The organism is Roseibium sp. (assembly GCF_965216085.1).
Lineage (GTDB): Bacteria > Pseudomonadota > Alphaproteobacteria > Rhizobiales > Stappiaceae > Roseibium.
Genome location: NZ_OZ244138.1, coordinates 518,588 through 576,258 on the forward strand (window position 1 = coordinate 518,588; position 57,671 = coordinate 576,258).

At 54.7% G+C, this 57,671-nt stretch carries 40 protein-coding genes (2 of these 40 running past the window's edge); 19 read left to right on the top strand and 21 right to left on the bottom strand.

Translation table 11 applies throughout. The annotated features are described in order from the left end of the window. A protein-coding gene (locus tag ACOOFE_RS02490; protein WP_420413498.1) for an AsmA-like C-terminal region-containing protein crosses the window boundary here: on the top strand, positions 1 to 610 show its 3' end. The gene continues 2,054 nt to the left of window position 1, outside the view; 610 of the gene's 2,664 nt are visible here — the last part of the coding sequence; its start codon lies beyond the left edge, outside the window; the stop codon is at positions 608 to 610. A 14-nt stretch (positions 611 to 624) separates the two neighbouring features. Here the strand turns inward: ACOOFE_RS02490 and ACOOFE_RS02495 are convergent, their stop codons facing one another. The 3 genes from ACOOFE_RS02495 to ACOOFE_RS02505 form a co-directional block, all read right to left on the bottom strand. Then, positions 625 to 1,443 (bottom strand): sugar phosphate isomerase/epimerase family protein, encoded by an 819-nt coding sequence (locus ACOOFE_RS02495; protein ID WP_420413499.1) that lies wholly within the window; start codon positions 1,441 to 1,443, stop codon positions 625 to 627. A 76-nt stretch (positions 1,444 to 1,519) separates the two neighbouring features. Then, the gene (locus ACOOFE_RS02500) at positions 1,520 to 2,467 is read right to left on the bottom strand and encodes a 2-hydroxyacid dehydrogenase (protein ID WP_420413500.1); all 948 of its coding nucleotides are present in this window, start codon (positions 2,465 to 2,467) and stop codon (positions 1,520 to 1,522) included. Beyond that, a complete protein-coding gene (locus ACOOFE_RS02505) occupies positions 2,464 to 2,877 on the bottom strand; it encodes a VOC family protein (RefSeq protein ID WP_141184960.1) in 414 nt (137 codons plus the stop codon). The genes ACOOFE_RS02500 and ACOOFE_RS02505 overlap by 4 nt, the downstream gene beginning before the upstream one ends. Before the next feature lie 90 nt (positions 2,878 to 2,967). Between ACOOFE_RS02505 and ACOOFE_RS02510 the strand changes: the two genes are divergently transcribed. The 4 genes from ACOOFE_RS02510 to ACOOFE_RS02525 all read left to right on the top strand — a co-directional run bounded on the left by ACOOFE_RS02510 (position 2,968) and on the right by ACOOFE_RS02525 (position 7,304). Beyond that, positions 2,968 to 3,822 (top strand): LysR family transcriptional regulator, encoded by an 855-nt coding sequence (locus ACOOFE_RS02510; RefSeq protein ID WP_420413501.1) that lies wholly within the window; start codon positions 2,968 to 2,970, stop codon positions 3,820 to 3,822. A gap of 503 nt (positions 3,823 to 4,325) precedes the next feature. After that, positions 4,326 to 5,318 carry an ABC transporter substrate-binding protein gene (locus ACOOFE_RS02515; RefSeq protein WP_141184962.1) on the top strand — a complete coding sequence of 331 codons (993 nt, stop codon included), beginning with the start codon at positions 4,326 to 4,328 and terminating at the stop codon, positions 5,316 to 5,318. Between the two features lie 74 nt (positions 5,319 to 5,392). Next, entirely contained in the window at positions 5,393 to 6,280 is an 888-nt protein-coding gene (locus ACOOFE_RS02520) for an ABC transporter permease (protein WP_420415534.1), read from the top strand. Continuing rightward, positions 6,273 to 7,304: a quaternary amine ABC transporter ATP-binding protein gene (locus ACOOFE_RS02525; RefSeq protein WP_141184963.1), complete on the top strand. Its 1,032-nt coding sequence runs from the start codon at positions 6,273 to 6,275 to the stop codon at positions 7,302 to 7,304. Before ACOOFE_RS02520 ends, ACOOFE_RS02525 begins: the two co-directional genes overlap by 8 nt. Positions 7,305 to 7,483: 179 nt before the next feature. On the opposite strand, the gene ACOOFE_RS02530 is transcribed toward ACOOFE_RS02525, so the two are convergent. The 6 genes from ACOOFE_RS02530 to ACOOFE_RS02555 all read right to left on the bottom strand — a co-directional run bounded on the left by ACOOFE_RS02530 (position 7,484) and on the right by ACOOFE_RS02555 (position 17,173). After that, positions 7,484 to 8,092 carry a GNAT family N-acetyltransferase gene (locus ACOOFE_RS02530; protein ID WP_420413502.1) on the bottom strand — a complete coding sequence of 203 codons (609 nt, stop codon included), beginning with the start codon at positions 8,090 to 8,092 and terminating at the stop codon, positions 7,484 to 7,486. A 203-nt stretch (positions 8,093 to 8,295) separates the two neighbouring features. After that, positions 8,296 to 9,930 carry a putative bifunctional diguanylate cyclase/phosphodiesterase gene (locus ACOOFE_RS02535; protein ID WP_420413503.1) on the bottom strand — a complete coding sequence of 545 codons (1,635 nt, stop codon included), beginning with the start codon at positions 9,928 to 9,930 and terminating at the stop codon, positions 8,296 to 8,298. A 10-nt stretch (positions 9,931 to 9,940) separates the two neighbouring features. Further along, positions 9,941 to 11,719 (bottom strand): ATP-binding protein, encoded by a 1,779-nt coding sequence (locus ACOOFE_RS02540; RefSeq protein WP_420413504.1) that lies wholly within the window; start codon positions 11,717 to 11,719, stop codon positions 9,941 to 9,943. A 247-nt stretch (positions 11,720 to 11,966) separates the two neighbouring features. Continuing rightward, positions 11,967 to 13,307 carry an HlyD family type I secretion periplasmic adaptor subunit gene (locus ACOOFE_RS02545; protein WP_420413505.1) on the bottom strand — a complete coding sequence of 447 codons (1,341 nt, stop codon included), beginning with the start codon at positions 13,305 to 13,307 and terminating at the stop codon, positions 11,967 to 11,969. A 55-nt stretch (positions 13,308 to 13,362) separates the two neighbouring features. Then, positions 13,363 to 15,549, bottom strand: a complete 2,187-nt coding sequence (locus tag ACOOFE_RS02550) for a peptidase domain-containing ABC transporter (protein WP_420413506.1) — start codon at positions 15,547 to 15,549, stop codon at positions 13,363 to 13,365. 1 nt (position 15,550) lies between these two features. After that, positions 15,551 to 17,173 (bottom strand): peptidase domain-containing ABC transporter, encoded by a 1,623-nt coding sequence (locus ACOOFE_RS02555; RefSeq protein WP_420413507.1) that lies wholly within the window; start codon positions 17,171 to 17,173, stop codon positions 15,551 to 15,553. A gap of 326 nt (positions 17,174 to 17,499) precedes the next feature. On the opposite strand from ACOOFE_RS02555, the gene ACOOFE_RS02560 reads away from it, so the two are divergent. After that, positions 17,500 to 27,393 (top strand): cadherin domain-containing protein, encoded by a 9,894-nt coding sequence (locus ACOOFE_RS02560; protein ID WP_420413508.1) that lies wholly within the window; start codon positions 17,500 to 17,502, stop codon positions 27,391 to 27,393. Positions 27,394 to 27,462: 69 nt separating this feature from the next. Here the strand turns inward: ACOOFE_RS02560 and ACOOFE_RS02565 are convergent, their stop codons facing one another. Next, positions 27,463 to 28,893 carry a TolC family outer membrane protein gene (locus ACOOFE_RS02565; protein WP_420413509.1) on the bottom strand — a complete coding sequence of 477 codons (1,431 nt, stop codon included), beginning with the start codon at positions 28,891 to 28,893 and terminating at the stop codon, positions 27,463 to 27,465. A gap of 270 nt (positions 28,894 to 29,163) precedes the next feature. Further along, entirely contained in the window at positions 29,164 to 31,203 is a 2,040-nt protein-coding gene (locus tag ACOOFE_RS02570) for an EAL domain-containing protein (protein ID WP_420413510.1), read from the bottom strand. 625 nt (positions 31,204 to 31,828) lie between these two features. Here ACOOFE_RS02570 and ACOOFE_RS02575 point away from each other — a divergent pair. After that, complete coding sequence (locus ACOOFE_RS02575; protein ID WP_420413511.1) at positions 31,829 to 32,497, top strand: GntR family transcriptional regulator; 669 nt, start codon at positions 31,829 to 31,831, stop codon at positions 32,495 to 32,497. A gap of 16 nt (positions 32,498 to 32,513) precedes the next feature. On the opposite strand, the gene ACOOFE_RS02580 is transcribed toward ACOOFE_RS02575, so the two are convergent. Further along, on the bottom strand, positions 32,514 to 33,548 hold the full coding sequence (locus ACOOFE_RS02580; protein ID WP_420413512.1) for a LacI family DNA-binding transcriptional regulator: 1,035 nt from the start codon (positions 33,546 to 33,548) through the stop codon (positions 32,514 to 32,516). A 250-nt stretch (positions 33,549 to 33,798) separates the two neighbouring features. On the opposite strand from ACOOFE_RS02580, the gene ACOOFE_RS02585 reads away from it, so the two are divergent. The 10 genes from ACOOFE_RS02585 (at position 33,799) to ACOOFE_RS02630 (ending at position 45,236) form a co-directional block, all read left to right on the top strand. Continuing rightward, on the top strand, positions 33,799 to 35,169 hold the full coding sequence (locus ACOOFE_RS02585; RefSeq protein WP_420413513.1) for an ABC transporter substrate-binding protein: 1,371 nt from the start codon (positions 33,799 to 33,801) through the stop codon (positions 35,167 to 35,169). Positions 35,170 to 35,279: 110 nt separating this feature from the next. Next, on the top strand, positions 35,280 to 36,521 hold the full coding sequence (locus ACOOFE_RS02590; RefSeq protein ID WP_420413514.1) for a carbohydrate ABC transporter permease: 1,242 nt from the start codon (positions 35,280 to 35,282) through the stop codon (positions 36,519 to 36,521). Next, positions 36,521 to 37,669: a carbohydrate ABC transporter permease gene (locus ACOOFE_RS02595; RefSeq protein ID WP_420413515.1), complete on the top strand. Its 1,149-nt coding sequence runs from the start codon at positions 36,521 to 36,523 to the stop codon at positions 37,667 to 37,669. The genes ACOOFE_RS02590 and ACOOFE_RS02595 overlap by 1 nt, the downstream gene beginning before the upstream one ends. Before the next feature lie 33 nt (positions 37,670 to 37,702). Continuing rightward, complete coding sequence (locus ACOOFE_RS02600) at positions 37,703 to 38,794, top strand: ABC transporter ATP-binding protein (protein WP_420413516.1); 1,092 nt, start codon at positions 37,703 to 37,705, stop codon at positions 38,792 to 38,794. Positions 38,795 to 39,132: 338 nt separating this feature from the next. Then, entirely contained in the window at positions 39,133 to 39,921 is a 789-nt protein-coding gene (locus tag ACOOFE_RS02605) for a DeoR/GlpR family DNA-binding transcription regulator (RefSeq protein ID WP_420413517.1), read from the top strand. Further along, positions 39,921 to 40,991, top strand: a complete 1,071-nt coding sequence (locus ACOOFE_RS02610) for an ABC transporter ATP-binding protein (protein ID WP_420413518.1) — start codon at positions 39,921 to 39,923, stop codon at positions 40,989 to 40,991. Before ACOOFE_RS02605 ends, ACOOFE_RS02610 begins: the two co-directional genes overlap by 1 nt. A gap of 82 nt (positions 40,992 to 41,073) precedes the next feature. Then, entirely contained in the window at positions 41,074 to 42,357 is a 1,284-nt protein-coding gene (locus ACOOFE_RS02615) for an ABC transporter substrate-binding protein (protein WP_141184979.1), read from the top strand. Positions 42,358 to 42,464: 107 nt separating this feature from the next. Then, positions 42,465 to 43,352: a carbohydrate ABC transporter permease gene (locus ACOOFE_RS02620; RefSeq protein ID WP_420413519.1), complete on the top strand. Its 888-nt coding sequence runs from the start codon at positions 42,465 to 42,467 to the stop codon at positions 43,350 to 43,352. Then, positions 43,349 to 44,170, top strand: a complete 822-nt coding sequence (locus ACOOFE_RS02625) for a carbohydrate ABC transporter permease (RefSeq protein WP_420413520.1) — start codon at positions 43,349 to 43,351, stop codon at positions 44,168 to 44,170. The genes ACOOFE_RS02620 and ACOOFE_RS02625 overlap by 4 nt, the downstream gene beginning before the upstream one ends. A gap of 157 nt (positions 44,171 to 44,327) precedes the next feature. Beyond that, on the top strand, positions 44,328 to 45,236 hold the full coding sequence (locus tag ACOOFE_RS02630) for a sugar kinase (RefSeq protein WP_420413521.1): 909 nt from the start codon (positions 44,328 to 44,330) through the stop codon (positions 45,234 to 45,236). Between the two features lie 57 nt (positions 45,237 to 45,293). On the opposite strand, the gene ACOOFE_RS02635 is transcribed toward ACOOFE_RS02630, so the two are convergent. The 7 genes from ACOOFE_RS02635 to ACOOFE_RS02665 all read right to left on the bottom strand — a co-directional run bounded on the left by ACOOFE_RS02635 (position 45,294) and on the right by ACOOFE_RS02665 (position 53,222). Further along, positions 45,294 to 46,244 carry an SH3 domain-containing protein gene (locus ACOOFE_RS02635; protein ID WP_420413522.1) on the bottom strand — a complete coding sequence of 317 codons (951 nt, stop codon included), beginning with the start codon at positions 46,242 to 46,244 and terminating at the stop codon, positions 45,294 to 45,296. 227 nt (positions 46,245 to 46,471) lie between these two features. Beyond that, positions 46,472 to 47,293, bottom strand: a complete 822-nt coding sequence (iolB, locus tag ACOOFE_RS02640) for a 5-deoxy-glucuronate isomerase (RefSeq protein WP_420413523.1) — start codon at positions 47,291 to 47,293, stop codon at positions 46,472 to 46,474. Next, a complete protein-coding gene (gene iolE / locus ACOOFE_RS02645) occupies positions 47,290 to 48,186 on the bottom strand; it encodes a myo-inosose-2 dehydratase (protein ID WP_420413524.1) in 897 nt (298 codons plus the stop codon). Before iolE ends, iolB begins: the two co-directional genes overlap by 4 nt. 18 nt (positions 48,187 to 48,204) lie before the next feature. Further along, positions 48,205 to 50,049 (bottom strand): 3D-(3,5/4)-trihydroxycyclohexane-1,2-dione acylhydrolase (decyclizing), encoded by a 1,845-nt coding sequence (gene iolD / locus ACOOFE_RS02650; protein WP_420413525.1) that lies wholly within the window; start codon positions 50,047 to 50,049, stop codon positions 48,205 to 48,207. Further along, positions 50,046 to 51,992 carry a bifunctional 5-dehydro-2-deoxygluconokinase/5-dehydro-2-deoxyphosphogluconate aldolase gene (locus ACOOFE_RS02655; RefSeq protein WP_420413526.1) on the bottom strand — a complete coding sequence of 649 codons (1,947 nt, stop codon included), beginning with the start codon at positions 51,990 to 51,992 and terminating at the stop codon, positions 50,046 to 50,048. Before ACOOFE_RS02655 ends, iolD begins: the two co-directional genes overlap by 4 nt. Then, the gene (locus tag ACOOFE_RS02660; RefSeq protein WP_420413527.1) at positions 51,979 to 52,191 is read right to left on the bottom strand and encodes a hypothetical protein; all 213 of its coding nucleotides are present in this window, start codon (positions 52,189 to 52,191) and stop codon (positions 51,979 to 51,981) included. Before ACOOFE_RS02660 ends, ACOOFE_RS02655 begins: the two co-directional genes overlap by 14 nt. Before the next feature lie 182 nt (positions 52,192 to 52,373). Continuing rightward, positions 52,374 to 53,222, bottom strand: coding sequence for a MurR/RpiR family transcriptional regulator (locus ACOOFE_RS02665; RefSeq protein ID WP_420413528.1), 849 nt, complete (start codon positions 53,220 to 53,222; stop codon positions 52,374 to 52,376). A 116-nt stretch (positions 53,223 to 53,338) separates the two neighbouring features. On the opposite strand from ACOOFE_RS02665, the gene iolG reads away from it, so the two are divergent. Next, positions 53,339 to 54,340, top strand: coding sequence for an inositol 2-dehydrogenase (gene iolG, locus ACOOFE_RS02670; RefSeq protein ID WP_420413529.1), 1,002 nt, complete (start codon positions 53,339 to 53,341; stop codon positions 54,338 to 54,340). A gap of 263 nt (positions 54,341 to 54,603) precedes the next feature. After that, positions 54,604 to 55,275: a DsbA family oxidoreductase gene (locus ACOOFE_RS02675; RefSeq protein WP_420413530.1), complete on the top strand. Its 672-nt coding sequence runs from the start codon at positions 54,604 to 54,606 to the stop codon at positions 55,273 to 55,275. A 22-nt stretch (positions 55,276 to 55,297) separates the two neighbouring features. Here ACOOFE_RS02675 and ACOOFE_RS02680 read toward each other — a convergent pair whose 3' ends face one another. Next, positions 55,298 to 57,199 (bottom strand): beta-galactosidase, encoded by a 1,902-nt coding sequence (locus ACOOFE_RS02680; RefSeq protein ID WP_420413531.1) that lies wholly within the window; start codon positions 57,197 to 57,199, stop codon positions 55,298 to 55,300. 8 nt (positions 57,200 to 57,207) lie between these two features. Further along, positions 57,208 to 57,671, bottom strand: the 3' portion of a protein-coding gene (locus ACOOFE_RS02685) for an SMP-30/gluconolactonase/LRE family protein (protein ID WP_420413532.1). Its footprint extends 376 nt past the window's final position; 464 of the gene's 840 nt are visible here — the last part of the coding sequence; its start codon lies off the right edge, out of view; it ends in the stop codon at positions 57,208 to 57,210.

Consider the following 57,671-nt stretch of genomic DNA (forward strand, 5'->3'; position numbering starts at 1 on the left):
GGAAAAATTTCCGCTGCGCAGCTTGATGACAGAGCTCGGTCTGGCCGCGCCGATTACCAGCACGGTCTACGCCAGTTTTGATTTGTCTGGCGCGATGGGGTCTGAACGAGATCTCTTGCGCACGCTGACTGGAAAACTGACAACGTCGCTCTGGGGCGGACACTTTCCCGACCGGATCGTGGAGTTGAGCGGATTGAGTGCTTTCACCTGGCTGGTGTCTGGATCGGGCGACAAGCGCGCCAAGCTGGTGTGCGCGGTGTTGCCTTTGAGGTTTAAGTCTGGCAGAGCGTCAGGAAATGCGCTGGTGGTAGAGACCGCAAATGTCCAGATCGTCGGTGGAGGGTCGATTGACTTCCGCAATGGCGCACTGAACCTCGCCTTTCTGCCGCGGGCAAAGAAGAAGCAGCTGGTCCAGATCGTGTCACCCTTTGAAATCAAGGGAACACTCAAATCCCCCGAGTTGATCGTTAAAGAGGCAGGTGCCGGCCGGGCTGTTGGGGAAGTGTTGTCGTTGCCGCTGAACCTTCTGGGTCATATGTTCCGGGGATCGGGCGCCATCGACGAAAAGGCCCGTCCCTGTGTCATTCCGAAAAATACCAAGCCGAAATAGGCGGATCCGAGCGTTTACTGTGCCAGGCCCATGGCTTCCAGGTTGGCGATGGATGCAGGCAAGCCGGACACATCGCGCAACTCGACGATCAGTCGCGGGTCACTGTTCAATCTGCCCAGCTCCTTAAAGACCGAATGCCAGTTGATTGTGCCTTCGCCCAAGGTCCAGTGACGGTCTGCGTAACCGTCTGCGTCCTGCAAATGAATGTGGCGCAGGCGGTTGCCGGCAGCTTTGATGAAATAATCAACCGGCGGAGCTCCGGTTGATCCATGAGCGTAATGCGCGTGCCCGGTGTCGATGGAAATTTTCACCGCATCCGAGCCAAAACTCTCGGCAAGTTCGACCCGCGCATAGGGATCCTTGTCCTCAATGTTCTCCAAGACCAGTTCACAACCGATGTCTTCGGCCCGTTTGACAGCCTCGTGCAGGGTCAAATGGCAGGCCTCGATCTTGCGTTCCCGGCCCTTGTCGTTGTTGTCGAGATTGTTGAAATCCCAGGTGCTGTAGGGGCTGTGAACCACCATATGCGTTCCGCCAATCGCCTCACACACGGAAAGGCCTTGCAACAAGCGCTTTTTGACGATTTCACGGATCTCTGGGTCCAGGGCGTCAATGGTGAAGCCCCAAAAGGGCCCATGTATCCCAAGCCGGCCTTTGTGGCCGGCCAGAAGCTTTTTTGCGTGTTCGGCGATCGGCTGCCAATCGCCGTTGAGGACTTCGCCTTTCACGAAATCCTGCAGTTCCAGGTCCCTTTGCTTTTCCAGCATGAGGTCTTTGTAAACCTCATAGGATGAAAGCGGCATGGCGGCACCGAGAATAGGAAGGCTGGACATGGAAACCCTTGCAGCTTGATAAGATCAAGCAGCCTCTTAGGCCGTCTTCGGTGACACTATTACGACGGCACCAGCTTCAATACCCTTGTTTGCGGTCGACAGCGTCTGGAATCTCGCCGGTTTCCAAATATCGGCCGATGTTCTCAGCGACGATCTTCGATGCCGTGCTGGTAATCGTTGGGGCTGAGATATGGGGCAGCACGGTCACCTGCGGATGATCCCAGAAGGGATGGCCTTCAGGCAACGGTTCTTCGTCAAAGACATCCAGGACCGCATGGTTGAGACGTCCGCTATTGAGCGCCTGCAAAAGCGCATCTGAGTTGATGATTGGACCGCGGGCAAAATTGATCAAGCTGGCGCCGGATTTGAAGTTTGTAAACGCAGTTTCATTGAACAACCCGCGCGTGTCATCCGTCAGGGGCATCAAAAGCACGGCAATATCAGATTGCGAGAGCACGTCCTGGAGGCCATCGTTGCCGGAGTATGTCTTAAGCCCGTCAATCCCTTTGGGGGTGCGGCTCCAGCCGATGACGTTAAACCCGTTGGCCTTCAGCCGCAGAGCCGATGCTTGGCCAAGTTTCCCGATGCCAAGGACGCTTACCGTAACCTCTTGCGGTGTTTTCAAAGGGTGATCGAGCCAGAGTTTGGCGTGCTGTTGGGCCATATAGGTCGGCATGCTGCGGTGAAGATACAGCGTCCAGGCCAGGACCGCTTCCGACATGGTTTCTGCCATTTGCGGATCGGTCAGCCTGACTATCAGCGGGCCATCTTCTGGCAGTTCTTTTACAAGTCGTTCAACCCCGGCCCAGAGACTCTGCACCCAAACGAGATTTTTTAAGGCCGCGACCTTCTCGGGATCGGGATTGGCGACGATTGCGATTTTGGCGGCATTTCGCTCCGCGTCTGAAAGGTCATCGAAGGCCTTGACCTCGGCAATCCCGTCCAGCGCTTCAGGAAGGGCATCCCGCCAGACTTGGCGCTCCATACCGCTGACTTCGGAAACGAAGGGGATAACCGTCTTCATGCCGCAAACACTCCAGCTTGGCTTGCAAATCCCTTGATTTCGATCGGGTTTCCTGACGGGTCCAGAAAAAACATGGTGCTTTGTTCCCCAGGTTCGCCCTCAAAACGGATGGTGGGCGGAATGACGAATTCCAATCCCGCTTCGGTGAGTTTACCGGCAAGGGCTTTCCAAGCGGTCATGTCGAGGACTGCGCCCAAATGCGGCATGGGAACCATATGAGCGCCAACTTTGCCGGTGGTTGTTGTTTCAAAGGGTTTGCCAAGATGCAGAGATAGCTGGTGGCCGAAGAAATTGAAGTCGACCCAAGTCTCCGTGCTGCGGCCTTCCTGGCATCCCAGGATGCCGCCGTAAAACGCACGTGCGTTGTCCAGATCGGTCACATGAAAGGCGAGATGAAAACAAGGTTGCATAAGCTATCTCCGAATTTGTCCGGATTTTCATAGCAGAGATCTTGCAAAACAATTACTATCTTTTTGTTCTTCTTAGGATAGGAAAAAGTTTTGGATACACGGTTTCTCGAAAGCCTGCTTGCTGTCGTCACGACCGGATCGATTGCTGCGGCTGCCCGCCAGCAGGGATTAACTGCAGCCGCCGTCAGCCAGCGGATACGTGTATTGGAAACGGATTTGGGATGCCGGCTTTTAACCCGCTCTGCCCAGTCGGCCAAGCCGACGCAGGAATGCCGGAACATGCTGCCAGCAGCGCACGCTCTAGTTCGCGACGCACAGCGGCTGTCTGGCCACGTCACTTCGGACGGTCTGAGAGGGCCGTACCGGCTTGGGGCAATTTCAACGGCGATGCTCGATTTTGTGCCCAAGGTGGTTCTGCACTTTCGTGAAATGGCGCCGGAGGTCAGGCTAACCGTTCGCCCGGGAAGTTCGCAGGCGCTTTATGAGAGCCTGGCCGCAGATGAGATCGATGCTGTGATCGGTGTTGAGCCGCCCTTTTCTGTGCCCAAAGAAATCCGCAAGAGGGCTATGGCTGAAGAACCCTTCATGCATATTACGCCGCGTGAAACGCCGATAGAGCCGCAGCAAGAAGAACTGCCTTGGATACTTTATGACCGGTCAACCTGGGGCGGGCGGTTGATCGCAAGCTATCTCGAAACACAAATTGGTGAGACACCGGTCTTGTGCGAACTGGATTCTCTGGAGACGATTGCGGCCATGGTTGAGGCCGGATTGGGACAAGCCGTGGTTCCAAAATGGGCTGGTATGATGACTCAGTATTCCGGCTTGACCATCGATGGCCTGCAAACTGATCAATGGTTCCAACGGCCTATCGTCTTGCTGCAAAAATCCTCGTCGGGTGTCCCCTCAATCGATGGCCTGTTGCAGAAGACACTTTTGCGGTGACGTTTTAGGAGAATGATCGTTATCATTATTCTCCTTTTGGTTGTATTTTTAAGAAAAATTAACCTTTTGAGTGTGGTTGCGACGCCTGTTTAAAGTTACATTCTTAGTAAAAATGGCGTTTCTTGGCAGGAAAATGTCGCTGGATGGCAAGTTCACGAAATAACACGCATGATGGCCAAAAGAAGTGCAGGTCGACTGTTGTACTGAAGGGCGCATAATGCAATTGTATTGATCGCATGCCCAAGAGCTTGGTTGAAATAGCTATTTCGACCTTGTGCGGCCCGTCGGGTTTTGCGGTGAAGATTAGGGAGCTGGGTCGAAGTTTATGATGCTGGAAAAGGCAGTAGAAAAGATCAAAGATCTTCACGCCTTTCTGTGTGATTTGATCCACAGCGCTATTTTACATGTTCAATTGATGCGCCGGGAGGTGAATACTTATTATTTAGTATTCATGCGCTGCGCCAATGAAGAGTTCAACAAACAGACTGCATAGGAGTACCCTCATGAAAAAGTTGTTTGTCTCGGTCGCTGCGACCGCGTTAATCGGTATGGCATCGTCCGCCATGGCGGAAGACTGCGGTACGGTGACCGTCGCGGAAATGAACTGGGCGTCCGCTGGCGCGATCGCGCAGATAGATAAGATCATTCTTGAAAATGGCTATGGCTGTAACGTAGAGCTGGTGACCGGTGACACCATGCCAACCTTTACGTCGATGAACGAAAAGGGTGAGCCGGACATGGCGCCCGAGCTCTGGATTAATGCTGTTCGTGAGCCGCTCGACAAAGCTGTTGCTGCAGGGTCTCTGATCATTGGCGGTGAAATCCTCAACGAAGGCGGTGTAGAAGGTTGGTGGGTCCCGACCGCTATCGCTGAAGAACATGACATTTATACAGTTGAAGCTGCTCTCGCGCGGCCAGACCTGTTCCCAGGTGCTGAAGATGACAGCAAAGGCGGCTTCTTCACCTGCCCGACTGGCTGGAATTGCCGCATCACGACCGGCAACCTGTTCCGCGCTTATGGCGGTGAAGAAGCTGGCTTTGAATTGGTCGATCCGGGCTCTGCTGCCGGTCTCGACGGCTCCATGGCGCGTGCAAACGAACGTGGCGAAGGTTGGCTCGGCTATTATTGGGCCCCGACTGCGATGCTTGGAAAGTACGACATGACGCTGCTGGATTTTGAAGTTCCGCACGACAAAGCAGAGTGGGACAAATGCACTGTGGTCGAAGACTGCCCGGACCCGAAGAAGAACTCTTGGGTTGCGTCTGAGGTGTTCACGGTTGTCACGGACGACTTTGCCAAAAAAGCAGGCCCGACGATGGATTATGTCAAGGGTCGGACTTGGGACAACCGGACAGCCGGTAAAGTGTTGGCCTGGATGACAGACAACCAGGCAACCAACGAAGACGGTGCGTACTACTTCCTGGAAAACTTTGAAGACGTTTGGACCAAGTGGGTGAGCCCGGAAGTCGCAGAAAAGGTAAAAGCTTCTCTGTAATCCGTTGAAGCAAAAAAGAGCCCGCGCAAATGTGCGGGCTCTTCAATGAGGGGCATAATAACGGGACGAGAATGATGGAGTGGCTACAAGAATTTCCCTCGCTAAGCAGGGGCAGTTTACGCGCATTGCGCCAATCGGTTGATGGGTCCTTTAAAGATTTTACGCGCGCATACGGCGATGCAATTGAAAGTGCTTTCGATCCGATCAAAGATTTCCTGATCTTTCTGGAACATTTGCTGATCAATTCACCCTGGCCAATCATCTTAGCTGTACTCGTTGGTATCGTTTACCTAATGAGCCGCAACGTTAAGATCACTCTCGGTTCTCTCGCTGCCTTGTGCCTGATCGGCTTCCTCGGAATGTGGGAAGATACCATGCGCACCATTGCCATGGTCACGGTCTGTACCTTGATGGCAATTGTGCTCGGGATTCCTCTTGGAATCTTGATGGCCCGGTCGGATCGTGTGCAGAGCATGATCAACCCGGTTCTCGACCTGATGCAAACGATGCCAAGCTTCGTTTACCTCATTCCGGTCGTGATGATCTTCGGCCTCGGAAAAGTCCCGGGTATGATCGCTGTGGTGATCTACGCCATTCCGCCGATGATCCGTCTGACCAACCTTGGCATCCGTCTTGTTGATCAGGATGTTCTGGAAGCCGCCGATGCATTCGGCTCAAGCTCCTGGCAGAAACTGAGCAATGTTCAGTTGCCTTTGGCTCTGCCGACGATAATGGCCGGCGTCAACCAGTGCATCATGATGTCCCTTGCGATGGTCGTTGTCGCCGCGCTGATCGGTGTGAAAGGTCTGGGCCAGCCCGTGCTGAATGCCATTGCAAACCAGTATCTGACAATGGGTGTCATGAACGGCCTGGCTATTGTTGCCATCGCCATCATCTTTGACCGGGCGACGCAAGCCTATGGCAAACGCCTTCAGAAACATTCGGAGGTGATCCATGGCTGAGGCAACCGGCATTGAAATCAAGAATCTTTACAAGATCTTCGGCCCGAACGGCAAAGACATGGTGCAGCTCGTCAAGGACGGCATGTCCAAGACCGAGCTGAATGAAAAGCACAATCATGTTCTGGGGCTCAACAACATCAACATCTCCATGCCGGGTGGCAAAATCGAGGTGGTGATGGGCCTATCCGGATCTGGGAAATCCACCTTGATCCGGCACATCAACCGGCTGATTGACCCGACAGACGGCGAAGTGCTCTACGGCAATGAAGACGTCTGCAAGATGTCTCAGGGCGAACTGAGGGAATTCCGCCGCCACAAAACGGCGATGGTGTTCCAGAAGTTTGCGCTTTTGCCGCACCGGACAGTGATGAAAAACACCGTCTACGGCCTGGAGATCCAGGGCGTTCCGATGAAGGAAGCCGAAGAGCGGGCGTCCCGCTGGATTGCACGGGTGGGCCTTGAGGGCTTTGAGGATCACTATCCGAACCAGCTCTCCGGCGGTATGCAGCAACGCGTTGGTCTTGCGCGGGCATTGACCAATGACGCCGACATACTTCTGATGGACGAAGCGTTCTCGGCGCTTGATCCGCTGATCCGTATGGACATGCAGACCGTTCTGCTCGACCTGCAGGAAGAGCTGCACAAGACCATCGTCTTCATCACGCACGATCTGGATGAAGCACTACGCCTTGGCGACAAGATCGCCATCCTGCGCGATGGCGCTGTCATTCAGCAGGGGTCTGGTCAGGACATCGTCTTGAACCCGGCGGACGCCTACATCGCAGACTTCGTCAAGGAAGTGAACCGCGGCCGGGTGATCCTGGTCGATACTGTGATGGACAAGAGCAAAACGCTCGAAGGCGGTCTCACCGTGGAGAGCGGCATCATGCTGGAAGAGGCGGCCAAAAAATTCGCCGAAACCGGCCAGGGCGAATGCTGCGTGATCAATGGCGACGGCAAGCCGATCGGTGTCTTGAATGTCCAGGACACCATTAGCGCCATGGTGACTCCAGCCACGCACTAAGACTGGGCATAGAGCCAATAAAAACCTCCGGAAGCGGGATGCTTTCGGAGGCTTTTGTTTGGAAGGTGCTTGCTGAGAGCTGGAAGTCGTTATTAGGGAGCAATTTTCGGGCGATAACCGGACGTTCGCCGTTTCGTAAACCAAGGTCCCCCATGCGCGTCCAGACCGATTTCGAAGCCTCACAACGGTCTCGTCATCCGAACGGACAGTGATGGCATGAACGGGGAGTTCGGCCACTCAGACTCGACGTTCCATCCGCGATGCTCGTAGAACCGGCGCGCCACCTCATTCCTAACGGACACATCGAGCGATAGTCGGGTCGACCCACTGGCGCGAGCCTGATCTTCGAAGGCATCCAGCAATACGGACCCGACTCCTGTTGCACGTCTTTCCCTGTCAACGGCCACGAAATGGAGATAGAAATCGCCTTCCTCGATGGAATCGTTTAGCCGCATGAGTGGTGCCAACAACACTTCCACGATCCTCATTCGTAGCCTCAGCCTACCGGCAGCCTTCCTCTGAGGTTCGCGGGAAGAACGACGATGCTGCGCTTCGGTGTAGGCCAAAATCATTCCCACGATGATGTTGTCGCACTCTGCAAAAGTTACGTTTTGGTAGGAGCTATCGTGATCGGGTTGCAGGAATGCGTTGGCAATAATTTCTTCATAGCGGCGTCCGAACATCACCTGCATGAAGCCCTCCGACGCTTCGTTTGCATAATGCGCACAGGCAAGGCCGTCATCAAAAGTCGGATTTGCAGCTCTCAGGGTCACTGACGGTTGATTCATAGGATCCTCAAGGATGAGCTTGATACCTTGTAATACGAACTGCAGCTATGGGCCGGTAAAAGACAATACAAATAATAAGTTTCAGAATAAAAAGCCCTGGCCAACCGGCCAGGGCTTTCTAGGTTTTACACTGATCTCAGATCACCATTCGGAGAATGCCGTCCGCATATCCGGGCGTGCCGGTTGATATCGGTTCACCTTTGTTACTGTGACCGAGTCCCGGACACCCGCGTCGGGATTACGCGTGCAGGCGTCGGGGGAGCGCGCAGGTCGCCGGAAAGAAGCGTCTGTTTCGAGAACTGACCCAGAAGCATTGGCTTGGCAAAATAGTACCCCTGAGCCAGCCGGATCTGGGTTGTATCTTGCAAGTAGTCAAGTTCTTCCTTTGTCTCGACGCCCTCTACGATGATCGACATGTCCAGGGCGTGGGCCATCGATTCAATGGCTTTCAAAACGCTCTGGCTGCGCGGTTTTTTATGAATGTCTGTGATGAACGAGCGGTCGACCTTAATTTCATCTGCCGTAATCTCGGAAAGCGCAGAGAGCGAAGAATATCCTGTTCCGAAGTCATCGATCGAAACGCGCGCTCCGGTCTCCCGGATCATTGGCAGCACTTCGGTCTGGAAGCGGCTTTTGAGCAAAAACGCCTCCTCGGTCACTTCGACCATAAAGCGGTCCGCAATCCCCGTTTCAGAAATATTCTCAAGAAATGACGCCATGAACCGGGGATCTTCCACCTGGCTGGCCGCGACATTGATCGAAATGCTTGTGTTGGCGCCAAAAGCTGCCTCGATTGTACCTCTTGAGGCCACAATCTCAGCCAAAACGAGATGTGTAATCTCGTCCATGAGCCCTAGTTCAATGGCCATATTAATGAAATTCCCGGGCGGGCGAATATCGCCATTTTCGTCGCGCCAGCGAAGCAAAGCCTCGACGCCAACCACTTCGCCGGAACCGAAATCGACTTTCGGCTGGTATGCACAGCACAGGCGCTGATCGTGCACAGCGAGCCGCAGCCTTTGCTCCAGTTTCATGCGCTCGTTGGAGGCGTCATCAAAGGCCGGGTCGAAAAACCGGACACTGCCTTTTGTTTCGTCTTTGATCCGGTAAATGGCCCGGTCCGCATTGGAATAAAGCTGTTCGAATGTCTCGCCATGATCGGGGTAGACACTCACGCCAATCGAAGCCGAAGTTAGGACCTCAAGCCCGTCAATAAAGAACGGCTTTTTGAGCAGTGACAAATACTTCTGATAATCTGAATCAACGTCGCCAGCTTTTGTCGCCGGAGAGCGCAACAGCACAAACTCGTCCCGGGCCACGCGCGCAAGCATGTCGGAAGACCCAAGCTCGGCGGATAACCGGTCAACGATCTTCACCAAGAGTGCGTCGGCTGCTGACAGGCCATAGTGGTCATTGATTTGTTTGAAACCATCCAGATCGATGATGGCAAGCTCGAAGGCCGCATCGTCCATTTCCGCCAGCGACATCACGGTTCTCTCAACCATGTTGCGGTTTGGCAGCCCGGTCAGGTCGTCGTAAAAAGCCCGCTGGAAGAGGTCGTCTTCCAACTGACGCTGTTCCGTGATGTCAGTTGATAGGCGGACATGGCAGACTTCCGGCCCCATAGGGACATTGATCTGCGCAACTTGAAACACGCGGCCATCGGTTTCGATGATGTCCTGATCGGCTGGAAACCCAGCGTGGGCTGCTCCGATCGGATTGGCATAATCCACAAGGCCAGACTTGGAGACTGCGGCAATACCGACCGGCAGCTCATCGATCACCCTAACGAGTGGGTCCCAGGCGGACCCTTTGTTCTCCCGTTTTTGGTCGGTCATTTGATTGCTGCTAACGCTTGAGGACCTGGCGCCGAGCATCACTCAGCATGGCTGAAATGTCTTTTCCGGCTGGTGCGCGCTCGGGTGTTGAGGTCCGCGCACTCGGTGCTCCCTCGGCTGGACCTTTGCCCGCTTTTGTCGCACCGCGCCAGCGATCAACAACAGACTTGATAAAGTTACGATCCAGCAGTGCGCCGGCTTCACCTGCAAGCGAGGACGAAGCGGAAACGCTCCGTGGCAACAGTTTTTGATCAAGCCGGGAAAAGGTTAGCCGGGCGGGGATCGGCATGCCTTCACCAAATCCGACGACTTCACCCGTGCCAAGCGACGGGATGAAATCAAGGAGGTTTACTGCAGCATCCGCGACCGCAGAGCGAAGCAGCTCCTGATCGTGTTCGTTGGCCATGCGCATCGCGAACATGGTGCTGCATTGAGAAATAATCGTGGGATCGAGTTCCGCTGGCCGCTGTGTTACGAGCCCCAGGAAAACACCGTGTTTGCGCCCTTCCTTGGCAATTCGGGCGAGCGCGCGCCGTGTTGGACCAAATCCGACCGCTGGATTGGCCGAAGCATAGCGGTGGGCCTCTTCACAGACAAATAGCAACGGCATCGCGCCATCACTCCAAAGCCCGAAATCAAAGGCAAGGCGGCACAGGACGCATACGACCGCATCCACAACTTCCACCGGAAGCCCGGCCAATTGCATGATCGAGATCGGCCGCCCATCCGGCTCAAGCCGGAACAGGTGGCTGAGAAGGTCAACCATGGTGTCGCCGCCAACACTGGCGTTCTCGAACATGAACGCGTAGCGGGGGTCGTTGGTAATCGTCTCCAGGCGCATCAACAGCCGATGGTAGCTCATCCTTGAGGACCGGTTCTCAAGTTTGCCCATCCGGTTATCGATGAGAGAAATCAAATCCTGCAGCAGGTAGGGAACAGGTGTATCGACCGTAAATCCTGATTGTTTAGGGTCAACTTTTTTAATGGAAACGCCAGTAGAGGCCGATTTATATCCGCGATAGGTCGCTTTAGCGATCGGGATGAGCTCCGACAGGATTTCGACTTCTTCAGCCACTGCAGGCCGGCCGCCGTAGATCACGTCGGTTAATTCTTCAAAGTTAAAGATCCAGAAGGGAAGCTTGAAACTTTGTGGATCGATCACATTGGCTTTTTCGCCAAAGCAGCTTCCATACTCATTGTGCCCGTCCAGCAAAAACAGCCGTACATCGGGACGGACCCTCAAAATCTCAGAGAGGATTACAGCAACACCGCTGGATTTTCCGACACCTGTTGACCCCAAGATGGCGAAGTGCTTCGAGATCAGATTGTCAACATCGACATGTGCGTCAATCCGGCTGTCATGGTTCATTTGCCCAATCTTGATCGTGCGAGCATCGGCCGGGCTGTAAATCAGCCGTAACTGTTTGCTTGTGATCAAGTGGCAAGGGTCTCCGATCGAAGGATAACCTGATACGCCGCGCTTATAGCGTTGGGTCCCCGCTGCGTCGGTAGCGATCTCCCCCATCAGTGCGATTTTCGCGACCGCCTTCAGGTTTGGGTTTTGCCCCCCGCCGGAATTCCTGGCCGACACCTCCTTGATCATCCCGATCAATTCGCGCTTACCGGCCTTGATCGCCATGAATTTACCGACAGTTGCCCTTGCTCCATCATTGGGCCAAGGGGCTGGCAATCCAATGAGAGCTTCAGATCCGCGCACGGACAAAACCTGTCCGATTGCCGCACTGGCATCGTGTGAGCCGTCTGTCTTTTGTGCTTCTTGCGCGTTCACCCTGACCTCCTAGGAGATGTATGCGACGGGTAGTGTGCGTAAAAACAGTTATTTTCGTGTTACTTTATTGATGGGAACTTTAGCTTGGGGGCAACGAATTCTCATCTGATGACCGTTTCCATTTTCGCATAAGTACTTTTAGCGGTGGGAACGGGGCGGTCTCGAACCAGGCAATTATTGCGGATAGAAACCAAAAAGCCCCGGCCATTTTTTGGCCGGGGCTTTGTTGTTGCTTAGAAGCGTCAGATCACCGCTCGGAGAACACGGTCCGCATCGCCCGTGTAACCGGGTTCAGCAGATAGTTGAGGATCGATTTGGATCCGGTGACGATCTGAGCGTTGACCTGCATGCCCGGACGGACGGGGCTGGTTACATTGCCCTCGCCGATGGTGTTCCCAGGAAAAGCCAGATCAGCTTTGAAATAGTATTCGCCATATTCGTCCTGGAAGCTGGATGCGGAGATCGTTCCCACCTCGGCGATGATCGTGCCATAAATGTTCGGATCATAGCTGGTGATGGTGATCTCGGCCTTGTCGCCCACGTTGATGTGGCCGATGTCTTTCGGATTGACCTTAACTTCCGCGACCATGCTTTCCGACTGCGGCACAATTTCAGCGATCATGTCGCCTGGATTTACCACAGCGCCCCGGCCCGTCTGGCCGAGGGACTTGATGAAGCCATCAACCGGGGCTTTGACGAAGAGGCGCTTCTGGCGGTCTTCCAGTTTGGCGATTTCCTGCTTCAGTTCCGCGCGTTCCTGTGCGATCCGGGCCCGTTCATCAGCCACATCCCGGTTCACTTCCGCACCCGCCTGGCTCAAGCTGGCCTGAGCTTCGGTCAGCATTTCGCGGGCTTGCGCCAGGTTGCCGAACAATTGCTCCAGGGTGACTTGGGAGCGCTGATACTCGCCCTTGGCTTCCAGGTAACGCCGCCGGGAGGTGTAGCCGTCCTTCAACAGGCCTTCCTGGATTTCGAACTTTTCCTTTTCCAATGCAACTTGAGACTTCTGCAGCTCAATTTGAGCTTCGAGGCTGACAACTTCAGCCCGCTTCTGGCCAACACGGGCGGTGAAGGCTTCCTGCTCGTCGGCAACTGCCTTCCGGTTGGCTGTCAGCGCGGCGCGCTGCTGTGTGCTCAGGCCGTTGACCGTTGGGTCGAGGCGCAGGCCGATCGTGTTCGGATCGCTGTACTCCTGGGCTCTCAGGCGTTCTTCTTCAAGCTCCAAATAGCTCAATCGGCTCTGGATCCTGGCAAGCTCCGCGGTCGTATCTTCTTTTTCCAGGCGCGCCAGCGGATCACCGGCTTTGACAAGCTGGCCTTCCTTGACGAGGATTTCGTTGACGATGCCGCCTTCAAGATGTTCTACCGCCAGGATCTGACCAGCGGGGGTGATCTCGCCGATGGTGTTGGCTACCTCGCGGATTTGACCGATGGCTGCCCAAACAAGAAGAACCACTGTCGCGACCGTGAGACCGGTCAAGAGCCGGGAATAGAAGGCGGGCGGAACGCCGTCTTCCAATTCAAGCGGCAAGCCCACGCGGCCATAAACAGCTTTGCGAAGCGGATCTGAACTGTCTTTCGTTGCCATTGGTTCTTCCTCGGCGGTTGTCAGAAGGTGCGGCTCTTAAAAGCGCACGCTGCTGTTATTTCGTTTGCTGCTTGAGCACGTCGTCCAAAATTTCACTCGGTGCGCCAGCCATAGCGACCATACCGTTTTGCATGTAGATGAGCTGGTCAGCCATACGCATGTGGCTGGGCCGGTAGGTCGTCAGGATCACGGTCGACTTGCCGCGGACCTGCTCGATCTTTTTCATCAGAAGTTTGTCGCCTTCGAAATCCAGGTTTCCGGCCGGATCATCGAGCACATAGATCGATGCGGGGCGGATGAAGGCGCGCGCAAGGAGTATGCGTTGTTTGACGTTGTCGGGCAGAACTTGCAGCAGCTGTCCAGTCAGGCGGGTCTCAACCCCCTGCGGCAGCAAGTCGGCGTAGTTGTGAAGGCCGAAATCCTCAAAGGCTGTCCGCACCTGGTCGTTGTCCGCCTGCGGGTTTGCCATGCGGAAATTCTGGGCGATGGTGCCGTAGAAGAAGTCATAATGCTCGGGCGCGTAGCCGATCGCATGGCGCCATTCGCCCGGATCGAGCTGGCGGATATCCAAGTCATCAACCAAAACCGCGCCCATTTGCGGTTTGTAGAGGCCGAGAACTGCCCGAACCAGCGAGGTCTTGCCGCAGCCGCTGGGGCCGGTGATTGCGCTGACTGATCCCTGTTCAACCTGCAAAGAAAAGTTCCGCAAGGCTGGTTCCTGTCGCGCCGGATAGCGGAGCACCACATTGGAGAAACGGACTGTCCCTTGGAACTGGCGGTGCAGGCTCGGCAGTTTGCCAGGCTGACGCTCCATATCGATTTTCAGCAGGCCGTTGATCCGCTCAATGGTTTGCTGGGCCTGACCGAGCTGGGAAAAACTCAAGAATGCTTGGTGCATTGGATTGAGCGCACGCCAGGAAAGGGCCATGACCGCGATGAGCGCGCCCTGGGTCAGGCTTTGAGACATGACCAAAATTGCGCCGAAGCCAAGAACGCCGATGCCGCAAAGGGTCATCATCATCTGGGAGATGACCTGCATGATTTGCGAAAGGTGCTTTGTGATCAGGTTTTTCTGCGCAAAATCGGCGGACAAGGTCCGGTACTTTTCGATCCAGATGTCATCGGCCGACAGATCCCGGATGGCATTCCGTTTCGACAGAATTTCAACCGTGATGTTTTGAAGGCGCGATTTGGCTTCACCCGCCCGGTTGATTGCCGTTTTCATGCGCGGAACGATTAAAAGCGCCGCGACGATGTAAAGCGCCAGCAAGCCTGCCGGCAGCAGCGCAAGTGGTCCGCCAATCAGCGCAAGAACCACCACAAATAATGCAGAAAACGGTAGATCAATGAGTGCGTTGGCAAGGTTGCCGTGGAAAATTTCACGAACGCCGTCGAACTGCTTCAACCGGGTGATTTGCGCACCGATTGGCGCCGAAGCTGTGAGCGGCAGCGGCAAGTGGAGGAAATGCCGGAATGTGGAGTTGGCCACAACGGCATCGAGACGCGCGCCCAAATAGGCCTGTAGGTGTGACTTGGTCCCTTTCACAAGCCAATCCGTACACAGGATCACCGCGATCCCGACCATCAGGGTGAGCAGAACCGTTACGGATTTTGCGCCAATCGCCTTGTCATAGACGTTCATCACAAACAGCGGCAGTCCGAGGGCAAGGATATTGGCCAGGAATCCGATCGCCATAATGGAGGCTAACGTGCCGCGGAACCGGTGAAACAGCCGGGAAGACCAGTGTTTGAAACCGGCGCTTACGCTCGCGTCTTCTTCTTCGATCAGATAAAGCTCTGCGTCTTTGAGGTCGGCATAACTCAAATTGATGTTTTGTTGAGCTTCACCGCTAAAGACGCGCAACCGGCCGTCGTTCGATGGCCCTAGACCAACACAAACATTGTTGCCGACCTTCAAGAGACATGGAAACTGTTCAGGCGTCAGTTGCTTTAAACCTCTCGTGGAGGCTGTTACCCGATAGTTCAGCCGGGTGAGCACCGCACGGAGTTCAAATATACTGGCCACCCCTTCCAGGTGGGGCAAAGCTTCAAATAGGTGGCGTTCCATGCCATCCCATCCGAGGGCTTCCAGAACTGGAAGAAGGCAGGCTTCGGCAGCCGAATTGCGCTCAATTGCCACGCTGGAATGCTGACGAACCCGGCTTGCCAGGCTGATTTGCCTGTCGGAGGGATTTGCTCCGTGAATATAACCGGACGAGTTTTCAAATGCGGCCAGGGACATTTCAGGCTCCTTGGCTGGTTTTCAGAATGCCAGCAGGTTTGCGGGCATGCAGTTTATATTTCTTGGGAGTTGGGGCCGCCGGCATCGGTTTGAGCTGTCCGCCTTCAAGCAGATATTGTTTGTCGGCAACGGCTCTGAAAGATGGGCGGTGGCTGACGATAATCATGGTCAATTGCCCCTTGAGTCGCTTCAGACCTTCAACAAGTTCCGCTTCGCCGCGATGATCAAGTGCGCCATTGGCGTCGTTGAGGATCAGGATCTTTGGTTCCCGTGCCAAAGCGCGGGCAATCGCGATCCGCTGGATCATGGAATCCGTCAAGTTTTCCTCAATGGCGTTGCCCAACTGCGTGTCATAGCCGAGCGGAAGCAGATGGATATCCTTTTCCAAGCCAATGAGATCGGCGGCCATGCGCGCCGTTTGCGGTGTCGACTGCGATCCGAATAGAGTGAGGTTTTGCAGGATGGTTCCGGAGAACATTTCCGCGTCATTGCCGACATAGGCGATTTGCCGGCGCAGACTGCGGTGATCTTCGCCGTAAAGGTCGTGGCCATCGATCAATATCGAACCCGATGTTGGCTCAAGCCCGCCAGACATCAAACGCGATAAGGTCGACCGGCCGCTGCCATCGCTGCCTTCAAATGCGAGCGTTTCACCTGCATTGATTGACAGGTTTACGCCGCGGATTGGAACGACAACATCGCTACGGGCACTGTAGCCGGCATTTTGCAGACTAAGGTTGCCGATAACAGGGGCATCCCGGGCTGTCTGTTTGATTTCAATGGGAAGATCAAAAAGGGCCTTGGCTTCACGGTAATCGTGTTTGACCCGCTGCATTTCCGTCCAGTGATTGATGCCGCGCAGCAGCGGCTGCACGACCTGGCCGGCGAGCAATGTACAAGCGGCCACGGCACCAATGCTGATAAATCCGCCCATCACCATGAGGGCTCCAGAGGAGACAACACAAACGGTGGTGAGCACTGTGAAGAAACTGCTGGTGTTACGAGCGCGGTTGTTCAGGTCGATCTGGTCGTAGCCAAGGCGGGAAATCTGTGTCTGCAAGCGTTCGAAACGTCGCAAGATGACCGGCTCCAGCGCCATCGCCTTGATCGTATTCAAACCCGAAAGAACTTCAAAAACAAAGTCATATTTGCGCTGATCATGCTCTGCGCGTTTTTCGACCAACGCATTGAGCTTTGAGTTGAGGTTTGCTGTGCGGAGCATGAAAATCGCTAGAAGCGCCAGAGGCACAAACCCGATTGGGCCACCGATCAGGAACAAAACAACAATAAAGATTAGGCTCGCCGGCAGGTCGATTGCGAGCAGGCGTGCTGGTCCGCCGTATTGGTCGCAAAGTGATTGCAGAGATTTTAGAGAATCCAGGTGTTTGGAAACACTGGCATCAGTCATTGCATCGGATTTGGGTCCAAGCAGACGATGCGCAGCTTCCATATTGGCCTTGTGCGCAAAAGAGGCTGCCGACCAGCCAACCACATATGAGCGAACGATTTTGAGGACGGCATCAATGGCCAGAACGACACCGAGGCCGACGATAAGAACTATAAGAGTGTCGGTCGCCTGATTGGGAAGAATTCGGTCATATACTTGTAGAATTGTGAGCGGCATTGCCAGCCCTAATACATTCACAAGTATGGATGCAAACACTACCGGACGTGGTAGTTTCGGGGTTTTAACCGTGCTTCCATTCTCTGAAGATTGGAACTTTAGTTGAGGTAATGCAGTATTTGCCAATGCATTACTGATAAAATTGACCATACCAGGCGCCTCCTACCTCTATTAAGACGCGCAAGTGTTTCAAAACCGTTTACCAAGAACTTTGGAAGTCGCTAATTTACATCAAGATGTAGCGGTTTTTCGCAGAGCTGGGTTGGTTTTTGTTAAGACAAGCCTGCGCGAATTGGTTCCATGATTTAATGGAGCACGTGCGAGCCATGGCTAATACTGACACCCCGAAAACATCTGGCAAACCGATCGACGGCTCGAGCGCAGAGTCTGCGACCCGGACATCCGCGGAAGCGACTCCGTCAAACGTGGCGCGGGTTGATGCTCAAACCGGAGATCCATATCGGCCGAAAGACAGCAATGATTACACGTTGTCGATTAATCCGGATGATACGGGTGAAGCAACGGTTGCAAACCTCTTTCAAGCGGTGCCGTTGGAATATGAGGGAACCGGTGGGGCATTGCACGATGGCGAAGGTCTTGCTGGGGACGGCGGCCTAGATGGTGATGGTAGAGGGGGCGCTCAGCGTAACGGTTTGGGCCTTGATCAAATCGACAATGTTCCACTGCCAGACGGTGAGCTTGACGTTGTAGAAACATTTGATGGTGGCATCGGTGATGCTGGCGGTATCGGTGACGGGGATGCACCGGAAGCCCGGGGCTTGGATGCGGGCCTTTCTCAATTTGACCTTGGCGGGAATGGCATCCCTTCAGGAAATCCGACAGTCGGTGACGGCATTGGCGGCGGTGGCGGCGGCGCGGGCCCGACCGATGGCCTGGAAGCACTTGGCGACGATGATGATGGCGACGATGGCGGTCCCGGCGGTGATGGTGATGACGACGGCGGTGACGATGGTGACGACGGCAGCCCAATCGGCCCGTTGAGCGACGTTAATCCCAGTGACAACATCGTTGAGGAAAACGCTGTCGAGGGCACCCCGGTTGGTGTGGTTGCTTTTGCAGACGATCCGGATTTGGGTGATGACGTTACTTATGAAATCATTGGCAATTCGCCGTTTGTGATCGACCCGGTTACCGGTGTGATATCCGTCGGTCCGGGTGCGGTTATCGACCGCGAAGAGTTTTCTTCGATCGATGTCACAGTCCGTGCAACCTCGAGCGACGGCTCTTCAGTAGAAGAAACATTCACGATCCAGATCGGCGATGACAACACTGAATTCGAAATCGGTCCCGTGACCGATGTGGATGCAGACGCAAACTTTGTGATGGAAAATGCCACCGGCGGGACCGGCATTGATGTCACAGCGTTTGCTGAAGATTTGGATGCCACCGACACTGTCACCTATGAAATTATCGGCGACTCGCCATTCGTGATCGATCCGGTAACCGGAATTCTTACGGTGGCCAACGGTGCAGAAATCGACCGGGAAGAAACACCATTCATTGATGTAACGGTCCGTGCGACATCCACCGATGGCTCGACCTCTCAAGCGACCTTCAGGGTTGAAGTCGGTGATGAAAACGAGTTCGAGATCGGTCCGGTTATCGATACCGATACGACCGACAACTTCGTTGAGGAAAACTCCGACGGCGGCACTGTCGTTGGTATCACAGCTTTTGCTGAAGATCCGGATGCGACGGATACTGTTACCTACGAAATCGTTGGGGATTCTCCATTTGTCATTGATCCGGTAACCGGCGTGATTACTGTTGCGCCGGGCGCTGATATAGACTTTGAGGCAACGCCTTTCATCGACGTAACGGTTAGGGCAACTTCCACAGACGGATCGACATCGCAAGAGACGTTCCGCGTCACTGTCGGGGATGACAACGAGTTCGAAATTGGACCGGTTATCGATACCGATGATGCCAATAATTTCGTTCAGGAAAATTCCGATGGCGGCACAGTCGTGGGGATCACGGCCTTTGCCGAGGATCCGGACTCAAGCGATACCGTTACCTATGAAATCGTTGGGGATTCTCCGTTCGTCATCGACCCGGCGACGGGGGTAATCACAGTCGCCCCGGGCGCGGATATCGACCGTGAAACAACACCGTTTATCGATGTGACGGTCCGTGCGACGTCTACAGATGGCTCGACATCGCAGGAAACATTCCGCGTTACTGTTGGCGACGAAAATGAGTTCGAAATCGGACCTGTGACTGATACCGATGCGGATCGCAATTTCGTCTTGGAAAACTCGGACGAAGGCACGGTTGTTGGCGTTACAGCCTTTGCTGAAGATCCCGATGCAACAGATACCGTCACCTATGAAATCGTCGGGGATTCTCCGTTTGTGATTGATCCTGTGACTGGTGTGATTACTGTTGGTCCTGGCGCAGATATCGACCGCGAAACAACGCCGTTTATTGATGTGACGGTCAAGGCCACTTCAACTGACGGCTCAACGTCCCAGGAAACATTCCGGGTCAACGTTGGCGATGACAATGAGTCTGATATCGGTCCGGTGATTGATATCGACAAGTCGAACAATGATCTCAATGCCGTTGCCGAAAATGGAACCGGCGGCGAAGAAGTTGGAATCACGGCTTTTGCCGAGGATCCGGACGACACCGACACCGTAACGTACTCCACCGACGATCCGCGGTTCGACATTGATCCGGACACAGGCGTTCTGACGGTTAAACCGGGTGTCAGCTTCGACTATGAGCAGACACAGACGGTCGATGTGGATATCACTGCGACGTCCTCCGATGGCTCGTCATCGACAGGCACATTCACAGTCAACATTCTGGACGTAAATGAAGCGCCGGATCTGGTGTTTGAAACCGGTGATGTCGACGGTGTAAGCGCCACCATCACCTTCACTTCAGAGGGGGCCGGGTACAGCAACACATTCGGTGTGTTTGTCATGGATGGGAGCGGCAATCCGGTTGCCGGTCAGATTATCTGGACCAACGGCAACGAACTGACCCCGGGTGAAACGGCAAATGTGGCGTTCCCGGGTGTAGATGCTGCTGATATCGGCTATTTCCTGATCCCGGATGGCGCGGATCTCAATCCGGGCATTGCTGCCGGCGACATGGTTACCTTCCAAATGGATGGCAGTGGCAATTGGCAGGCAATTGGCCAAAACGGAACGCCGCTGGTCGGCGAGGACGCTAATGTTTACTTCTCAGGCGATGGTTCCCTGAATCCAGATGGGCTGGATCATACTGTTGAAAGCGGCCTCTCAATCGCGTTTGAAGATCAGTTCAATGGCGGTGATGAAGACTTCGATGATTTCATTTTCCAGGCGCAAACGACTGATTTTGAATACCGCACCACTATCGTTGAGGAAGTTGAGGGAGCCGAAGCTGCGCCGTTAACGGTTACGGATCCTGATTTCGGCGACACGCACACCTTTACCGTTTCTGATGACCGCTTCGAAGTGGTTGTTTCTGGAAACAAATATGTTCTTAAACTGAAAGACGATCAGGCACTGGATTATGAAACCGAAACGCAGGTTTCTGTCACTGTGACCGCGACGGACAGCGGTGGATTGTCTGACACAGAAACCATCATCATCGATGTCATCGATGTTGATGAAAACACAGCGCCTATTGGGCCATTATCTGACGCGGATGCCAGCAATAATTTGGTTGCCGAGAATTCCGATAGCGGCACTGTCGTCGGTGTGACCGCTTTTGCTGAAGACCCGGATGTTATCGATACGGTCACCTATGAGATCGTCGATCAGGATAGCCCGTTTGTCATTGATCCGAACACTGGCGTTATTTCTGTTGCACCGGGTGCCGACATCGACCGGGAAGCAACACCCTCGATTGATGTCACCGTCAAGGCGACCTCGACGGACGGTTCGACAACAACCAAGACTTTCAGGGTCGAGGTTGGTGATGAGAACGAATTTGAAATCGGACCGGTGACGGACGTTGATGTCAGCGACAACACCATTTCCGAAACCGCAGATGGCGGCGAAGATACTGGCATCACGGCGTTCGCCGAGGATGAAGATGCCACAGACACGGTCACCTATGAGCTGACCGGTGGTGTTGACCGCTTCGAGATTGACGAAAATACAGGTGTTATCACGGTCAAGGACGGTGCCCAGTTTGACGCTGAAACCGAGCCGACTGTCGATGTAACGGTTACGGCAACATCGACCGATGGCTCCTCGTCCAGCAACACCTTCACCATTGATGTCACGGACGGCAACGAGCCGCCGGATCTGATTGTCCATCTTGATAACGCTGCCAATGAACTGGTTATCAACGGCGGATTTGAAAACTTCACGGGCACTTTGAAGGGGACGGACGGAACCGGATGGTACGATATTCCGGATACCCTGGAGGGGTGGAACTATGCCGATGTGGATATCCATCAATCTGCCCGCCATGGCGAAGGTACGACCGATGGCGACCACAGGCTTGATCTGACCGCCGATGACAACGGAGTTATTTCTCAGGTCATCGAAGGTCAGCTGGATGGCCAAGTTTACACGCTCTCCTTCAATATGAATTCACGCGGCAACACACCGGGTGAAGGTGTTGCGGAAGTCTATTGGAATGGCGAGCTGATCGACACGATCGATCCGACAGATGGCGGCGGCGGCTGGCAGAGCTACAGCTATGACATCGTTGGTGGATCGGGCGATGGATCCAATACACTGAGATTTGTAGAAATCGGCTCAGACAACAGTCACGGCACTTATATCGACAGCGTGTCGATCCGCTCCGATGGTCGGATCGCTGTTCTGGAAGAGTACATGGGCGCGGAAATTGCGCCGCTCTCCGTAATCGATCCGGATGTCGGCGACACACACACCTTCACAGTGTCGGATGACCGGTTTGAAGTTGTTGCATCCGATGGCAAATATCTGCTGAAGCTTAAAGACGATCAGGCGCTCGACTATGAGACCGAAACACAGGTCACTGTTCAGGTAACAGTCACCGACAGTGGCGGCTTGTCTGACACGGAAACCGTCATCGTCGATGTCATTGATATTGACGAAAACTCGGCGCCGATTGGTCCTCTGTCTGATGCGGATCCGAGCAGCAACATGGTTGCCGAAAACGCGGATGGCGGCACGTTTGTCGGTGTCATAGCCTTTGCGACCGATCCGGACACTTCCGATACGGTCACTTACGAGATCATTGATCAGAATTCTCCGTTTGTGATTGATCCGGATTCAGGGGTGATTACTGTTGCGCCGGGTGCCGATATCGACCGGGAAGCAACACCCTCGATTGATGTCACCGTCAAGGCGACCTCGACGGATGGCTCCTCGACAACCAAAACCTTCACAGTCGAGGTTGGCGATGAGAATGAGTTCGCGATCGGACCAGTGACGGACGTTGATGTCAGCGATAACATCATTTCTGAAACCGCAGATGGCGGTGAAGATACTGGCATCACGGCTTTTGCCGAGGATGAAGACGCCACCGACACGGTCACCTATGAGCTCACCAGCGGGAATGACCGGTTCGAGATTGATGAGAACAGCGGTGTCATCACGGTCAAGGACGGTGCGCAGTTCGATGCGGAAACTGAACCCACTGTTGATGTGACGGTCAAGGCGACGTCCACCGACGGGTCTTCGTCCAGCAACACTTTCACCGTTGATGTCAGCGATGGCAATGAACCGCCGGATCTGATTGTTGAGTATGGAGGTCTCGGCACCAATCTCATCATGAACGGATCGTTCGAATCCTTTGACGTTGCTAGTGGAACTTGGAAGCAGTTTTCGCAAGACAGCTCCGGTGCCTGGACGAGCAACGGCAAAATGGAAGTCTGGGATGGCTTCGGAGGTGTCTCTGCTACGGAAGGCGATCAGCATCTCGAGCTGGACTCTGAAACCAATGTCAATTCGATCTCCCAGACGGTCGAGACATCTTTGGGACAGGTCTATGATCTTTCCTTCGACATTCAGGCGCGGACCAACGACGCATCCAACACGGTAGAAATCTACTGGAATGGCGAGCTGCTCTCCAGTGTCGATCCGGATGCTGGTAGCTGGCAAACGGTTGAGATCCAGGTTGTCGGAACGGGCGGCAATGACGTCCTTGAATTCCGCGAAACCAGCGAAGACAACAACACTTACGGAGCGTTCCTCGACAACATTCAACTCACCGGAACGGACCGGATTGCAGTTCTTGAAGAGTTGGAAGGCGCCGAAGTTGTTCCACTTTCGGTGATCGACCCGGATGTTGGCGATACGCACACCTTTACTTTGTCCGATGACCGGTTTGAAGTGGTTGTGTCAAATGGCAAGTATTTGCTGAAATTGAAGGACGATCAGGCGCTCGATTACGAAACCGAGCAACAGGTGACCGTCCAGATCACTGCGACAGACAGCGGTGGCTTGTCCGATACGGAAACTGTTGTCATAGATGTCATTGATGTTGATGAGGATTCTGAGCCAATTGGTCCTCTGTCCGATGCAGATGCCAGCAGCAATCTGGTGGCAGAGAATTCCGATAGCGGCACCGTCGTAGGCGTCACAGCCTTTGCAACGGATCCGGACACTTCCGATACGGTCACTTACGAGATCATTGATCAGAATTCTCCGTTTGTGATCGATCCGACTTCCGGTGTGATTACTGTTGCGCCAGGTGCCGATATCGACCGGGAAGCAACTCCGTCCATTGATGTGACAGTCAAAGCGACTTCGACCGATGGTTCGTCAACGACCAAAACCTTCACGGTTGAGGTTGGGGACGAGAACGAATTTGCCATCGGTCCGGTGTCTGACGTTGATGCCAATGACAACACCATTTCCGAAACCGCAGATGGTGGTGAAAACACCGGCATCACGGCTTTTGCCGAAGATGAAGACGCCACCGATACTGTCACCTATGAGCTGACCAGTGGTGATGACCGGTTTGACATCGATGAAAACACCGGTGTCATTACTGTGGCGGACGGCGCGCAGTTTGACGCCAGTGGTGAGCCGACGATCGATCTGACGGTTCAGGCCACATCAACGGATGGGTCGACATCCAGCAAGACGTTTACCGTCGAAGTCACCGATGGTAACCAGGCACCAGACCTCATTGTCCATCTTGAGAATGGTTCGCAGCAGTTTGTCGTCAACGGCAGCTTCGAAGTGTTCGACGGAACATTGGGCGGGCGCGACGGCTCTGGCTGGTATCAGAACCCGGACTCCATCGAGGGTTGGACCTACAACGATGTTGATGTCCACCAGGCAGGTCACGGCAACTTCGGTGCGACCGATGGTGGCCACCATCTTGATCTTGCGGCTTTGAGCAATGGTTGGGCCTCGCAAGAGATTGAAGGCCAGCTCGAAGGTCAGGTCTACGAGCTGAGTTTTGACATGAAATCCCGTGGTGGGGTCGGTCAGAGTGTTGCCGAGGTTTACTGGAATGGTGAACTCATCGACACAATTGATCCTGCCACAACAGGCAGTGGTTGGCAGAGCTACAATTTCAACATTGTGGGCGGTTCTGGCGACGGGTCTAACACATTGACCTTTGTCGAGATTGGATCCGATAATAACGGCGGTGCGCTGATCGACAGTGTTTCCATCGTCTCTGACAACCGCACGGCTGTGGTTGAAGAGTTCGCGGGCGCCGAGATTGCACCTTTGTCAGTGATCGATCCGGATGTGGGCGATACACACACCTTCACCGTGTCCGATGACCGGTTCGAAGTGGTTGTTTCCGGCGACAAATATATGCTCAAGCTGAAGGACGACCAGGCACTCGACTATGAGACGGAAACTCAAGTAACGCTTGAGATCACCGCGACCGACCAGGGAGGCCTGTCCGACACTGAAATTGTGGTCATTGATGTGATCGACATTGATGAAGCCAATGCTCCGATTGGCGATCTCGTCGACACGGACACAGCGGACAACACCGTTGCAGTCAATACGACAGGCGGAACGGAGATCGGTCTAACGGCGTTTGCGAACGATCCGGATGCCGGGGATTCGGTCACCTATTCGATCACAGACCCAAGGTTTGAGATCGATCCGGATACCGGTGTTGTCACTGTTGCTGACAATGTTGATTTCGATCCAAATCAGACACCGTTCATTGATTTGGAGGTAACGGCGACTTCGACCGATGGATCAAGCGTTACAGAAACCTTCCGCATTGATGTTACCGAAATGAACACTGCACCGGATCTCGACTTTGATCCGGAACTTGGCGCAGGCGTCTCGGTCACCATGACATTTGTTTCTGAAGTTGCGGGCTACAGCAATGTGCTGGGTGTCTTCACTATGGACGGCAGTGGCAATCCGGTTGCCGGTGAAATCGTCTGGGTTGACCAGAATTTGCTGACACCAGGAGAAAGCGCAACTGTCTATCTTGAAGGTGTAGATGCTGGTGATGTTGGTTATTTCCTCATTCCGGACGGTGCCGACACCAATTCCGGGCTGGCGAGCGGCGATCAGGTTACCTTCGCACAAGACGGCAGCGGGAATTGGCAGGCGTTTACTGCGAACGGTGTGCCGCTCGACGGCAAAGACGCCAATGTCTACTTCTCTGGCGACGCATCCCTGAATCCGGACGGGTATGACCACACCACAGAAATGGGTGTGACCGTCAGTTTCGAGGATCAGGTCGATGGCGGTGACATGGATCATGATGATCTGGTCTTTGATCAGACCGTTTTTGAAACCGATGCGACTGCGGCCGTCTATGAAGAGCAGGCTGGCGCTGTCGTGGGCGACTTGACCGTCGTTGATCCTGATGTTGGCGACAGTCATACATTCTCCGTTTCCGATGACCGCTTTGAAGTGGTGTCCAACGGCAGTTCGTATGTGCTGAAACTTAAAGATAGCGAAGCGCTGGATTACGAAACCGAAACACAGGTGACCGTCACCGTGACAGTGACCGATAGTGGCGGCTTGTCGGATACCGAAACCATCGTGATCGACGTGATTGACGTCGAGCCGGAAGATGGCAACGTGCCTGTCGGTCCGGTGCGTGATACCAACACGGCGCAGAATCTGGTTGCTGCGACTGCCGCAGCTGGTGCAGTTGTCGGTCTGACTGCCTTCGCTCAGGATGCTGATGCGGGCGACACGGTGACTTATTCGATTGATGACGACCGTTTTGACATCGATGAGAACACCGGCGTTGTCACGGTTGCGGACGGTGTGACGCTGACCGCAGGAGAAACCATCAATGTTACCGTAACAGCGATCTCGAGCGATGGCACTCAGTCGAGTGCAGAGTTCCCGATCGAAGTGACGGAAGGTGGCGACAACACGGCTCCGGACCTGATCGAAGGTGATGCAATCTACACACCGGACAACAAAGGTGGCCATACCGATGACCATCATGATGACCATTGGGGTCACCATCACGATGGGCCGAAGGGGCAACATGATCATGATGACGATGATGATGACGATGACGACGACGATGGCGATGATGGCAGACCGCATGGGCATACCCATGATGCCGGAGTTTACGTGCTTGAAAACGAAGCAGGTGCAGGCGTTGTCGAACTCACCGTCGTAGATCCGGATGTGGGCGACACGCACACGTTTGCGGTTTCGGATGATCGCTTTGAAGTGGTGTCCGATGGGGACGCGTATCTCTTGAAACTCAAGGACGGCGTTGCGCTCGACTATGAGAACGAGCAAAGCATCACGGTGAACGTCACAGCAACGGACAGCGGTGGCCTGTCGGACACTGAAAGCATCACGCTGGATGTTGTTGATGCCGATGACGACAGTTCAGTCCGCGAGTATGGTACCAATCAGGACGATATCATGGTTGGCGGCGATGCGGATGACGCCCTCTACGCCCGCGGCGGCGATGACACTGTGATTGGCCAGGATGGCGACGACTTCCTATCCGGTGGATCGGGCGATGATGTCATTCGCGGCGGCGAAGGCGATGACACGACACTCGGCGATGACGGATCCGATGTGTTTGCCTATATGCTCGGTGATGGCAATGACACCATCTATGGCGGTGCCGGTGAAAACTGGATTGACATCGTCGACCTGGGCGATGCCGCTGACGGAACACCGCTTGGTTCCTATGGGGCGGATTGGTCCGTGACGACGACCGAAGGCTCGATTGAGAACGTTGATGCTCTCAACAATGAGATCACCCTGTCTCAGGATGCCGGAGGCCATATTGACTTGGCTGATGGCGCCCAGGTCGATTTCTCAGAGATTGAGGGCATTCAGTACTAAGCCAGCGTTCAATCTGAAGCCTGGAATAAAAAAAGCGGACCTGCAAGGGCCCGCTTTTTTGTTTGCAACCTATTGGATCGGGGCAGGAAGCTCTGTCTCTATAATCACAGGTTCTGTCGTGGCGATCTCGATAACATCAGATTGATAGATGTCGTTTTCTGTCGCGCCGAGGCGGAGATCCCAGGTGTTGAATTCCGGAACAATTCGAGCCACAGGACCCGGGCGTTCCTCGATAATGGCAAAGTGTTGTGGTGCCAGCCTGCCGATATTGGCAAGCAGGAAGAAATCCGCAATCTTCGCGTCGTATTGTGCCCGGACATAGTCGACTTGGCTGAGCAAGAGTTCCCGCTCACCATCAAGAACATTCAATAGGGTCCGCTGGCCACTTTCAAATTCGACCTGCAGTCCTTTAACAGCGCGTTTGTTGGCTTCAATCGCCCGCACGCCGGCTTTGGCCCTTAAGCGTGCTGCCGCCCTCTGCTTCACCGCCCGGGTGACATTCTCTCGGATGATTTGCTGTGTGTCGTCCAGCTCATATTCTTCTTGCGAAGCTGTGTATTTCGCCCGTTTTACCGCAGCAACGTTCCGTCCGCCGGTAAAGAATGGTGCCGTGACCCTGACACCGAGCCGGTAGTCTTCCTTGTCCGTATTGCTCAAATTGCCGCGATAGCCATTTTCCCAGGATCCCTCCAAGGTGACACGCGGCAGCATGTCGCCAATGGACGCTCGTGCCGCATAGCGGGCCGCGCGGGCATCGTTTGTGGCGGCGCGAATGGATGGGTTGTTCTGGAAAGCAATCGTGACTGCATCGTCAAGCCCGGCGGGTTCGATCGCCTTGGGAATTCCCGGCCAGCCAATTTTGCCAGGCTTTTGTCCCGTCAGCCGTTCGTAAAGGGCTTCGGACGCTTCCAGATCACCAACGGCCTGATCGCTGTTGCCCTGAGCTTCAGCATAGCGGGCCAAAGCTTGTTCGATATCGGTACGGGTGGCGTCACCGGATTTGTAGCGTGCACGTGCAGCGTTCACCTCCCGCTTCACAATCCTGGTATAGGCGCGCAGATAGGCCAAGACACCCCGGTCACGGACGACCCTGAGATAGGCATCTGCCGTGTCGAACAGCAATGTCTGTTCGGCACCAATCAACTGATTGCGGCCTGACTGGGCTTCCTCGTGCGCCTGATTGAGGCGGTTCACACCGGCAAAGCCTTGAAATAGGGTCTGAGACATAGAGATGCCGAGCTCGTGAAAAACGGACCGGTCGCTCGACAGCGTGTTTCGCTCGTTGCGGAATGAGTTGTGCTCTCCGACATAGGTTCCCGTTACCGTTGGCAGGAACTCTGAGCGGGCGGTCCAGACACCTTGATTGGTGGCTTGATATCGTGATCGCTCAGCCTTCAAACCCGGATTGACTGCATAAGCTGCGCCCATTGCTTCTTCCAGAGATTGGGCTGCGGCGGGAACTCCAGATACCAGCATGCTGACCAACGCAGCGCTGGCCATGAGTATGCCGGACAATCTCCGCAAAGATGCGGTGGGGTGTTTGTCAGGTTTCGAAGATGCATGTGGAATTGTCATAGCAGCACCAATTTCGTTATCTGCTATTAAGGTAAAGTTTTATAGTTAATCAAAAGTAATTGTAATCAAATATTTATAGTTAATTTTTGTAAACTATATTGCAAAAATGATAATGTCACAATTGACTATATAGTGAATTTTTTATTTTTGTTTATTGCTCCGTATATTTTCGTCGATTTTTTAAGTTTATCGTATTTAGCCGGCGCGCCTATGTTTGTCTTTTTCAGTAGATTTGATTTGTGAAGGCAATAGATGTTTGCCGAACAGAAATCCTTGTACTTCCTGGCAACCGACTTCTTTTAAAAATTCGAGTTGTTCCTCTGTTTCAACACCTTCAGCAATTACGGGAATGCCGAAACTGTGACCCAAAAGAACTGCGGACCGGAGGATTGCCCGGGCTTGTGAACTGGTTTCCAAAGATTGGGTGAACACTCGGTCGACCTTCAATTTGTCAAAGGGGAACGCCTGCAACGTGTTCAGAGATGAATAGCCAGTTCCAAAATCATCCATTGCCACCCGAATTCCCATTTTTTGCAAGGCTTCAATTGTTTGCGAAACCCGTTCGTGATCTTCGATCGGGGTGCTTTCTGTTAATTCAATTTCGAGTCGATGCGGGCTTAAGCCAGTTTCCATCAAAACAGTCGAAACCAGGCCGGAAAAATCGCTTCTTGAGAACTGGTACGGCGATACATTGACCGAAACGGTTACTGGATCGTCCCAACTGGCCGCTTCCCGGCATGCTTCTCGCAGAACCCAAGCGCCGATATCGAGGATGATACCCGAGCGTTCAGCGATCGGAATGAAATCTTCGGGTGGAATGTAGCCTTTTTCCGCATGACGCCACCGTACCAGCGCTTCATAGCCGATAAGGCGACCATTTTTGGTCTGGTTTTGTTTTTGGAACAGCAAACTCAGCTGATTTTCGAAGGTGGCATTGCGTAAATCGGAAGCCAGGGCGGCTTCCCAGAGATTGTTTTCTTCCATGCCGGTTACATACGGCTGGATGGCATTTCCGCCGACGGATTTGGCCTGTTTTGCAGCAAGGTTTGCACGTTGAACCAGGTGATTCAAATTCTGGCCGTCACGCGGATAGATGGCCAGGCCAATGCTGCATTGTACGGACAGGCGATAATTCTCCGTCTGGATCGGACGCCGCGCCAATTCGCGAACCTTGCGGGCGAGGGCTGTGGCATCATCCGGTGTCTCGACCGATGGGTCGATGATCAAGAACTCGTCACCATAAAATCTTGCGATCACAACAGGATCGCCGAACTGAGCTCTAAAGAGGCTGGCCATGCGCCGCAGAACGGCGTCACCCGTGGAATAGCCGTGCAGGTCATTGATTGCCTTAAATTCATCCAGGCTTACCAGAACAACCGCGCAGATCGTCTCGTTGTCTCGCGCTTCTTTAAGCAGTTGCTTGGCAACATTTTCGACATAATGGCGGTTCGGAAGGTGCGTTAGATTATCCTGTAGCGCCAGATGATGGTAAGCGCGGCGGGCAGCCTGTTTGCGGAAGTTTTCCAGAAAATCTCCAGAGCATGTGAAAGCCGCGCAAAGTACGGATACCAGAACGGCCGTTATCAATGCTTGGGACGTTGTCAGCAATTCCATGCCAGCTGGAAACCAATGCGGAACAATGGGCGGATTGGAGATCGGCGCTGCCAGGAACGCCGCAACAACCGGTGCCGCCAGCAGTGCAACGGAAAATTTGAATTGGCCTCTGGCGGTGTTGTGAAGAGCTAATCCGAACAATACTGAACCTAAACCCGCGCCTGCGACGAACGGCCAAAAATAGGATGGAAGGTCGGCAGGGGTTGCGCCGGCGACCTTAAATGACCGCTCGACCAGAATAAATGTGGCTGCAGCTGTCGATCCGAAAATTACACCGCTCAAGGTCAAAAACAGCTTGAGGTGTTTTTTCACTGACAGAGCAAAACTGGCAAATGTGCCGGCAACAGCCAGGAGAAGTATGGCGACGATGCTCGTCATCTCAAAGCCCGACTGGGCAGTTGTGATCTGTGCCGAGACGGCAAACACCGCAGCAGCCCAAAGCGATGTCCCCATCACAAGGGCCGTCCAGAGCAGCCAAATAGTCCGCGCTCCGCTACTATCCTTGCGGAATTTTCCGGAGGTCTGCAGTGCAAGAACGATACCCGCCAAGCAAATTGCAAGCGAAAGTAGCAGAAGTATAAAGTCGTATTTTGACGAGAATATCGCTATCGCCAAATTCATAAACGCCCCCAGGTATTTGTCTTTGTTTTAGATGAAAAGTAATAACAAACAGTGTTGATCTATTCTTTCTAAGAAGGTTTAGCATTTATACTTATTGTTATTTTTTCGAATATTTGCTGCCTGGGAAGGTCGTTAGCATTGTTGAAAGTTCTAATGTCGTTACGGGAGCCGGATTTAGGTTTGAAATGTTTGATATCGCTGGGCGCATTTCGGCCAGACTACAAGTGGTCAACCACAGCGCTAACCGGGTGCCACGCCAAAAGCTTACGCTGTGCTGCTGACGTTTCTTGGTAATTACTGAGAAAATATGGCTTTTCCGGATCGGATCTCTAGGGAAAAAGCACGATTTGTTGGTTTATTTTTTGGCCTGAGAATACTTGGTAAATATGATATATATCAATAGTTTATGATGTTTCTTACAAGGCGCATTCCCTCAGGGAATGCTGATCAATAAAATCTTAATAGTATAATTTGCGATACGGAATGAATTTGGCGCCAGAAACGTGTCTCAGCAAACTAACTGCCACTGGCTCTCGCACTTGCCGCAACGTGTGTGGGCCGGTTTCGCTTGTGTCTGTTTCAAACGGTTGTTTGTGCCGTTTCCATTTGTTTAGGTACGCCCCAAATGCTTGCCCGAGTCAAAGAGACCCGCGTCGACAACGCTTACGAAAAACTCAAAGCTGATATTTTGCTCGGAGAGTTACCTCCTGGCTTTCAGGCGCCTGAGCCTGAAATTGCTGCGCGTTTGCAAATGAGCAGGACACCGGTTCGTGAAGCGCTGATCCGCCTGGAAACCGAAGGTCTGGTCGTGTTGATACCAAGGCGCGGTGCTCGGGTGCTTTCCATGAATGTTCAGGATCTCGTTGAGGTCATGGAAATTCTGGGAGCTTTGGAAGGGCTCGCTGCCGCGACGATTGCCCGTCAGGGACTATCAGCGGATGCCTATGCAGAGATGGAGAGCGTGCTTGACGCGGGGTCTGCGGCTTTGGCTGATGGCGACCTTCTGGCGTGGGCCGAATACGATGCCCGGTTTCATCGGCTCCTGGGGAAGTGGAGCAATTGGCGTCTGGAGCGGGAAATCGGATTGCACCTGGATCAGCTTCACCGGGTCGCCCGTGTGCTTGTCCGTATGAACGGGGCGCCGGTTGAGCAGCCAGAGGATCATGTTTCTCTAATCCGCGCCATGAAGTCCGGAAATGCAGCTGAGGCCGCGACTGTTGCCCAGAGTCACCGGGAAACAGCTCTTTCTAACATGAAGACGCTGTTTGAAAGCAGCGGTGTCACCCATCTGTGACCTCTTGGGTGTTGGGTTAGCGTTGAAGTGAGCCGGTTGATTGCCCGGTGATCAGCTCAGCTTCCAAATGCAGTGACGTTGGGCCGCTGGCGGGATTGGAAATCAGGTCCAAGAGCATTTCAGCAGCCTTTTGACCTGCATACCGGACAGAGGATCTGGTGCAGGTGAAAATGGGCACCTCTCCGCTGTTTGGCAGAAATGACAGCGCGTCATCATGTGTGACGATGGAGACATCGGTGCCCACCTTCAAGCCGCATTGACTGACCGCCCTTGCGACGCCGATTGCCGAGATCATTGAGGACACCAAAAAAGCTGTCGGCGGATTGTTTGAATTCAGCATTTCCATCGCGCTGTTACAGCCATAGGGCTCGGTCATGTCAGCGCTGCGCATTAGGTCCGGATCCGGCGAAACGCCGCGGACTTCCAACGCATCTTGAAAGCCTTGGCGCCGGCGGTGGGCAAAGTCCATATGTTCTAGCCCGTTTAGCAGCGCTATTCGGGTGTGCCCAAGATCCAGAAGGAGCGATGTGGCGCGTTCAAAGGCTTGTTTGTTGTTCATGTCGATCCAAGACGTCTCGCTCTCGGCGCCGGGAACACGGCCATGGATGACAAATGGCAAACCCAATTCCTGAAGTAATTTGTGCCGGTATTCGTTCGTAGACGGACCGTGCACGATGACGCCGTCCGCTTTCTTACGCGAGGCAATATGCCGGTAGGCGTCGTCCTCCCGGTGATCGTCCACGACGGACAAGATCATGTCATAACCATGTTCGGAATAGGTTTCGCCAGCCCCGGCAATGAATTCCAGGAAGATGGGGTTCATCATTTCATGAACCGATTTGGGGATGACATGGCTAATTGCCATGGCTTGGCCGGTCGCTAGGCGTCTTGCTTGGCTGTTGGGCGCATAACCAAGTTTTGCCGCCATTTCCGACACACGTTTGCGGGTGTCCGCATTGACTTCCGGATATCCGTTCAGTGCTCTACTGACCGTGGTCTGGGACAGATTTAATTTCTCGGACAGTTCCTTGAGATTGATACCTTTGCTCATTCCTATCCCAAACACTTGTCTAGCAATACATTCAACCGGTGAAACCTGATCCGTCACAATAATTCGTCAGCTGTTTTCTTGACAAGGCTTGTTGAGAAAGTCATGGTTGTCAAAAATTCAAAGCGCTTTGAGTGGCCAGATTTGGGGATCCATTGGATGGCGTTCAAGGTAAGGGCTGTGCTGTTGATTGATCAGCTTTGCGACTTCAGGTTGAATGGCTTGAAGTGGTGAGTCGTCTGGGAGGAAAGACATGATTTCACGGTTGTTGATCCGTTCGTCCGGGTCGGTCCTTGCGTTGTCTCTATGTGCAGGTGTTGCGCTTGCAAGCGATGATCTGACGTTCCCTCCGGGCGAAGGTCCGTTTAATTGGGACAGTTACTCAAACTGGGCTGAAAACGCACCGGACTTAAGCGGGCAAACCGTGACCGTCGCTGGTCCCTGGTTGCAGCCGGAGGATGGCTTCTTCCGTAACGTATTGGCCTACTTCTCAAAAGCGACCGGCGCCGAGGCGATTTACACCGGTTCGGATTCCTTTGAACAGCAGATCGTGATTGATGCCGAAGCTGGAGCGGCGCCGAATGTCGCGGTGTTTCCGCAACCGGGATTGGCCGCCGAAATGGCTGCGCGCGGCCTTCTGACGCCTTTGCCAGCGTCTATGAAGTCGTGGGTTGCGGAGAATTATGGCGCAGGCGACAGCTGGGTTGATTTGGGCACCTATGCTGATCCGGACGGCAAGGATCAGCTTTACGGCTATTTCTACAATGTAAATCTGAAAAGCCTCGTCTGGTATGTCCCAGAGAACTTCGAAGATGCTGAATACGAAGTTCCAACGACGATGGAAGAGCTGAAAGAGCTCACTGAGCAAATTGTAGCCGATGGCGAAACACCCTGGTGCATCGGACTTGGATCGGGGGCGGCCACTGGCTGGCCGGCGACTGACTGGGTTGAAGATATGTTGCTGCGGACACAGCCGCCGGAAGTCTACGATCAATGGGTTGCCAACGAAATCGCTTTTGATGATCCGCGGGTTGTGGCCGCGATTGAGGAATTCGGCTGGTTTGCGCGTGACGATGCAAAAGTGGCAGGTGGGGCCGGCACCGTCGCGTCGACCGACTTCCGCGACAGCCCGAAGGGCCTGTTTTCATCACCGCCGCAATGTTATCTGCACCGCCAAGCCTCCTTTGTACCGGCCTTCTTTCCCGAAGGTGTCGAATTTGGCGCCGATGTCGACTTCTTCTATCTGCCTGCCTATGCGGCGAAGGATCTCGGCAATCCTGTTCTGGGTGGTGGTACCTTGATGGCGATTACCAATCCGTCAGAAGCGACGGCTGCTTTGATGGAATTTTTCCAACTTCCAATCGCCCATGAAGTGATGATGGCGCAGTCCGGCTTTTTGACCCCGCACAAGGGTGTCAATCCGCAGGCCTACATGAACGACACGCTGCGCGGTCAGGGCGAGATTCTGGTCAACGCCACGACCTTCCGCTTTGATGGGTCAGACCTGATGCCGGGCGGCGTTGGCGCCGGGACTTTCTGGACGGGCATGGTCGATTACACTGGCGGCAAGGATGCTGCAGCTGTGGCAGGTGAAATCCAAAAGAGCTGGGATACCCTCAAATAATCAATAACAGGCGGCGTCTAACAAGAGGCCGCCGTTTCTCAAAGATCACTGGTCCTAAAAAACTGCCTTCTGGTCTCAGCAGGCACATCAGATGAACCATGGGGGCGGCAGTGTTTGCAGATAATCCAGCGCTACTGGGCCTGGTGACCATCATCCTTGGTGTTGGTGCCTGTCTTGGATATTTTTTTCTGTCAAATCTGGTTCTCGACAAGGTGATCTTCCCGGCCAAAGGGGAACATGCAGGCCGGAACATCAACCGGGCCAATCTGGTCAGGCCCTGGTTGTTCTTGTTCCCTGCTTTATTCGCGCTGACACTATACCTCGCCTATCCGGTTTTTGAGACATTGCGGCTTTCGCTGACCGACAGGGCGCAGGGAGGAGCATTTGTCGGCTTCGACAATTACCGGCAAATGATGAATGAAGCGAAGTTCTGGGAAGCGGTTCGCAACAACATGCTGTGGCTGATGGTGGTGCCAGCTTTGTCGACCGCCTTTGGGCTTCTGGTGGCGCAGCTGACCGATCGGATCCGCTGGGGCAATCTGGCAAAATCCCTGATCTTCATGCCAATGGCGATTTCCTTCGTCGGCGCGTCCGTAATCTTCAAACTGATCTATGACACGCGGCCGGCCGATCAGAACCAGATCGGAGTGTTGAACGCGATCTGGTTGAAGTTTGACGGTGGCATTGGGTCAATCTTGTTGCTTCAAGTCCTGCCAACGGTGCTGCTTTTGGGTGTAGCCGGCGTGACAATCTATTCCGCTTGGGCATTGGTTCGCGAAGGTGTCGCAGCAAACCGCCAAAGGTCTCTCTTGCAAATGATGCTGCGCGTTTTGGCAGCGGCTGGTGGACTGTGGCTGGTCTGGACATGCCTGAATTTTATAACCGGTATCTGGATCGATGCGTTGCCCTATGGGGCGCCGCAGACCTGGCTGACAGTTCCCTTCTGGAACAATTTTTTCCTGATGGCCGTTCTCATCTGGATCCAGACTGGCTTTGCCATGGTGATCCTGTCGGCCGCCTTGCGCGGCATTCCTGAAGAGACGGTGGAAGCGGCGATCGTTGATGGGGCCAATCCGTTTCAGATCTTTTTCAAGATCAAGGTGCCGCAGATCATGGGCACAATCGTTGTGGTCTGGACGACCATCACGCTCACTGTTCTGAAAGTCTTCGACATTGTGTTTGCCATGACCAACGGGCAATGGGAGACGCAGGTTCTGGCCAACTACATGTACGACAAGCTGTTTCGGGCCAACGATTGGGGTGTGGGGTCTGCAAGCGCGATCGTCATCATGCTCCTGGTGACACCAATCCTTGTCTGGAATGTCTACAACGCCCGCAAGGAGATGCGCTGATGGCCAATGTAGCGGGCAAAAAATCGGGCCTGACTTGGGCCGTGCACATCTCCGTTACTCTGTTGGTGCTGTTGTGGCTGTTTCCAACGATCGGTTTGTTTGTATCGTCTTTCCGGACCGGGGATCAGATCTCTTTGTCCGGCTGGTGGGCCGCGCTTTTCCCAACGGAACAAAACGAAGTTTATCGTGCTCTCGACCCAGACGATCACCGTGTCGCAGACGGCGATTTGTTTGTGGTCACAGGCAACATTTTTGAAGATGGCCTGCGTGATATCCGGGCCTGGGGTGTGTCGTCCAAGAAAATCTCTGCATACCAGCCTGGTGAAACCGCTGAAATGAAGGGGGGCGAAACGCTCACTCTGCAGCCCGACGGCAGTTATGTTTGGCGTGGCAATGACAAACAGATCTCAGGTCGCGGGCAGCGGATTTTTGTAACGGCGCAAGTGCCGCCGGAATTCACGCTTGAGAACTACACGACCATCCTGTTTTCCGGCAGCGGCCAGGACAATATGGCCAAGGCCTTCTTCAACACGCTGACCGTGACCATCCCCGCGACGATCATTCCAATCGTGATCGCCGCCTTTGCTGCCTACGCGCTGGCTTGGATGGAGTTTCCCGGGCGGGCGCTTTTGATTGCGGCCATTGTCGGGCTTCTGGTTGTGCCTCTGCAGTTGGCGTTGATCCCATTGCTGCGGTTTCACTTTGGTATCGGAATAGGCAAGGGATATCTCGGCGTATGGCTGGCCCATACGGCCTTTGGCATGCCGCTCGCAGTCTATCTTTTGCGCAACTACATGGTCGGGCTGCCGCGAGATATTATCGAGAATGCCAAAGTAGACGGGGCGACAGATTTTCAGATCTTCACCAAGATCATTCTACCGTTAAGTTTTCCGGCACTCGCTTCCTTTGCCATCTTCCAATTCTTGTGGACCTGGAACGATCTTCTGGTGGCCAAAGTGTTTCTCATCGATGCCACCGGCTCGACGACGGTGATGACCAACCAGATCGTCGAACTGTTGGGCACCCGGGGTGGTAATTGGGAAATCCTGGCAACTGCGGCCTTCGTTTCCATCGCCGTGCCGCTGGCTGTTTTTTTCGCGATGCAAAGATATCTGGTGCGCGGACTTCTTGCTGGATCGGTCAAATAATATGAATAAAAACAACGTTGGGGAGCCGCTAGAATGACCTCATTATCCCTAAAAGGTGCCAGCAAGTCCTACGGCCCGGTCGAAGTTCTCAAGGACATTAATCTGGAGATTGATAAGGGCGAGCTGATCGTATTTGTCGGCCCGTCTGGCTGTGGCAAATCCACTTTGTTGCGTATGATCGCAGGCCTTGAAAAAATTACCGGCGGCACCCTGGAAATTGATGGGGCAGTGGTCAACGACATCCCACCGGCACAGCGCGGCATTGCCATGGTGTTTCAATCATATGCGCTTTATCCGCATATGACCGTCTACGACAACATGGCCTTTGCTTTGAAATTGGCCGGTCATTCGCGGCAGGAGATTGATGATGCTGTGCGCTCTGCTGCCGAAACATTGCAGTTGACTCAATATCTCGATCGCTTACCTAAAGCGCTCTCCGGCGGGCAGCGCCAGCGTGTGGCCATCGGCCGGGCCATCGTCCGCGACCCGAAAGTGTTTCTGTTCGATGAGCCGCTGTCCAATCTTGATGCCGCCTTGCGCGTCGCGACCAGGATTGAGATTGCCCAGCTGAAGGAAAGCATGCCGGACAGCACGATGATCTATGTCACGCATGATCAGGTCGAGGCGATGACGCTGGCCAGCCGGATCGTGGTTCTGCATGGCGGCATTGTTGAGCAATTCGGCAAGCCGTTGGACCTATATGAGCGTCCGGCCAACACTTTTGTCGCCCAGTTCATCGGATCTCCGGCGATGAATATGGTTGATGCGAAAGTAACGGCGACAGGGCCGGTCACGTCCGTTCACACTTCGGATGATGGCCATGCAGACGTGCCGATTTCATCCGTAAACTCCGACCAAGGCGCCGCGGTCAAACTCGGGGTTCGACCGGAGGACCTGACATTGACCGAAGGTGATGATTTCCTGGTTTCGGCTGAAGTCGAAATTGTGGAAGCGCTCGGGGAATCGACGGTGCTCTATTTCAAGCCACGCGAAGGTCATGACGCCTTTATCGCCAAACTTCCGGGAATTCATACCATTGCCAAGGGTACAACCTTACGAATGACGGCAGCGCCGGAAAAACTGCATTTGTTTGACAATGGTGGCAGATCGTTTCTTTATCGGTAATCTCTCGTTTATGAGAGCGGTTGGGCTGAGTTCGCAGACATAATTAAGCGCCTGCAATGCGATCGCGTTTCTTGAAACCTAACTTGCAAGCTCGTCCCATCCAGCCTAAACCGACCTAGAAAATGGCTTGGTTCGCCCTTTTTTAAGCCGCATCCGGCGCAAAACCTTCAAAAACAACTTGTCTAAACTGTCATATCATTTTCATATGAACGTCTAATAAGGTTCATATGAAAATGGTTGATTGTGCTCCATAGCCACCTCGCCGGTGTGTCCGCGGTTCACAAAACCTGATGCGGCCAAATTGGTAAAGGCGGCCGCTGGAATTTCGGGTGCATCAAATGCTTGGGCAAGTTGACATTACAAAACGGCAGGCGGAAATCGCCGATCTGGTTCAAAAGGCCGGATTTGCTTCTGTTGAAGAATTGGCAGACCGGTTCGATGTCACCACGCAGACAATCCGGCGCGATGTGAATGGATTGTGCGAGCTCGGCATCCTCCGGCGCACCCATGGCGGCGTTGAACCTCCGGCACGTGCTGCCAACATCCACTATTCAACCAGGCAGATCCTGAACCTTCCCGGCAAACAGGAAATCGCCAGGATGGTGGCGTCTCAAGTCGAAAACAACCAGTCGCTTGCCTTCTCAATCGGCACTACGCCCGAAATCGTCATGCAGGCGCTGACATCCCATGAAAACCTGGCGGTCTTCACCAACAACCTCAATGTCGCCTTCAGCGCGTCCAGCAATGCGTCGTTCCAGGTGACCATCGCTGGCGGGCGCCTGCGGTATGGCGACCGAGATGTGCTGGGCTCTGCGGCGCAGGCGTTTTTTGCCAACTACAAGGTCGATATCGGCATCTTTGGGGTGGCCGGTGTTGATGAAGACGGCACTCTGCTCGACTTCCACGAAGATGAAGTCGCGGCCCGCCAGGCAATTCTCGCCAATTGCCGGACGTCCTACCTTGTGCTTGATCACAGCAAGTTTGGGCGCAGCGCCCATGTGCGCGGCGGACATCTTAGCGATGTCTCTGAAATTTTTACCGATAAACCGGTTCCAGAACCTTATCTGGAATGCCTGAAGGGCGCGCAGACCATCGTTCATGTTCCGGAAGACGGGAGTGCCGAATAATGACCGGTAACGTGCTCTCCAATGCTGGGAAGCCGATCGTCCTGGAGAACGTCAGCCGCTCTTGGGGCGAGACGATTGCCGTGGATGATCTGAGCATTACCATGCCCGAGGGCTCGTTTACCGCTTTGCTTGGACCGTCTGGCTGCGGCAAGTCCACCACCTTGCGCATGATTGCCGGACTGGAAACCGTGTCATCGGGCCGGATCCAGATCGGCGGCAAGGACGTTACCAATATGCCATCGTCCAAACGCGACTTGTCGATGGTATTTCAGTCCTACGCCTTGTTTCCGCATTTGTCGGTTGCAGAAAACATCATCTTCGGTTTGAAGGTGCGCCGGGTTGCCCGGGCGGAAAGGGATGACCGGTTACGCAAGGTAGCGGATCTTTTAGGGCTGTCTCAACTTCTTGAGCGCAAGCCAGGGCAATTGTCTGGTGGCCAGCAGCAGCGGGTTGCGCTGGGCCGGGCGATCATAGGGGAAAAGCCGATCTGCCTAATGGATGAGCCGCTCTCCAATCTGGACGCCAAGCTGCGCCATGAAATGCGGGTCGAAATCCGGGCGCTGCAGCAGCAGCTCGGTTTTACAATGGTCTATGTCACCCACGATCAGGTTGAAGCGATCACAATGGCCGATCAAGTGGTGCTTTTGAACCAGGGGCAGCTGGTTCAGGCGGCTGATCCGCGGACGCTCTACGATCAGCCGGCAACGCCGTTTGCCGCCCGGTTTATCGGCACCCCGCCAATGAACCTGTTCCCGGCAGCTGCCTTCCGCAAATTGACAAATGCTCCAGAGCACAAACTCGGTGTCCGTCCGGAAGCCATGCGCAGGCAATCCGGCGGCCCTCTGGAAGCGACGATCCGCACGGTCGAGTATCTAGGCGCCGATATTCTGGCCGATTGCATTGTCGCTGACACATCTTTCCAGGTTCGTCTGAAGACCGCAGACCCGGTCGAACCCGGACACTCCATAGAACTCGGATTTGAACCGGACGCGTTGCATATCTTCGATGCACAGTCCGGACAGCGCCGGGATGATCTTGTTTTTGAAATTGGAGCGCAACTGCACTCCTGACCAGCTACGTGGGCCCGCGTGGATGAACCGCCCTGTGCGGATGTTTGAACCCTAGGAAGTCATAGCCTTAGGAAGATATCTCATGTTGAAGTCCACCTTCCTCAAGGCCGTTGCTGCAACGGCCCTGACTGTCAGCACTTGGGCATCCGCTCACGCTGTTGATCTGCAATTCTATTTCCCGGTTGCTGTTGGCGGTAAAGCTGCCGACACCATCCAGGAACTGACCGCCGAATATGTCGCTCAGAACCCGGATGTAAAAATCGATGCGGTTTATGCCGGGTCCTACCAGGACACCGTTGCCAAGGCGATCACTGCGTCGCGTGGCGGAAACCCGCCGCAGCTTTCCGTGATCCTTTCCGTCGACATGTACACGCTGATCGACGAAGACCTGGTAATCCCGTTCGACGACTATCTGACGTCTGATGAAGACAAGACGTGGCTCGACGGCTTCTACCCGGCTTTCATGGAAAACAGCCAGACCGGCGGCAAGACCTACGGTATTCCGTTCCAGCGCTCCACTCCGGTTCTCTACTGGAACAAGGAAGCCTTCAAGGAAGCTGGTCTCGACCCGGAAGTCGCTCCGGCGAATTGGGACGAGATGGTCGAGTTCGGTAAGAAACTGACCAAAAAAGATGCTTCCGGAAATGCGACCCAGTGGGGCGTTCGCATTCCGTCTTCCGGTTTCCCGTACTGGCTGTTTCAGGGTCTGGCGATCGCCAATGGCGCTGAGCTGGTGAATGCGGAAGGCAACAAAACCAATTTCGATGACCCGAAGGTCGTTGAAGCGCTCCAGTACTTGGTTGACCTGAGCACCAAACACGAAGTGATGGCACCGGGCATCATCGAGTGGGGCGCAACGCCGAAGGCTTTCTTTGAAGGCCAGACTGCCATGATGTGGACCTCTACGGGCAACCTCACCAACGTGCGCACCAACGCGCCGTTTGACTTCGGTGTCGCCATGCTGCCAGCCAAAGCCTCCCGTGGTGCTCCAACAGGTGGTGGCAACTTCTACCTCTTCAAAGGCGCGTCTGAAGAGCAAACCAAAGCTGCTGTTGAATTCGTGAAGTGGATCACCGCTCCAGAACAGTCCGCCAAGTGGACCATCGCCACCGGTTACGTCGCACCACGCGCTGAGACTTGGGACACCGAAACGATGAAGGCCTATACCGCCGACTTCGCTCCGGCCCTGGTTGCCCGTGACCAGCTCGAGTTCGCCAAGGCTGAGCTGTCGACCTACCAGAACCAGCGTGTCACCGGCATCTTCAATGATGCACTGGCGGCCGTTATCACTGGCAAAAAAGACGCTGAGACCGCTCTGAAAGAAGCTCAGGCACAAGCTGACGAGATCCTGGCGGAATACCGCTAAGGAGGGTCGGGAAGCAGCGCGCCGGACCACGGCCCGGTGCGCTGCTTCTCATTTCTTTTTACTCCCTTTTTCAGTTTGAGCCCGAAAACTCTTTGGTTGTGACGCGCATGCAAACCTTACGAATGAAACGCGATTGGATTTATGGCTTGCTGTTGTTGCTGCCAGCGATGGTGTTTCTATTCGCCTTTACGCATATCCCGGCCGTGACAACGCTTTTAAACAGCTTGTTCTCGACGCCGCGCGGCCGCCGTCCGGCCAAATTTATCGGCCTGGACAATTACGAGCGCATGTTCAATGACGCGGTGTTTTGGAAGGTTTTGTGGAACAATCTGTGGTTTGCGCTCGGCACCATTCCGCTGTCCGTCGCGCTGGCGATTATCATGGCGCTTTGGGTGAATGACAAATTGGCTGGCCGCAGTTTTGTTCGCATGGCCTATTTCACACCAACCGTCCTGCCCCTGATTGCTGTTGCAAACATCTGGCTGTTTTTTTACACGCCCGGCTTTGGCCTGTTTGATCAGATCACAGGTTTTTTGTTCGGCTGGCCGGCATCCAATTACCTTGGCAATCCGGACACCGTCCTCAATGCGATCATTGTCGTGACAGTCTGGAAAGAGGCCGGGTTCTTCATGATCTTCTATCTGGCGGCGCTGCAGGCCATTCCAATTTCCTTAAAGGAAGCAGCGCAGATCGAAGGAGCAGGGCGCTGGACGGTCTTCTGGCGGATCACGTTCCCTCTGCTCATGCCAACCACTCTGTTTGTCTGCGTCAACGCGGTGATCAACTCCTTCCGGCTGGTTGATCACATCTTCATCCTGACGGATGGCGGTCCGGACAATGCGTCTGCACTGCTGCTCTTTTATATCTACGAAGCCGCCTTCCGCTTTTGGGAAACCGCCTATGGCGCAACGTTGACAGTCGCGCTGCTGGTGCTCTTGTCCCTGCTTGCCATAGGCCAGTTCTTCTTTTTCGACCGTAAGGTGCACTACAAATGACCGGCGCCTCCGATATGTTTGACCGCTTCTTGAACACGTTTGCGGCCTGGGCGCTGGCCTTGCTCTGGATTCTGCCGCTGGCTTATGCGGTCTGGACGGCAATTCATCCAGCAGCCTATGAAGCCCGGTTTGAGCTATTTGCCCCGTTGACGCTCGACAACTTTGGCAAGGCTTGGGAAGCTGCGCCCTTTGCACGCTATTTTCTGAACACCTTCATCTTGGTGACGATGATCTTGGCCGGGCAGTTTTTCCTCTGCACGCTTGCGGCCTTTGCCTTTGCCCGGTTTGAATTCCCAGGCCGGAGCATCTTGTTCACCCTGGTGCTCTTACAGCTCTTGGTGATGCCGGACATTTTGATGGTCGAGAACTACCAGACCATGCGTTTGCTCAATCTGGTCGATACCATTCCAGCAATTGCTCTGCCATACATCGCCTCAGGCTTTGGCATTTTCTTGTTGCGCCAGACATTTATGACGATCCCAAAGGAGTTGGATGAGGCGGCCCGCGTTGAAGGGGCGTCCGTCTTGGGAGTTCTCTGGAAGGTCTATATACCTCTGGCGAAGCCGACTTACCTTGCCTACGGCCTGGTGTCCGTCAGCCACCATTGGAACAATTTCCTGTGGCCACTAATTGTCACCAATTCCGTTGACACGCGGCCGGTGACTGTGGGTCTCAGTATCTTTTCTGCGATCGACAGCGGCATCGAATGGTCGGTGATCAACGCGGCGACGCTGATGACCTCTGGTCCATTGTTGGTTGCGTTTTTGTTGTTCCAGCGCCAATTCGTTCAAAGTTTTATGCGCGCCGGAATCAAGTGAATTCCAAGGTTTCTATTGGTGTTTGAGCCTTTGCAAGCCAATTGGGAGAACTCATAAAGATCCTCCCTCTTTCCAGTATATGGGTTTTATGCTAATGGATTTAAATCGCAGATTTCTGCGATTTTTTTATATGTAAGACCGTCTTGAGGAGAGTTTCGTGCCGTCAACATTTCTGGCGATTGGTGAGTGTATGGTGGAAATGGCGCCGACCGGCGAGGGCACATTTAAGATGGGCTTTGCCGGCGATACGCTGAATACGGCCTGGTATGTGCGCAAGGCTTTAGGCCAGGACTGGAAAGTTGCCTATTACACTGGCGTCGGCAAGGATCAGGTGTCCCGGCAGATGACCGATTTCCTGAATGAAGCAGGAATCGAGACGGGCTATATCCGCGAACTTCAAGACCGCACCGTTGGTCTCTACATGATCCAGCTGAAAGACGGCGAACGCAGTTTTGCCTATTGGCGCTCTCAGTCGGCCGCGCGCTGTTTGGCGGATGATCCTGGGGTTTTATCTGCAGCAATGGACAACGCCGGTTTGATCTATTTCAGCGGCATCACCCTCGCGATTCTGTCTCCTGAAGGACGGCGGGCATTCTTCCAGGCGCTGAAATCCGCGCGGCAAAAAGGTGCCAAAGCGGCTTTCGATCCCAACCTGCGGCCGCGGTTGTGGGAGGATGCTGAGACGATGCGGAGTTGTGTGACGGACGCAGCAGGCCTGTGTGACTTCGTCATGCCGTCTTTTGAAGATGAAGAGGCCTATTTTGGCGACGCGACCCCGTCGATCAGTGCAGACCGTTATCTTGCCGCAGGCGCGGAAATGGTTGTTGTGAAAAACGGCCCGCAGGAGGTGATCGTTGCAACCGCCTCAGATCGAAATGCCTTCAGCCCGGCCCCGGTCAGCAACGTGGTTGATACGACTGCCGCTGGCGATAGTTTCAATGCAGGTTTTCTCGCAGAATATCTGGTGACCAAGAGTGTGACTGCCAGTGTCGCTGCCGGTGCGCGTTTGGCCGGTATGGTCATCCAGCACCGCGGGGCTTTGGTCGACTGCCTAGAACCGGCATGATCTAAAAGAGAGTTTTTCGAAACAAAAAGGGCACCAGCTGGTGCCCTTTCGCCGTTCTTACTGTTTGGACGTGATTTTCGCCATTTCTGCCATCGGGCCATTGCCGATACCGAATAGAATACGATTGTTTCTCAGATCCAGCTTGACCGAAACGTTCCGGCTGCGGTCGAGCAAAAAGACAGAGTGCTGGTCGCGGTTGGTTTCCTGGTATCCATACTGAACGGCCCCATTCGGTCCGGTTTGATGCCAGCGGCCATTGGTCTTCATGATAAACCTGCCGCCTGGATAACCCGCACGGGACAGTGTGAAGCCGTTCGTTCCGGTTGTTGGGCCGCCGATCCCTGGATTTTTGATGAGGTTCGGGTTGGCCGCCATATTAACGATGTCGTAGATTGGCGTGTTGGGGGCGCTGGCGAGACCAATCAAGATTTTCCTGCGGTGTAGGTCCAGCTGGATCGACACATTGCGGGACGCATCATGAAGATAGACGGACCACTGGTCGCGCGACTTTTCGATAAAGGTATAGCGGACCCGGCCGCGCGGTCCGGTTTCATGCCATTCGCGATAACCGACCTGTTTGAAAACACCACCCGGATAACTCACGCTGGCGACATTTTTGCCCGTCACATTCGGATCTCCGACAATTGTTAAACCATTGCCGGGACCTGGGGCCGGATTGACCTGACCGAGATTAGGGCAGGTTTTGTAAATCGTCGGATAAGGGCGCTGTGAGCACATCAGCCCGCCCCACTGGAAGCCGGTGCGGCCATTCCGGTAGCGGATTTGAAACCACTCATAGCCGTCCATCATCACGCCCGTGGCCCCAACAATCCGAATTCTGTCGCCATCCCGCAGGCTGCCAATCTGACCGTATTGCAGTCCAGGGCCGGCGCGGACCTTGCCGCCATAAGAAATACCTTGTTGGGGAAATGCATTTTGCGCCGAAGCGGTCGCAACTGGGCCATAAAGAACCACACTCATCAACAATATAAAGAACAGGCGGTACATAAGGGCTCCTTTCAAAAATACTGCTTCCGGCGAACTGTTCGTCACCTTGAAAAAGTAGTCTTAGAAATTGCTACGCTATTTTCGCTGAACTGAAAATGAACGTTCCTGTTAGATTTATTAATGGGCTGGAGAGCGGTTTCTTGAATCCAGTTTTTTCTAAAGGACAATTCCTGAAAGGAAAAAAGAGCGCCAGTGGCGCTCTTGTAACGTCTTAGGTGTTTTGTCGATCAATCGGCGTCCCTTTGGGCGATCCAGTCGTGGTCCGGATGGTTTTGGAAACGCCATTTGCGCATCGGACCGGCCATGACGTTCAGATAATACATCTCGTAGCCGTAAGGGGCGCCGCAGGGGTGGTGGCCTTTTGGAACCAGCACAACATCATGGCTTTCGACCGACATCGTTTCGTCAAGCGTGCCGTCTTCGGTGAACACCCGTTGATGGCCATATCCCTGCTCCGGATTGAGGCGGTGATAATAAGTCTCTTCCAGATAAGTCATGTCCGGATAGTTGTCTTCATCGTGCCGGTGCGGCGGATAGGACGACCAATTGCCCGCAGGTGTGAAAACTTCTGTAACCAGAAGGCTGTCAGCCACGTCGCTTTCTTCCATCGCAATTGGATAGATGTAGCGTGTGTTGGAGCCCTTGCCGCGGGTGACCTTTTCCGGCTTCGGCAATACGCGAGTTTTGTGTCCGCCATGTCCGGGCGCTGTACAAACGCCGATGGTGCAATCGGTCGCAGCGGTCGCCGACCAAGTGCTGCCGTTCGGAACATAAACACTGTGCGGGGCGGTTTGTTCGAACACGTTCATGCGCTCGCCCTGGACCCCTAAGTTCTCGCCATCCGCTGAAATCTCGGCTTTGCCTTCGACCATTACCAGAATGATCTCACGGTCGCCGGTTTCTTCCGAAATCGCGTCCCCGGCCTTGAGGCGATGGAGTGCAAAGCCGACGTAGTTCCAATTTAGAGACTTAGCCGTCTTAGCATTGGCTGCGGTAATATCATGCACCTTGCCTGTCGTGCCTGAAGGTTTGACGAGAAGGTCGCTCATGTCAGGTCAATGTCCTGTGCAATGGATTTCAAAGTTTTCAGGCCGAGGCTCTGATACGTGAAGGGATCGCGGATTTCCGGATCCTGTTCCGCTTCGATCACGACCCAGCCGCTGTAGTCCTTGTCTTTTAGCACTTTTAGAAGTGGGGCGAAATCAATCCCGCCTTCGTCGTCGCCTGGTACGGTGAAGACACCGGCCCGCACGCCGTCCATGAACGAAAGGCCTTTTTCGCGGACGTCCGCCATAACCGCAGGGCGTACGTTCTTTGCGTGCATATGCCGGATTCGATCGGCATATGTTTCAAGCGCAGGCTGAGGATCGCCGCCGAGGGAGCCGAAGTAGTAATGTCCGGCATCAAACAGCAGTTTTGTTGCTGGGCCGGTCGCGGCCATGAAGGCGTTCAGTTCTTCTGGCGTTTCGACCACGGTGCCCATGTGATGATGGTAGACCAGATCTATGCCTTGCTCGGCGCAGAAGGCGGCGAGCTCTTCAACCTTGGCGCAGAAAGCGGTCATTTCGTCTTCGCTCAAAACCGCTTTTTCCGACAGCGGCTTCTGGTCGCCCTGGATCGAGTTTGACGTCTCGCAGACGATACAGACGCTACAGCCGTTGTGCTTGAGCTTGTCGAGGTGCGGCTGGATGGCTTCCTTTTCCACCTCTACGCTTTGGGTAAGCAGGTTCAGCGAATACCAGCCGGAGATGAATTTCAGCCCGTGACTGCCAAGAAGTGTCTTCAGTTCTTCCTTGTCGTCCGGCCAGCGGTGGCCGTTTTCAATGCCGTCAAAGCCGATTTTTGCGGCGTCGGACAGGATTTGGTCTGTTGGAATATGGGCGCCGAGCGTCTGGTCGTCATCATTTGCCCATGCGATCGGGTTGGTTCCGTAAAGGATCATGGTTTGTGTCCAGAAATGTTAGTCGGCGGCGCGCTGGTGCTGGAGCGCGGCCAGATAGTTTTGGCGGGCCTGATTGACTTCGGTGCGGTTAGAGACTTCCGGAACCGCGACATCCCACCAATGGCCGCCGACCTCTGTTGACGGCAGCGGATCGGTGTCGATGACAATCACATAGGATTTTTCCGAAGCTCTCGCCCGGCCCATGGCTTCTTCCAGTTCATCCAGGCTGCCAACCTTCTCAGACGTTGCCCCCATGGAGCCGGCATGTGCGGCGAAGTCGATGTTGCTCGGGACTACATGCCGGGCGGTGTCCAGGAGATTGTTGAAGCTTTTGCCGCCGGTTCCCATCTGCAGCCGGTTGATGCAACCGAAGCCACGATTGTCGAGCAGGACAACGATGATCTTGTGGCCGAGCATGACGGATGTCGCGAGCTCGGAGTTCATCATCATGTAGGAGCCGTCGCCGACCATGACGACAACTTCCCGGTCCGGCAGGGCCATTTTGGCGCCAAGGCCGCCTGCAACCTCGTACCCCATGCAAGAAAAGCCGTATTCCATGTGATAGCCGTTCGGCAGCACCGGTTTCCAGAGTTTGTGCAATTCGCCCGGCAGACCGCCGGCCGCGCACAACATCACGGTGTTTTCGTCTGTTGAGCGCTGGACAGCACCAATGACTTGGGCATCGGTCGGCAGGGCATTGCCGTCCGGTTTTGCGGTGACCGCATCAATGTCCTTCAACCAGCTGGATTTGAGTGCGGCATCCGGCATCGCGAACGTATGATCGCCGAGACCGGCTGAGACGGCTTCCAAAGCGACTTTGGCATCAGCGACAAGCGGCAATGCATTCTGTTTTGCGCTGTCGTAAGAGGCTATGTTGATGGCCAGAATCCGCCGTTCTGGGTTTTTGAACAGCGCCCAGGATCCAGTAGTGAAATCTTGAAAACGGGTGCCGATCCCCATCACCAGATCAGCCTCTTCCGCCAAAGCATTCGCGCTGGATGCCCCGGTCACGCCGATGGATCCCATGTTGAGCGGATGATCCCAGGCGAGCGTGGATTTTCCGGCCTGTGTTTCTGCAACAGGGATCTGATGTGTTTCGGCAAAGGCCTTCAGTGTGTCGCAAGCCTCTGCGTAGTGGACACCGCCTCCGGCGATGATCAGTGGGTTTTTCGCGGCTTTGATCGCCTCGATAGCCGCAGCCAATTGGATGCTGTCTGGCTGCGGGCGGCGGCGGCGCCAAACCTTCCCGACAAAGAAACTCTCCGGATAGTCGAAGGCTTCGGCCTGAACGTCCTGGCAGAAGGCCAATGTGACCGGGCCGCAGCGTTCCGGATCAGTCAACGTCTGCAAGGCACGCGGTAGCGCGGTCAGTAGCTGTTCGGGACGGGTGATGCGGTCAAAATAGCGGCTGACCGGTTTGAAACAGTCATTCGCCGAGACCGTGCCGTCATCGAAATCTTCGATCTGTTGCAAAACTGGGTCCGGTGCCCGGTTGGCAAAAACATCGCCGGGAATGAGCAGGACCGGCAACCGATTGACATGCGCAAGGGCTGCGGCGGTCACAAGATTGGTCGCGCCCGGGCCGATGGATGTGGTCACCGCCATCGCCTGCTTGCGGTTTTTGGCCTTGGCAAAGGCGATCGCTGCATGGGCCATGCTCTGTTCGTTGTGGCCGCGCCAGGTTGGGAAGGCGTCGCCTGCCGCTTCCAGGGCTTCACCAAGCCCGGCGACATTGCCATGGCCGAAGATTGCCCAGCAGCCGGGAATGACCGGGGCGCCATCTTCGTTCTTTTGCGCAATCAGATAGCGCACGAGCGCTTGGGCGGCAGTCAGGCGCACGGTATTTTGCTGGGAGGAGCTCATTTGGAGTGTTCCTGATGGTGTGATGTCTGGGCATTGACCCGAGCTGTGTCCCACAATTGGCACAAGCGTTCAAACCGGGCAGTCATGTCCGCAACGGCTTGGTCGTTTGTCATCTCGCCAGCGAGCCATTTCCGTGCTGCGTCGGCGAAGATTGTCCGACCCACGGCAAATCCCTTGACCAGATCAAATTGCGCAGCTTCTGCAAAACTCTCGGCCAGCTGGTCTTCCGGGGCATCCAGGCCGAGCACGACAATGCCGCGGGTGTTCGGATCGTTGCGCGTGATGGCGTCACAAACGTTTGACCAGGCTGCGCGGGACGTCATCGGTTCCAGCTTCCACCAATCCGGATAGATGCCAAGATCGTAGACACGCTGGATGATTTCGGACGTTGTCTCATCATCAACGGGGCCAACTTTGGACGGAATGACCTCCAGCAGCATTTCAAGGCCGTTGCGGCGGCAGGCAGCAAAGAGCCGTGTCAAAACGTCTTCCTGCTGTGCCTTCATCTCCAGGCTGTCGTTTGGATGATAGAAACACAGGACTTTGACGACATGTTCGGTAGGCCACTCGACCAGGCCGCCGAAATCCGGACCGATTTCAGGTTCCAGGGCCAATGGCCGGGAGGCAGGCCATTCCACGGGGTGTCCGATCCATAATCCGGTTCCGGCAGCCTGATAGAGGGCGTCGCGGCCAAGGCGGCTATCGCATAAGATGCCATACCCGGATTTTCCGTTTGCAACTTTCACAGCAGCGTCAAGACAGAGCTTTTTAAAGAAGCCAATATGATCATGGATAACCCCGGCCGCATCCGCCATTTGTTCAATCTGGATGCGGTGGTCGAACGCAAACACCCGCATGGTTGACCAGTCGCCACCGTGAGATGTGCAGCGGTTGGTCGACCAGTGGATTTGCTCAAGTTTCAGATCTTTACGCAGTACCTTTTCTTTGACGCCGCGACCTAAGAAAAACTGCAGTTCCTCCCAGCTCGGATAGGCTGGCGTGCAGCCATGCCGCGAGACGGCGAACGCACCGCAGGCATTGGCATAGGTCAAGCTGGTGACCCAGTCTTCACCAGTGACCCAACCGAGCAGCAAGCCGGACATGAAACCGTCACCTGCACCCAGGACATTAAACACCTCAATCGGGAAGCCCGGACCAGAAATCCCATCATCCAGGCTGTCTGGAATTGCACCTTCAAAGGCGTTAGCCCCCATTGGGCCGCGTTTGCAGACAAGAGTGGCACCGGAAACCTTACGCACATTGCGCAGAGCTTCGAGCGTGTCTGTCGAGCCACCGGCTATGTGAAACTCTTCTTCCGTTCCTACGATCAGATCGAACAGATGCAATGTGGACTGGAGTTTTTCCGTCACCTTGGCGGAGGCAATAAAGCGGTTTTCACCGTCGCCATGGCCGGAGAGACCCCAAAGGTTGGGGCGGTAATCGATGTCGAGTGCCGTGCGGCCACCGCTTTCCTTTGCCAGTCTCAAGGCCTTGAGAACAGCGGCTTCCGTGTGCGGGTGGCTGAGATGGGTGCCGGTCGCCACGACCGCTTTTGCGGACGCGATGAAGTCCGGGTCTATGTCATCTTCGCAAAGCGCCATATCGGCGCAGTTCTCGCGGTAGAAGATCAGCGGAAAATGTTCGTGGTCCCGGATGCCTAAGAGAACCAGCGCGGTGAGCCGGTCGGGGTCGGTGATTACTCCGGATGTGTCGACACCGTGACGAGCCAGCTCTTCGCGGATGAAGCGGCCCATATGTTCATCACCGACCCGGGTAATCAGGCCGGATTTCAAGCCGAGACGGGCTGTGCCGGTCGCCATATTGGTTGGAGAGCCGCCAATATACTTGTTGAAGGACGCCATGTCCTCCAGACGGCCGCCAACCTGCGCCCCGTACAGGTCGACCGACGAGCGGCCGATGGTGATGACATCAAGCTGTTTCACGTTTCTTTTCCGTTCTTGGGGACTTTGACCATTCAGAGCACTCGGTATGTCCCGCCGGACGATCCATCCAGTCGGACCAGTTCTTGTCCAACGGCCTGAACATGTGGCCATCAAAGACAACAATGGTGCCGACAGCAAAAAGTGAGGCGGTTGTTGCCTGTGCCCCAGCTGTCAATGTGCCATTCAAAAAATTCTTCATTGTAATCCTGCCAAGATATGAAGAAGTTTCCTGGTCTTGCGGATTAGAGATCAGTCTGGCTCCGGATGATGTGTCCATGCCCATTGTCTAGTGTTGGGGAAGCGCCTGCCGTCACCGCCACCGAATATATGAGACTAAATAGAATGTAAATTCCATACTGAGTAACGTGCAATAGATATTTTCTAAAAAATGGAATCTGACTTCCGTCGAGTGCCGACGGAGACGGCCAAAGCGATGGCCAGCGACAGGCTCGCGGAGAGGGCCCGGAACGCGCCAACGTCCAGTTCGGATACCAGTAGCTGTATGGCCTTCAGCTTGGCAAGCGGGCTGGTGACGACATCGGTAATCGCGACAATATCAGCGCCATTGGCACGGGCCTTGGAGACAAGGTCGAGGGTGAGTTGAGAATACGGTGAGAAAGTCACAGCAATGACGGCATCATTCGGCCGGATCAAATGATCCATTTGGATATTGGCGACACCGGAGTGGAGAACTGCCGGAATTTCCATTTTTTCAAAGGCATAGGCAAGATAAGACGTGACCGGAAAAGCGCGCCGGAAACCTACGATGTGAATGGTTTCTGCCCGTGTCAAAACATCGACGGCCTGCTGCATCGCCGCCGGATCCACGGTTGCCATCAGGCTTTCCAATGAAGCGCGTCCCACTTCAACAAATTCGGCAAGCAAAGCCGCTGGCGATTCCGCGCCGTGTTCACGTATGCGCGCCAACCGGGTGGGATAATCCGGCCATTTCTGAGAATAATCGGTGCGGAAGAGCTTCTGCATTTGAGAAAAACCGCTGAACCCCATTTCCTGGCAAAAGCGCATGGCGGCGGACGGCTGGACCTCAGCTGCAGCTGCGAGTTCGGCGACTGTTGAAACGGCTACCCGATCCGGATTGGCAGCGATATAATCGGCAAATTGCTTCAGCCGTTTTGGTAAGCTGTCTGCGCGCGCGCCCAAGCGGTCTAAGAAGGCGTCCACGGTGGCTGGGGCGGCCTCACCGGAAGCGGCGGCAGAGTTATCGCTCATATGTTGGCCTTTTCCATCTTGACACATTCCACTGAAAGTGATTTTGGAATTTTTATTCTAATTTGGCAACCCGCTGACAACCGTCTGCCGATTTGCCGCTGCCTGGAGGACTACTCATGACCGTGAACATTGCCCTGTTGGGCGCGGGACGAATTGGTAAGGTGCATGCAAAGGCGGTGGCGGCGACCGAGGGAGCAGAGCTGGTTGCTGTTGCTGACGCTTTTCCGGATGCGGCCCAGGCGCTGGCCAAATCCTCTGGAGCCCGGGTCAGCAGCATTGATGAGATTGCAGGTACTGATGATGTTGACGCGGTTGTTGTTTGCACACCGACGGACACGCATGCGGATCTGATCGAACAGTTTGCGCGTGCCGGCAAGGCGATCTTTTGCGAAAAACCGATCGATCTCTCGCTGGAGCGGGTCAAGTCCTGTCTTAAAACCGTTGAGGATGAGGGCGGGACATTGATGCTTGGGTTTAACCGCCGGTTCGACCCACATTTCAAGGCGGTTCGCGCGGCGATTGATGCCGGTCAGATCGGTGATGTGGAAATGGTCGAGATTACGTCCCGGGATCCGGGCGCACCGCCGCCAGCCTATATTCAATCGTCCGGCGGAATTTTCCGGGACATGACCATTCATGATTTTGATATGGCCCGCTTTCTTCTCGGCGAAGAAGTCACGACGGTCTATGCAACTGCGTCGGTTTTGGTGGACCCGGAGATTGGGAAACTCGGGGACTATGACAGCGCGATGGTGGTGTTGACGACAGCATCGGGAAAACAATGCTCGATCTCCAACTCGCGCCGCGCCGTCTATGGTTATGACCAGCGGATCGAGGTCCATGGCTCCAAGGGGGCTGTTGCCGCTGAGAACCAGCGTCCAGTCTCCATTGAAGTGGCCACAGCCGATGGTTATACCCGCCCGCCATTGCATGATTTTTTCATGACCAGATACACCGAGGCCTATGCTGCCGAGATCGCAGCCTTCGTTAAAGCGATTGGCGCCAATCAAGCACCGTCTCCCAACGGAGAAGACGGCCTCAAGGCCCTGGCCCTGGCCGAGGCTGCCTTGAAATCCGTCGCCGAACGCCGGGCTGTCGGTATCGACGAAGTCCGATAGTGCTTGGCGGGAGGCCGGGTGATAGCTGATCTTGGCTTCAACGATCTCTAGGTGATCGAGGTTCATGAATTCCAGTGGGCAATTGCCAAAGATTAGGCGACCGTACCAAGCTTTGATGCGGGCTCCATCTTGAAGCGGAAAACCTCGCAATCGCGAAATCCGGTGAAACCGGCATTCGGGTTCAGCTGGGGTAAACTGGTCGAAGGTGATTGCCGGAGCGGGATAAGCCACCATATTGTGGTGAAATTCATTAGGAGATCACAATGACAGACATGACCGACCTCGATATGGAAGAGGTGCTCCAAATCGACATCGTGTCCGATGTGGTCTGTCCCTGGTGCATCGTTGGTTTCAAGCAGCTGGAACAGGCGATCCAGCAGGTTGGCGTGACGGCGGCGATCAAATGGCACCCGTTTGAGCTCAACCCGGATATGGCCGAGGACGGCGAGAACCTGCGTGAACATATCATGCGCAAATACGGGTCGACCGCAGAGCAGTCACAATCGGCGCGGGACCGTTTGACAGCGCTTGGTAGTGAGCTTGGATTTGAGTTCCGGTTTTCCGATGACAGCCGGATGGTCAATACCTTTAAAGCACACCAACTCATTCACTGGGCCGGGCCGGAAGGCAAGGAACATCCGCTCAAGATGGCTTTGTTTGAAGCTTATTTCCGTGATGGCAAGGATCTGAACAACAATGAGGTTCTCGCCGATATTGCTGGCAGCATTGGCCTGGACCGGGATGAAGCTCTCAAAGTCCTGAACGAAAACCGGTTTGCCGAGGACATCCGCCAGGAAGAAGACTTCTGGCGGCAGAACGGAATTCAGGGCGTACCGGCCGTGATTTTTGACCGGCGCCATCTGATCACCGGTGCGCAAGGTGTCGACAATTACGCCTCAATCCTGAAGCAACTGGTTGAGGGTGAAGCGGCCTGAGCCGCGTCACCGTCTGCGTTCACTAGATTTTCTCAAACAACACACCGGCCGCCTCAATGCGTCCTGCAGGTGTTTCGGCCGGGGTAGCGCCGTAGTTGGTCCAGATTCTGAGGCCGTTGGTATCCCGGCAGCGAACCCCATCCTGAAGGTCCAGAGTGGACAGTCCAACTTTGTTATTTATCTGACTAAATAATCTCATCCAAGCGATTTCATCACACCAGCCGCCTACATAAGTCAGATTACCGGTGGATACAGCCGCCGCTTGCCCACCCTCCAGTTCAAGCAGCGTTTCGGCGGATCCTGCAAGTTCCTCCCGGTAGCCGGAAAAAGTGCCACCGCCTTTGAGGGGCAGAGGCATGTCCGGACGGAGGCTTTCCACGCGTGAGACCGTGACATCCAGCCCCGGCATATCCGGAGGCAGGGGGACAGGAATGACCATATCGGCATTGCGGGCGGCGGTTCGCGGTCCCAGAACAACTTCAGCCTCCGCCTCGGCGAGTGCATTTTTCAAGTCATTCGGCATATAGATCATGCCCGGTGCGGCCACGATCTTGTAGCCTGAAAAATCGCGTGTCTCTGGCCGCAAAATGTCTATGGAAAGGCCAAGTTTGCGCAGGGCCTTATAAGCATCGAACACCAGCTGGAAATAGGTGAGGCCTGCCCCATGCGGCTGGGTCGCCCAGGCAAAGTCGGCGTCATAATCGAAGATCAGGGCAACAGGTGCTTGCGGAGCAGAAACCTCCGGGGCTTCGTGCAGTTCATCTGCGACTTGACGGGCTTCGATCAACGCCGGTGCGTCGGCATTGTCCGGGCGGAGCATGCCGGCGTGCATTTGTTCCTGGGCAAACGGCGCTTGCCGCCACCGGAAATAACAGACGGCTTCGGCGCCATGGGCATAAGCCTCCCAGGCCCAAAGGCGCATCATACCTGGAAGCGGCGCCGGATTGAAAGGCGCCCAATTAACTGGTCCCGGCTGTTGTTCCATCACCCACCAACGACCTTTTCCAACCGATCGGTATAAATCGTGATGGAACGCCTGAAAGTCGGGGTCTCCCTGGCGGGCATAAGTTTTTTGATGCTCAGCCGAAGCCCCGACACGATCTTCCAAAAAGCCGAGCGGATAGCTGTCCCATGTTGCGATGTCCAGATCGTCTCCGACATTGAAGTGATCGAAATCTGTGATCCGGCCCATATAATTGTGGCTGACCGGTGCATCGGAATGCGCACGAATGATGTCCACTTGACGTATGTTGAAGGCGGCTACCTGGTCGGAAGAAAACTGCCGGAACGCCAGCGCATGGGACGGGTTTGGTTCGGTCACCGTGAGGTTCGGCAGATCGATCTCATTGAAGCTGTTGTAATCCATCGACCAGAAGACATTGCCCCAGGACCGGTTGAGGGCTTCGATGGTCGCGTAGCGTTTTTCGAGCCACAGGCGGAAGGCCGTGCGCGCGGCATCTGAATAGGAGATCGTGGTGTCGTGGCAACCGTATTCGTTGTCAGTCTGCCAGGCGCCGACATAAGGATTTTTGCCATAACGCTCGGCGATCAGTTTGACGATCCGGTCGCTCTCAGCCTTGTAGCCTTCATGGGAAAAACAATAGTGGCGGCGGGAGCCGAACTTGCGCGGGGTGCCGTTGGCATCAACGGCCAGCATGTCCGGATGTTTGTCGATCATCCAGCGGGGCGGTGTCGCCGTTGGTGTGCCCAGAACCACTTTGAGCCCGGCCTGGCCGAGTGTTTCGATGGCCCGGTCGAGCCAGTCAAATTTCAGGTCGTCTTGGGCCGGCTCAAGCCGTGACCAGGCAAATTCTCCGATCCGGACCCAGGTCAAACCGGTGTCCTTCATCCGGCGGGCGTCTGCTTCCCAGATCTCTTCCGGCCAATGTTCCGGATAGTAGCAGGTGCCAAGCGTACGTTTCATGTCAGTCTCTATAGAAGAACGCGGTGTTCGGCTTGTCCGGGAACAGCGGTTTCGACCGTAAAAGTCTTGCCGTCATCCTTGCCGTTTAATCCGTCGGTCGCAGATGTGGCGAAGAGTGTTTTCATATCCGGGCCGCCAAAGGCCGGGCAGGTCATCTGCGCTGCCGGATATGTGATCTCATCAACAAAGGATCCATCGGGTGAATAGCGGGCGAGACGGGACGCGCCCCATTGCGCATTCCAAAGATATCCATCGCGATCAACCACGGCGCCGTCCGGGTTCAAGTTGTCGCGCGAAAGATCGATATGGAGTTCATCGGAGGCTGCAGGCCAGCCATGCTCATCGAGCGCGACCTTTCGGATGCTCTGGGTCGCGGTATCGGAGAAATAGGCGGTCGTTCCGTCCGGTGAGAAGCAAATCGCATTGGAAATGGTGATACGGGAGAAGAGTTGGCGCAGTTCTCCCTGGTAAT

Bases quoted from the DNA above. Each gene is read 5' to 3' on its own strand.
- ACOOFE_RS02495 (WP_420413499.1), bottom strand. From the start codon at position 1,443: ATGTCCAGCCTTCCTATTCTCGGTGCCGCCATGCCGCTTTCATCCTAT.
- ACOOFE_RS02500 (WP_420413500.1), bottom strand. From the start codon at position 2,467: ATGAAGACGGTTATCCCCTTCGTTTCCGAAGTCAGCGGTATGGAGCGC.
- ACOOFE_RS02505 (WP_141184960.1), bottom strand. From the start codon at position 2,877: ATGCAACCTTGTTTTCATCTCGCCTTTCATGTGACCGATCTGGACAAC.
- ACOOFE_RS02515 (WP_141184962.1), top strand. From the start codon at position 4,326: ATGAAAAAGTTGTTTGTCTCGGTCGCTGCGACCGCGTTAATCGGTATG.
- ACOOFE_RS02520 (WP_420415534.1), top strand. From the start codon at position 5,393: ATGGAGTGGCTACAAGAATTTCCCTCGCTAAGCAGGGGCAGTTTACGC.
- ACOOFE_RS02525 (WP_141184963.1), top strand. From the start codon at position 6,273: ATGGCTGAGGCAACCGGCATTGAAATCAAGAATCTTTACAAGATCTTC.
- ACOOFE_RS02530 (WP_420413502.1), bottom strand. From the start codon at position 8,092: ATGAATCAACCGTCAGTGACCCTGAGAGCTGCAAATCCGACTTTTGAT.
- ACOOFE_RS02535 (WP_420413503.1), bottom strand. From the start codon at position 9,930: ATGACCGACCAAAAACGGGAGAACAAAGGGTCCGCCTGGGACCCACTC.
- ACOOFE_RS02545 (WP_420413505.1), bottom strand. From the start codon at position 13,307: ATGGCAACGAAAGACAGTTCAGATCCGCTTCGCAAAGCTGTTTATGGC.
- ACOOFE_RS02550 (WP_420413506.1), bottom strand. From the start codon at position 15,549: ATGTCCCTGGCCGCATTTGAAAACTCGTCCGGTTATATTCACGGAGCA.
- ACOOFE_RS02555 (WP_420413507.1), bottom strand. From the start codon at position 17,173: ATGCCGCTCACAATTCTACAAGTATATGACCGAATTCTTCCCAATCAG.
- ACOOFE_RS02560 (WP_420413508.1), top strand. From the start codon at position 17,500: ATGGCTAATACTGACACCCCGAAAACATCTGGCAAACCGATCGACGGC.
- ACOOFE_RS02565 (WP_420413509.1), bottom strand. From the start codon at position 28,893: ATGGCCAGCGCTGCGTTGGTCAGCATGCTGGTATCTGGAGTTCCCGCC.
- ACOOFE_RS02570 (WP_420413510.1), bottom strand. From the start codon at position 31,203: ATGAATTTGGCGATAGCGATATTCTCGTCAAAATACGACTTTATACTT.
- ACOOFE_RS02575 (WP_420413511.1), top strand. From the start codon at position 31,829: ATGCTTGCCCGAGTCAAAGAGACCCGCGTCGACAACGCTTACGAAAAA.
- ACOOFE_RS02580 (WP_420413512.1), bottom strand. From the start codon at position 33,548: ATGAGCAAAGGTATCAATCTCAAGGAACTGTCCGAGAAATTAAATCTG.
- ACOOFE_RS02585 (WP_420413513.1), top strand. From the start codon at position 33,799: ATGATTTCACGGTTGTTGATCCGTTCGTCCGGGTCGGTCCTTGCGTTG.
- ACOOFE_RS02595 (WP_420413515.1), top strand. From the start codon at position 36,521: ATGGCCAATGTAGCGGGCAAAAAATCGGGCCTGACTTGGGCCGTGCAC.
- ACOOFE_RS02600 (WP_420413516.1), top strand. From the start codon at position 37,703: ATGACCTCATTATCCCTAAAAGGTGCCAGCAAGTCCTACGGCCCGGTC.
- ACOOFE_RS02605 (WP_420413517.1), top strand. From the start codon at position 39,133: ATGCTTGGGCAAGTTGACATTACAAAACGGCAGGCGGAAATCGCCGAT.
- ACOOFE_RS02610 (WP_420413518.1), top strand. From the start codon at position 39,921: ATGACCGGTAACGTGCTCTCCAATGCTGGGAAGCCGATCGTCCTGGAG.
- ACOOFE_RS02615 (WP_141184979.1), top strand. From the start codon at position 41,074: ATGTTGAAGTCCACCTTCCTCAAGGCCGTTGCTGCAACGGCCCTGACT.
- ACOOFE_RS02620 (WP_420413519.1), top strand. From the start codon at position 42,465: ATGCAAACCTTACGAATGAAACGCGATTGGATTTATGGCTTGCTGTTG.
- ACOOFE_RS02625 (WP_420413520.1), top strand. From the start codon at position 43,349: ATGACCGGCGCCTCCGATATGTTTGACCGCTTCTTGAACACGTTTGCG.
- ACOOFE_RS02635 (WP_420413522.1), bottom strand. From the start codon at position 46,244: ATGTACCGCCTGTTCTTTATATTGTTGATGAGTGTGGTTCTTTATGGC.
- iolB (WP_420413523.1), bottom strand. From the start codon at position 47,293: ATGAGCGACCTTCTCGTCAAACCTTCAGGCACGACAGGCAAGGTGCAT.
- iolE (WP_420413524.1), bottom strand. From the start codon at position 48,186: ATGATCCTTTACGGAACCAACCCGATCGCATGGGCAAATGATGACGAC.
- iolD (WP_420413525.1), bottom strand. From the start codon at position 50,049: ATGAGCTCCTCCCAGCAAAATACCGTGCGCCTGACTGCCGCCCAAGCG.
- ACOOFE_RS02660 (WP_420413527.1), bottom strand. From the start codon at position 52,191: ATGAAGAATTTTTTGAATGGCACATTGACAGCTGGGGCACAGGCAACA.
- ACOOFE_RS02665 (WP_420413528.1), bottom strand. From the start codon at position 53,222: ATGAGCGATAACTCTGCCGCCGCTTCCGGTGAGGCCGCCCCAGCCACC.
- iolG (WP_420413529.1), top strand. From the start codon at position 53,339: ATGACCGTGAACATTGCCCTGTTGGGCGCGGGACGAATTGGTAAGGTG.
- ACOOFE_RS02675 (WP_420413530.1), top strand. From the start codon at position 54,604: ATGACAGACATGACCGACCTCGATATGGAAGAGGTGCTCCAAATCGAC.
- ACOOFE_RS02680 (WP_420413531.1), bottom strand. From the start codon at position 57,199: ATGAAACGTACGCTTGGCACCTGCTACTATCCGGAACATTGGCCGGAA.